The sequence below is a fragment of the Glutamicibacter sp. BW77 genome, from assembly GCF_002332285.1.
Classification (GTDB): Bacteria; Actinomycetota; Actinomycetes; order Actinomycetales; family Micrococcaceae; genus Glutamicibacter; species Glutamicibacter bergerei.
Genome location: NZ_NRGT01000062.1, coordinates 56452 through 114122, shown reverse-complemented (window position 1 = coordinate 114122; position 57671 = coordinate 56452). Strand labels below are relative to the sequence as shown.

General features: G+C 54.1%; 39 protein-coding genes and 3 pseudogenes (2 of these 42 only partly in view). 19 read left to right on the top strand and 23 right to left on the bottom strand.

The features are described from left to right. Positions 1–149: pseudogene (locus tag CIK74_RS10625) on the top strand (IS481 family transposase) (its annotated part extends 172 nt beyond the left edge of the window); the annotation flags it as partial. A 49-nt stretch (positions 150–198) separates the two neighbouring features. Here the strand turns inward: CIK74_RS10625 and CIK74_RS10620 are convergent. Beyond that, positions 199–1245 (bottom strand): annotated as a pseudogene (locus CIK74_RS10620) (IS110 family transposase). Positions 1246–1377: 132 nt separating this feature from the next. Between CIK74_RS10620 and CIK74_RS10615 the strand changes: the two are divergent. Beyond that, positions 1378–2733 carry an IS256 family transposase gene (locus CIK74_RS10615; protein ID WP_240520526.1) on the top strand — a complete coding sequence of 452 codons (1356 nt, stop codon included), beginning with the start codon at positions 1378–1380 and terminating at the stop codon, positions 2731–2733. A 145-nt stretch (positions 2734–2878) separates the two neighbouring features. Here the strand turns inward: CIK74_RS10615 and serA are convergent, their stop codons facing one another. Continuing rightward, entirely contained in the window at positions 2879–4474 is a 1596-nt protein-coding gene (serA, locus tag CIK74_RS10610) for a phosphoglycerate dehydrogenase (RefSeq protein WP_096256178.1), read from the bottom strand. A 415-nt stretch (positions 4475–4889) separates the two neighbouring features. Beyond that, the gene (locus tag CIK74_RS10605; protein ID WP_096256177.1) at positions 4890–6113 is read right to left on the bottom strand and encodes a phenylacetate--CoA ligase family protein; all 1224 of its coding nucleotides are present in this window, start codon (positions 6111–6113) and stop codon (positions 4890–4892) included. A gap of 509 nt (positions 6114–6622) precedes the next feature. Between CIK74_RS10605 and CIK74_RS10600 the strand changes: the two genes are divergently transcribed. Beyond that, positions 6623–9091, top strand: coding sequence for a right-handed parallel beta-helix repeat-containing protein (locus CIK74_RS10600; protein WP_096256176.1), 2469 nt, complete (start codon positions 6623–6625; stop codon positions 9089–9091). 30 nt (positions 9092–9121) lie between these two features. Beyond that, positions 9122–10273, top strand: a complete 1152-nt coding sequence (locus tag CIK74_RS10595) for a glycosyltransferase family 4 protein (protein ID WP_096256175.1) — start codon at positions 9122–9124, stop codon at positions 10271–10273. Here the strand turns inward: CIK74_RS10595 and CIK74_RS10590 are convergent. Further along, on the bottom strand, positions 10228–11466 hold the full coding sequence (locus CIK74_RS10590; protein ID WP_096256174.1) for a hypothetical protein: 1239 nt from the start codon (positions 11464–11466) through the stop codon (positions 10228–10230). The two genes, CIK74_RS10595 and CIK74_RS10590, sit on opposite strands and share 46 nt — an antisense overlap. Positions 11467–11515: 49 nt before the next feature. After that, on the bottom strand, positions 11516–12946 hold the full coding sequence (locus tag CIK74_RS10585; RefSeq protein ID WP_096256173.1) for a polysaccharide biosynthesis tyrosine autokinase: 1431 nt from the start codon (positions 12944–12946) through the stop codon (positions 11516–11518). Positions 12947–13073: 127 nt separating this feature from the next. Here CIK74_RS10585 and CIK74_RS10580 point away from each other — a divergent pair, with 127 nt between their 5' ends. Continuing rightward, complete coding sequence (locus CIK74_RS10580; RefSeq protein WP_096256172.1) at positions 13074–13646, top strand: hypothetical protein; 573 nt, start codon at positions 13074–13076, stop codon at positions 13644–13646. 1 nt (position 13647) lies between these two features. On the opposite strand, the gene CIK74_RS10575 is transcribed toward CIK74_RS10580, so the two are convergent. Continuing rightward, the gene (locus CIK74_RS10575) at positions 13648–14565 is read right to left on the bottom strand and encodes a glycosyltransferase family 2 protein (RefSeq protein WP_170947843.1); all 918 of its coding nucleotides are present in this window, start codon (positions 14563–14565) and stop codon (positions 13648–13650) included. A 70-nt stretch (positions 14566–14635) separates the two neighbouring features. On the opposite strand from CIK74_RS10575, the gene CIK74_RS10570 reads away from it, so the two are divergent. From CIK74_RS10570 to CIK74_RS10555, 4 genes are all read left to right on the top strand, one after another. After that, positions 14636–15655 carry a glycosyl transferase gene (locus tag CIK74_RS10570; protein WP_096256170.1) on the top strand — a complete coding sequence of 340 codons (1020 nt, stop codon included), beginning with the start codon at positions 14636–14638 and terminating at the stop codon, positions 15653–15655. After that, positions 15652–16665, top strand: a complete 1014-nt coding sequence (locus tag CIK74_RS10565) for a glycosyltransferase family 2 protein (protein WP_096256169.1) — start codon at positions 15652–15654, stop codon at positions 16663–16665. The genes CIK74_RS10570 and CIK74_RS10565 overlap by 4 nt, the downstream gene beginning before the upstream one ends. Positions 16666–16925: 260 nt before the next feature. Continuing rightward, positions 16926–17771, top strand: coding sequence for a glycosyltransferase (locus CIK74_RS10560; protein ID WP_170947842.1), 846 nt, complete (start codon positions 16926–16928; stop codon positions 17769–17771). A 3-nt stretch (positions 17772–17774) separates the two neighbouring features. After that, positions 17775–19097 carry an oligosaccharide flippase family protein gene (locus CIK74_RS10555; protein ID WP_096256167.1) on the top strand — a complete coding sequence of 441 codons (1323 nt, stop codon included), beginning with the start codon at positions 17775–17777 and terminating at the stop codon, positions 19095–19097. Between the two features lie 107 nt (positions 19098–19204). Here CIK74_RS10555 and CIK74_RS10550 read toward each other — a convergent pair whose 3' ends face one another. The 10 genes from CIK74_RS10550 to CIK74_RS19060 form a co-directional block, all read right to left on the bottom strand. After that, positions 19205–20263, bottom strand: coding sequence for an acyltransferase (locus CIK74_RS10550; RefSeq protein WP_096256166.1), 1059 nt, complete (start codon positions 20261–20263; stop codon positions 19205–19207). A gap of 25 nt (positions 20264–20288) precedes the next feature. Next, entirely contained in the window at positions 20289–26396 is a 6108-nt protein-coding gene (locus CIK74_RS10545) for a PKD domain-containing protein (RefSeq protein ID WP_096256165.1), read from the bottom strand. Between the two features lie 5 nt (positions 26397–26401). Beyond that, a complete protein-coding gene (locus CIK74_RS10540) occupies positions 26402–27139 on the bottom strand; it encodes a hypothetical protein (RefSeq protein WP_096256164.1) in 738 nt (245 codons plus the stop codon). 2 nt (positions 27140–27141) lie between these two features. After that, on the bottom strand, positions 27142–27981 hold the full coding sequence (locus tag CIK74_RS10535) for a CDP-alcohol phosphatidyltransferase family protein (protein WP_096256163.1): 840 nt from the start codon (positions 27979–27981) through the stop codon (positions 27142–27144). Between the two features lie 218 nt (positions 27982–28199). Next, positions 28200–29378, bottom strand: coding sequence for a DUF1972 domain-containing protein (locus CIK74_RS10530; RefSeq protein ID WP_096256162.1), 1179 nt, complete (start codon positions 29376–29378; stop codon positions 28200–28202). Between the two features lie 165 nt (positions 29379–29543). Next, entirely contained in the window at positions 29544–30029 is a 486-nt protein-coding gene (locus CIK74_RS10525) for an adenylyltransferase/cytidyltransferase family protein (protein WP_096256161.1), read from the bottom strand. Beyond that, positions 30030–31394: a sugar transferase gene (locus CIK74_RS10520; RefSeq protein ID WP_205738274.1), complete on the bottom strand. Its 1365-nt coding sequence runs from the start codon at positions 31392–31394 to the stop codon at positions 30030–30032. A gap of 320 nt (positions 31395–31714) precedes the next feature. Then, the gene (locus CIK74_RS10515; RefSeq protein ID WP_240520524.1) at positions 31715–33997 is read right to left on the bottom strand and encodes a helix-turn-helix transcriptional regulator; all 2283 of its coding nucleotides are present in this window, start codon (positions 33995–33997) and stop codon (positions 31715–31717) included. Beyond that, the gene (locus CIK74_RS10510) at positions 33994–36165 is read right to left on the bottom strand and encodes a helix-turn-helix transcriptional regulator (protein WP_096256159.1); all 2172 of its coding nucleotides are present in this window, start codon (positions 36163–36165) and stop codon (positions 33994–33996) included. The genes CIK74_RS10515 and CIK74_RS10510 overlap by 4 nt, the downstream gene beginning before the upstream one ends. 270 nt (positions 36166–36435) lie before the next feature. Beyond that, complete coding sequence (locus CIK74_RS19060; protein WP_240520523.1) at positions 36436–36828, bottom strand: sugar nucleotide-binding protein; 393 nt, start codon at positions 36826–36828, stop codon at positions 36436–36438. 28 nt (positions 36829–36856) lie between these two features. Between CIK74_RS19060 and CIK74_RS19055 the strand changes: the two are divergent. Both CIK74_RS19055 and CIK74_RS10495 read left to right on the top strand, forming a co-directional pair. Further along, a pseudogene (locus CIK74_RS19055) lies at positions 36857–37146 on the top strand (glucose-1-phosphate thymidylyltransferase); the annotation flags it as partial. Between the two features lie 189 nt (positions 37147–37335). Further along, positions 37336–37941: a hypothetical protein gene (locus CIK74_RS10495; protein WP_240520522.1), complete on the top strand. Its 606-nt coding sequence runs from the start codon at positions 37336–37338 to the stop codon at positions 37939–37941. A gap of 118 nt (positions 37942–38059) precedes the next feature. On the opposite strand, the gene ilvC is transcribed toward CIK74_RS10495, so the two are convergent. The 4 genes from ilvC to ilvD form a co-directional block, all read right to left on the bottom strand. Continuing rightward, positions 38060–39091, bottom strand: a complete 1032-nt coding sequence (gene ilvC, locus CIK74_RS10490) for a ketol-acid reductoisomerase (RefSeq protein ID WP_096256158.1) — start codon at positions 39089–39091, stop codon at positions 38060–38062. Positions 39092–39155: 64 nt separating this feature from the next. Continuing rightward, positions 39156–39674: an acetolactate synthase small subunit gene (gene ilvN / locus CIK74_RS10485; RefSeq protein ID WP_096256157.1), complete on the bottom strand. Its 519-nt coding sequence runs from the start codon at positions 39672–39674 to the stop codon at positions 39156–39158. Positions 39675–39677: 3 nt separating this feature from the next. Beyond that, entirely contained in the window at positions 39678–41561 is a 1884-nt protein-coding gene (locus CIK74_RS10480) for an acetolactate synthase large subunit (RefSeq protein WP_096256156.1), read from the bottom strand. Between the two features lie 286 nt (positions 41562–41847). Further along, positions 41848–43551, bottom strand: a complete 1704-nt coding sequence (ilvD, locus tag CIK74_RS10475) for a dihydroxy-acid dehydratase (RefSeq protein ID WP_096256155.1) — start codon at positions 43549–43551, stop codon at positions 41848–41850. Positions 43552–43668: 117 nt separating this feature from the next. Between ilvD and CIK74_RS10470 the strand changes: the two genes are divergently transcribed. Continuing rightward, the gene (locus tag CIK74_RS10470; protein WP_096256187.1) at positions 43669–44130 is read left to right on the top strand and encodes a hypothetical protein; all 462 of its coding nucleotides are present in this window, start codon (positions 43669–43671) and stop codon (positions 44128–44130) included. Positions 44131–44288: 158 nt separating this feature from the next. Here the strand turns inward: CIK74_RS10470 and CIK74_RS18780 are convergent, their stop codons facing one another. Then, on the bottom strand, positions 44289–44450 hold the full coding sequence (locus tag CIK74_RS18780) for a hypothetical protein (RefSeq protein ID WP_170947840.1): 162 nt from the start codon (positions 44448–44450) through the stop codon (positions 44289–44291). A gap of 136 nt (positions 44451–44586) precedes the next feature. On the opposite strand from CIK74_RS18780, the gene CIK74_RS10465 reads away from it, so the two are divergent. The 3 genes from CIK74_RS10465 to CIK74_RS10455 all read left to right on the top strand — a co-directional run bounded on the left by CIK74_RS10465 (position 44587) and on the right by CIK74_RS10455 (position 47595). Then, positions 44587–45597: a hypothetical protein gene (locus CIK74_RS10465; protein ID WP_096256154.1), complete on the top strand. Its 1011-nt coding sequence runs from the start codon at positions 44587–44589 to the stop codon at positions 45595–45597. Continuing rightward, positions 45581–47086, top strand: a complete 1506-nt coding sequence (locus CIK74_RS10460; RefSeq protein ID WP_096256153.1) for a bifunctional diguanylate cyclase/phosphodiesterase — start codon at positions 45581–45583, stop codon at positions 47084–47086. The genes CIK74_RS10465 and CIK74_RS10460 overlap by 17 nt, the downstream gene beginning before the upstream one ends. Positions 47087–47196: 110 nt before the next feature. After that, positions 47197–47595 (top strand): hypothetical protein, encoded by a 399-nt coding sequence (locus CIK74_RS10455; RefSeq protein ID WP_096256152.1) that lies wholly within the window; start codon positions 47197–47199, stop codon positions 47593–47595. 20 nt (positions 47596–47615) lie between these two features. On the opposite strand, the gene CIK74_RS10450 is transcribed toward CIK74_RS10455, so the two are convergent. Then, on the bottom strand, positions 47616–49220 hold the full coding sequence (locus tag CIK74_RS10450; protein WP_096256151.1) for a glycosyl hydrolase family 18: 1605 nt from the start codon (positions 49218–49220) through the stop codon (positions 47616–47618). A gap of 277 nt (positions 49221–49497) precedes the next feature. On the opposite strand from CIK74_RS10450, the gene CIK74_RS10445 reads away from it, so the two are divergent. Further along, the gene (locus CIK74_RS10445; RefSeq protein WP_096256150.1) at positions 49498–51807 is read left to right on the top strand and encodes a glycosyltransferase family 2 protein; all 2310 of its coding nucleotides are present in this window, start codon (positions 49498–49500) and stop codon (positions 51805–51807) included. Between the two features lie 5 nt (positions 51808–51812). Here CIK74_RS10445 and CIK74_RS10440 read toward each other — a convergent pair whose 3' ends face one another. Further along, complete coding sequence (locus tag CIK74_RS10440; protein WP_096256149.1) at positions 51813–53174, bottom strand: nucleotide sugar dehydrogenase; 1362 nt, start codon at positions 53172–53174, stop codon at positions 51813–51815. A gap of 838 nt (positions 53175–54012) precedes the next feature. On the opposite strand from CIK74_RS10440, the gene CIK74_RS10435 reads away from it, so the two are divergent. From CIK74_RS10435 to CIK74_RS10425, 3 genes are all read left to right on the top strand, one after another. Continuing rightward, positions 54013–56661, top strand: coding sequence for a LuxR family transcriptional regulator (locus CIK74_RS10435; protein WP_096256148.1), 2649 nt, complete (start codon positions 54013–54015; stop codon positions 56659–56661). A gap of 166 nt (positions 56662–56827) precedes the next feature. Further along, positions 56828–57064 (top strand): heavy-metal-associated domain-containing protein, encoded by a 237-nt coding sequence (locus CIK74_RS10430; protein ID WP_096256147.1) that lies wholly within the window; start codon positions 56828–56830, stop codon positions 57062–57064. A 35-nt stretch (positions 57065–57099) separates the two neighbouring features. Then, a protein-coding gene (locus CIK74_RS10425) for a cation-translocating P-type ATPase (RefSeq protein ID WP_096256146.1) crosses the window boundary here: on the top strand, positions 57100–57671 show its beginning. Its footprint extends 1432 nt past the window's final position; 572 of the gene's 2004 nt are visible here — the first part of the coding sequence; the start codon lies at positions 57100–57102; its stop codon lies beyond the right edge, outside the window.

The window sequence follows — 57671 nt, the reverse complement described above, 5'->3', positions numbered from 1 at the left end:
CGTTACCGGTCAGGCTGCATTCCAGTGCGCGTTTGGTGCCGTTGTGGCAGGTGTATGGAGCCCTGATCAGGGATCCCAAGCCGGACTGGACTCAGAAGCGGATCGAGTATGAGGACATCTACTATTCGTCTGAAGATGCCGTTTCCTAGCTAAGGAGATTCGTTGCGCACGGTGTCAGTGACCCTTCTATGACTACTGTCAAGCCATAAGAACCTCCAACTTCCGATAGATGCTGCGGGCGATATAGCGCTTGAGGATCCGTTTGATTTCTTACGGACTCAAGCCTTCAGCCGTACGTTTCTCAACATAGCGTTTCGTCGCGGCGTCATGCCCCATCCGCGTCCGCGCGACCACGTCCAACGCCTTGTTCAATTGCCGATCTCCATGACGGTTCAGGCGATGGCGTTCATGGTTTCCCGACGAAGCCTGCAACGGAGCAACACCAGCCAGAGCGGCAAACGCGGCTTCAGAATGAACACGCCCACGGTGAGAATAAGCCATGAGAATCCACGCTGTAGTCACAGGCCCTAAGCCGAAGTCCTGCTGCAGTCCCGGGGCGAGTTGCTCATCGAGCTCAGACATAGCTCGGCTGTTCTCCTTCAGCATCTGGTCAGCGGCCAGGACGCTTGCCGCCAGGAATTTCGCTTCATCCCGGGCGAACTTTTGCTCGATCGTGTCAGCTTCATGCTCTCTCCACCTGCTGATCTGCTTGATCTGGGCTGCGCTCAATGGCTTTCGCGCATCAATTCCCAGGTCGTAGGTACGCATGAGCGCTGAGAGCGAGTTACGGTTCACGGTTCGTTGGGCATCGATCCGTGCGCGGCTAGCCGAGAGGATGCTCAGGGCCGCTCTGGCACCTTCATCACGTGGTTGCAGCAGCTTGGTGATGTCTTTCGGTAGCAAACTCAGGGCTGCGTCGGTCGCGTCGATTTGGTCTGATTTCCCACGGTCGGCTTGGTCTTTTCTTCGTGGCGGTTTCGCCTCGACGACTGCTACCTGGTGCTCGGTCAGGGCGTGGGTGATCGTCGCTCCGTAGGATCGGGTGCCTTCGACTGCGGCGATGCAATGCACTTGGGTATTGCCCCGGATCCAGGCGATGGCCCTGTTCATCCCCGGGGCAGTGACGGGGAAGGTTTGGCAGGCTTTCCTGCTGCCGGTACGCGTGTTGATAATCGCGTAGGTGTGGGTTCGTGCGTGAGTATCGATTCCGATGACGTAATCGTATTTATCTGCAACGATGGTCATGTCAAGCCCCGGGTTTGGTAGAGGCTCCTTATCGAGCCTGTCAGATGGATTGTGTAAGACCCCTAGTCAATCGATAGAAAGAGACTAGGAAAACACAGCATGACCATCCAGAAAGACCAGGCAGAGCACCCCATGGAAAACGCATCCGATATCGCCGAGAAGTTCGCTGCCTTGGGGTCCATGGACGCCGTGAAGGAATCCGGGGCCTTTGACGAGCTCATGGGATTCATCGACCGCGGTGAAATCCAGCTCGACGGCAAAGATGGCTTCATCCAGCAGATCATCCGCGCCGGCCTGGAACGCGGGCTGAAATCCGAGCTGAGCAGCCACCTGGGCTACGACAAAGGCGACGGACACGCCCGGTTCGCCCCGAACTCCCGCAACGGCTCCTACCCGAAAACCGTATCCACGGTGGCCGGCGATATCGACCTGAAGATCCCGCGGGACCGGGCCGGAACGTTCGTCCCAACCCTGGTGCCCAAGGGCTCACGCCGCACCGGCGGCCTGGATGAAATGATCATTTCCCTCTACGCCGGCGGCATGACCGTCAGGGATATCGCCTACCACCTAGAAACCACCGTCGGCACCCAGCTGTCCCACGACACGATCTCCAAGATCACCGACGAAGTCCTCGACGAGGTCGCTGCTTGGCAGGAACGCCCGCTGGAAGAGTTCTACCCGATCCTCTACCTGGATGCGATTGTCATCAAGGTCCGCGACGGGCACCAGGTGCGGAACAAAGCCGCGCATATGGCCATCGGCGTCACCGTGGAAGGCATCAAGCACGTGCTGGGCCTGTGGGTCACCGAGAATGAAGGGGCGAAGTTCTGGGCGCAAGTCTGCGCGCAGCTGGCTAACCGGGGTGTGAAGGATGTCCTGATTGCCTGCTGTGACGGCCTGACCGGTTTCCCCGAAGCGATCGAAGCGACCTGGTCGCGGGCCACGGTGCAGACCTGTGTGGTGCACTTGATCCGGGCTGCGAACCGGTTCGTGTCCTATACCGATCGTCGTGCGGTCAGCGCCCAGTTGAAGAGCATTTACACGGCTCCGAGCATTGAATCCGCGTGCAAGGCGTTGGATGATTTCGAAGCGTCCCAGCTGGGCCAGAAATATCCGTCAGCGGTGGCGACATGGCGCAACGCGTGGGAGCGCTTCACCCCGTTCTTGGAGTTCCCTCCGGAGCTGCGCAAGGTCATTTACACGACCAATGCGATCGAATCAATGAACTACCAGTTGCGCAAGGTCACCAAGTCCCGGGGCCATTTCCCGTCGGACGTGGCCGCGGTGAAGATGCTCTGGTTGGCGATCTGCAATATCGAGGACAAGCGGGCCCGGGAGCGAGCCAAAGACGCGCAGAAGAAGGGGCGGACCCCGCGGGCCGGAGCCGGTTCACACCTGGTTGAAGGGGCCGGGACGAACGGCTGGAAGCAAGCGTTGCAGCAGTTGGCTATGGCTTACCCTGAACGTATTGAGCCGTATTTGAAGTAATTGTTACGAAGCCCTGAATAGCGGACGTGACTAGGGGCTTACACAAACTATCTGACAGGCTCTAATTTGGGACTTACGCCAACTTTAATCCACGAAAGTGCCCAGCATAGAATTATGCTGGGCACTTGTGAAGGAAGTTTATTAGCTATTCAGCCAAGTTAATCTCTCGTGCGACGCTAGCACCAATCGCAGCACCAACGACATCCAGAACGCCCTGTGGCAACGCCGAATCAATATTGATGACCGCCAAGGCTTCCGACTTCTTTTCATCACGCGAAACCTGCATGCCTGCAATATTGATGCCCTGCTCCCCGAGCACATTGCCCAGTGACCCGACAACGCCAGGACGGTCAGCGTAGCGAACAATGATCATGTGATCCGTGATGGGGATTTCGATCTCGTGGCCGTTGATGCCGACGAGCTTTTCGATCTGCTTTGGTCCGGTCAAGGTTCCGGCAACAGCAAGCTGGGTACCTTCGTTGGTGGCGCCCTTGATGGTTAGCTGGTTGCGGTACTCAGGCGAGTCTGCGGTGGTGACCAAACGGGTAGCCACACCACGTTGCTCGGCAAGCACCGGAGCGTTGACGTATGAGACCTGGTCCGAGACAACGTCCATGAAGACGCCCTTCAGGGCGGAGAGCTCAAGTGCCTTTACATCAAGGGATGCAATCTCGCCGGCAACAACTACGTCGATGCTGGTCAATGAGCCGGAAGTCAGTGCGTTGAAGATACGGCCGAGCTTCTCGATCAGCGGGATGCCTGGGCGGACGTTCTCGTCAATGACACCACCGGCAACGTTGACGGCGTCTGGCACTAGTTCGCCGGCCAGTGCGAGGCGGACCGACTTAGCGACAGATACGCCAGCCTTCTCCTGGGCCTCATCGGTGGACGCGCCTAGGTGCGGGGTGACGGTGACATTCTCGAATTCGAAGAATGGCAGGTCGGTGCTTGGCTCGGTCACGAAGACGTCAATGCCGGCACCGGCGATCTCTTCATTCTTCAATGCTTCATACAGCGCGTCCTGATCTACCAGGCCACCACGGGCCACATTGATTACGTAGGCGCTCTTCTTCATCTTGCCGAAGGCTTCCTTGCCCAGCATGCCCAGAGTCTCTGGAGTCTTTGGCATGTGGATGGTGACGAAGTCAGCCTGCGCCAGCAGTTCATCCAGGGTCACCAAGGTGACGCCCAGCTGGGAGGCACGAGCAGGGGTGACATATGGGTCATAGGCAATGACATCCATGCCGAAACCCTGCAGGCGCGCGGCAACCAAGGCACCGATACGGCCCAAGCCAATGATGCCGGCCTTCTTCTCAAACAGTTCAATACCGGTGAACGAGCTGCGCTTCCAAGCGCCGCTCTTCAGCGAAGCGTTGGCTGCCGGGATGCGGCGGGCCAGGGACACAATGTGGCCCACGGTCAGTTCCGCTGCCGAGATGATGTTTGAAGTTGGAGCGTTGACCACCATGACGCCGGCCTGAGTGGCTGACTTGATGTCAACGTTATCCAGGCCTACGCCGGCACGAGCGATCACCTTCAGGTTCTTCGCGGCGGCGATGGCCTCGGCATCAACCTGGGTGGCGGAGCGCACCAGAATGGCGTCTACGTCTGCGATTGCTTCGAGCAGCTGGGAGCGGTCCGCTCCGTCTGTCTGACGAATTTCAAAGTCGGGACCGAGCGCAGCCACAGTTGCTGGGGATAGTTGTTCGGCCAGAAGTACGATTGGCTTGTTGTCAGACACGGGTGTGGCACCTTTGCGATTTCATTGGGCTGATGCGGGCATCGCAAGTAGCTGTTCAGCGCTACTCACCATTCCAGAGTAGCGCTATGCATCCCCCGCTTCCCCCAGATTTTGCGCATGTTACGTAGAGAAAATCAGACTTTGTGAAAACTTTCACTTAGTCGTTAGGATAACAGGGAGCCTAAATTTCGAAGTTCAAACTACACAGTTGGACACTAACTTCTACCTGAGACAGACACTCTTGGACCCCAAAAGTGTTTCGTCAGTGAAAGCACGCAATTTCCACGCTGTTCAACTACCGTTGTGCCGAGAACGCGACACACAAGAAAGTTTAACGGGGCTGGCAGCTCGAATGGCAATTCAGAATCAAGCATTCCCACTCGCTGGAGCCAGGGGCCCCTCAACTTTAATTCAACTAAGCATCAGAGCTGATGTAGCTGATCTTGCCACCAACGTGAGCTATCGAATCCACTAGATCAACCTGGATGGGCACTTCATGTTTCAGCAAACCATCCAATTTATCCGAAATTGCCTGAACAACTCTTTGAGACTCGGCACCAGGACGAAGAACCAGCCGTACATCCACAGACTTATCGCTCTTTTGATGTATCTGAAATTGTCGGACCGATTCAATATGCTCCTCGCATAGTTGCGTGAGACCCTCAGCGGCAATAACCACCCCACTGGGTAGTTTCAAGTTGTCCGAGGTACGCCCCACGACTGACCGGATCCGAGGGAATGGTCTGCCACACCGACACGCTTCCTCTATAACGGAGCTCTGATCACCCAGCCGGTACCGGATTAAAGGGAAGACTCGATTGGTGAGGTCGCTGGCGATAGTCTGGCCAACGCTAGCAGGGCGGTCGTCATTGCCAACGATTTCGACCGTACGCAATGGCTCTAGGATATGGAGCCCATCCTGCTCTTGGCATTCACCCGCCATCCAGGGGATCTCTGCGCTTCGGTAGTGGTCATAGCATGGAGCTCCGAGCAGGCTAGAAATTTCCTCGCGCGTTCCCATATGCAGCGGTGCAGCTGTAGTAGCAATTGCCTGCGGCGCCGGTAGGTCGTAGCCCAGCTGTCCCAATCGCCTGGAAACTTCGAGCACTGCACCAACATAGCCGATCACGACAGAAGGTGGAGTTTTGAGCCACTGTTGAGCAAAGGCTTCAACAGATTCTTCAGTTAGCGAGTAGGCATCGATCTGGAAGCGCCGAGTCGGCCACCACAGTATTTCGCGTACCTTGGAAGTGGACACGCCTTTAACTTGACGACGTATCTCCGCAAAGTGACCGTGCTGCGGCACATCCCACCAGCTAAATAGCTGCCACTCCAGAGCGCGAGCAGGGAACCTAAGATCTCGAAGCAATTTAAGAGGTTCGCCCGTACTTCCACCTGTACGCGAAATTACGCTATTGCGCTCAGTGCGTTCAGTCGAAATAAACTTGTCAAAATTTTCCCGGACGTGCGTCTTTTCCAAAATAGGAAGTTCGGTAAATGCAGCAGGATCATCGAAGCTAGATATCTGGAACCCATGATCCCGATAAAACTCTTGATAAAAGGGAACATTCTGAATTGCAAATCTAGCTTGCTCCGAGCATCGCTTGGCAGTTTCAACGCTAAGTTCCCCTGCTGTCATTGCTTCAGCCCTACGAAGTTCGCTTTCCGTCTTTGTGCTCGCTCGAAATAGAGTGCTTCGCCGTATCTGGTGAATGGACGCGCTCAAGCTTTTATTGTTCAAAACACCCCCCCCCCCCCCCCAAAAAGATTATGTCCCCGATCACATTTTAGCTCGAATTGGGCAGTGGCGGAACATCTAAGGTCAGTTATTTTAGTACCTACTTATACTCCTACTCCCCGCGTAAATAGTACGCTATTGGGACATTTTGAAGTGAATTCCCTCACATAATTAGAGTTTTACACGCTTGGGCAGTTGCGCGGTAACTCCCATCGGAGCTTAGGCATCCCCGCTTCAACATGCATTTCGTTATTCAATCGTTATCATTTACGGTGCTTTTCCAGCTTTGCAGACATAGAACTTAATGGCTCCAGCGTTGCTACATTGGCCAGGTGGCTATTTGATATCCACTTGGCTAAATCATTATTTCGAATGCCACCACTCGCTTAGTCTTCCCCAAAGGAGAACCTTTGTCTTCGTCCGTCAATAAGATTCCTCGCTTCCGTAGCGTCCGTAGATACGGGACTTTGGCCCTCGCCGCCGCCGTGCTTAGCGCGGGCTTAACTGCCCTTGATGCACCGGCTACTACTGCGGCCCAGGCTACGGCTAACGACAGCTTCGCCCGCACAACTTCAAATGGCTGGGGTACCGCAACCTCCGGTGGACCCTACAGCACCTGGCATTCTTCAAATACCAAAATGTCTGTAAACAACGGCCAAGCAAGAATCACAGGACTTGTAGCAGGTGGTTCTTCAGTAGCCACACTAAAGTCAGTTACTTCAACTGACGTCGCTGCTCAGGGCGATATTACCTTTACCAAGCTCCCATCGTCCAAGACCACCGTCTACGCCGCATTAGAAGTACGACGGCAGTCAGATGACTCCAGCTACCGCGGCCGGATTATTGGCAAGACTGATTCAAACGCCACCCTGCAGCTCAGCCGCACCAATAAGGGCAAAGAAACCCATTTGGGATCGTTTACCTTGCCGTTCAAGGTCAAAACCGGCGAGCAGGTTCGCCTGGAACTCAAAGCCACCGGAACCACCCAGGTCGAGCTCTCAGCCCGTGCTTGGGTAGTCGGCCAGAAAACGCCGGCGTGGCAATTGAGCAAAACTGATAAATCTAGTGATCGGATAAAGGCCTCAGGCAACTTTGGCTTCTGGACATTTGCTTCGGGCAATAATCCCGGGGCAGTTGATCTGGCAGTGGATAACCTGAGCCTTGCACCAGCAGCAGCGTCCCAACCAGAAGTAACTGCGCCTGAAACAAGCAAGCCTGAACCGATTACTCCCCCAGTAATCAACAGCTCACGCGGGGCGGGAACCCTTGGCAGCGCGAACTACGCTGTTCCGTCAAATGCTATTTATGTTGCTAGTAATGTTTCGGGAACTCAGTCCGGAACCAAGGCGGCGCCTCTTGGGTCATTGCAGAAGGCAATTGACACCTCAAAAAACGGACAGACAATCGTTCTGCGTGGAGGAACCTATCACCAGTCCGCAACTGTTCCCTACGGCAAGGACAACCTGACTATCCAAAATTACCCGGGCGAAAAAGTCTGGTTGGATGGAACTAAAGCGGTAACCAACTGGAAAAAGTCAGGCTCTACTTGGGTCGCTTCGGGCTGGACTTCATCGTTTTCTAACAAGCTGCTCAACGTCGCGAATAACACTCGATTCGTAGATCCAAAGAACCCGTTGGCAGCGCATCCTGACATGCTCTTCGTGAATGGCAAACAACTCAAGCAGGTAGCAAATGCGGCATCAGTAGTTCCCGGTACCTTTGCCGTGAACTACGCAACCGATCAACTGATTCTCGGTGATGATCCAACCAACAAATCAGTCACTGCCAGTGCCCTAGGCCAAGCCATGAGCATCGTAGGGAAAAACGCCACCGTGCAGGGCTTCGGCATTCGAGGCTATGCCACCGCCTATGACAGCGAACGTGCTGCCCTGCAGATGCAAAATATTGGTGCAACGGTACGGAACATACAGATCATTGACAACGCGATGACTGGATTGGCCGTTCAAAACAATGACAGCACCATTGACAATGTCACTGCTACGGGCAATGGCATGTTGGGTATCTCCGTGAACTCTGCCTACAATTCCGCGGTAACCGATACCATAGCTTCGAACAATAACGTTGAAAAGTTCAAGCCTCAGCCCGTAGCCGGTGGTATCAAAGTCACCCGTTCGCGTGGCATGACCTTGGATAACCTCGAAATTAACCGCAACACCGGAATGGGCCTATGGCTGGACGAATCGGTATACGACTTCACCGTGACCAATGTTCAGGCCAACAACAACACCAGTGTCGGTATCGAAGCTGAACTGTCCAGTAAAGGCATCATCGCGAACAATGAGGCGTTGAACAACAAGACCGGCATTCTGCTCTTTGACACGGGTAACGTGAAGATCTACAACAATAATCTCGGCGGCAACTCATTGATGGGACTGCAGCTTTCGCAGGATGAACGTCGTCAGTCCAACAAGAGTTTTGCCGGTCAAGATCCACGTCGCCCAGTACCAGATTCGACCGTCCCTTGGCTGACACAGAATATCGAAGTTGCGAACAATATCTTCGACAAGTCCGGTTCGTTCCAGTTCTACACACTGGACAAGGCCACCGGAATTTCAGCGGACAAGATGAAAATCACCATTAAGGGCAACCTGTTCAGCGCCCGCCCGACTACTTCTACCGCAACTATGGTTGCTTGGGGTGGATCCGACAATAAGAAGCTATACCGCTATGAGTCCCCTTCAGCCTTGAGCAGCGCGAAGAACTCTACTTGGAAGAATCATCAGACTTCCACGGCTAAGTTGATTGGTTCTATGTCAGCAGATCGCACCCAAGCCAATTCAATGGCGACTCCGTTGCCAACGGACGTTGCCAAAGCTATTGGCTCCACTGCGGGTAAGAAGGTCGTAGGAAAGCACTAAGCTGGTCTCCCTTCATGTAATGATGGTGCAATGAGCACCGCACACAATTCTCGCACCATCTTGGTAGCCCACCCGAGCCCCGAACTATATGGGTCTGACCGTGTTCTCATCGAGAGCGTGGCCAGCCTTGTAGCTCGGGGCCATCGCGTTGTACTGGTATTGCCCAAGCAGGGGCCTTTGGTTGTGGCCGTTGAAGAGACCGGTGCGACTGTTGAGTTACTGGCTACCCCGGTCTTGCGCAAATCGCTCCTACGTCCAAAGGCCTTCTTAGGATTCGTGGGCGAGTCATTCCAGGCACTTATCTCTGGGTCAAAATTGGTCAGGAATTTGCGACCTTCGGCGGTGGTGGTAAACACCGCCACTATCCCGCTGTGGATCTTAATTTCACGGATGCACGGTATTCGTTCGCTTTTGCACATTCATGAATCAGAAAGAGATTCTCCTCGCCTACTACGAGTCGCTTTAGCGCTGCCTGCGGCATTGACTAACAAAGTGGTGCTCAACAGCCAGTACAGCACCGATTCTCTGCTGCAAGTAGCACCTTGGCTGAAGCGTAAGACCACCATCATCTACAACGGGGTACCAGGCCCGGAACTTGCTTCTGTTCCACGGCAGGATCTCTCAGATCCAGTAAACGTTCTATTTGTGGGGCGTCTGTCTGAACGTAAAGGCGCGCACACCGCCGTGGCAGCCATCAAGAAATTGCAGGAACAAGGTGTTAATGTTCGTCTGCAGTTTCTTGGTGCAGTTTTTGAAGGCTACGAATGGTTTGAAGAACAACTCCGTGTTCAAGTTCAAGCCCTCCCACATCCAGAGCATGTCACCTTCTTAGGTTTCCAGTCCTCAGTCTGGCCACATTATGAGAACTGCGACATTGCGTTAGTTCCATCCACCATTGACGAACCATTTGGAAATACCGCTGTAGAAGCTGTACTGGCAGAACGTCCAGTTGTGGTTTCACGCGTGGGCGGTCTGCCGGAGGCTGTGCACGGTTTGGACTGTGCAGTACTCGTTCAACCGGATAACCCTGGAGCCCTAGCTAAAGGAATCCAGCAGATCATCAATAATTGGCCACAGTTCAAAGAGGCAGCCGGAAAATCTCGTGAACTGGCAGTGGTACGGTACGACACCAAAACTTATGGGGCATCATTTGCCCACGAAGTTGAAGCAATCCTGCCCTGAACCTGGTTTTCTTGCTTCCGCAGATTGAATATAAGCCCCACGGCTAGTCCTAGCGTGGGCAAGGCAGAGTAGAAGGGGCTGAAGAGCAAATTCCAGAGTGTATAAATTGCAAGGAAAATTACCAGCGCGGTAGCAGTTCGTGACACCACGTTTTGCAGTATCCACAGCACACAAGCCATCCCAAGAAGGAATGCAAGGATCAGCCCAGCAAAGCCCAAGGTCACCCATAAGTCCGCAGCGAGGGAATGCAACTCGAACTGGTGGCCAAACATAAACCGTTCAACGTAGCCGTTATCTGGATTGTAACCAATACTCGCCATACCTTCTTTGGCCACCATGATATCTGATAGCTCCGGCACGACGCCCATACCGTATCCCATGGGACGATATGCGAATAACGAGAATGTCGCCATCATTTCCGGGCGACCGCCCAGAATCAGCGACCCCGACATCGCCAGTTGCATCTCAGAACGTTGTTGCGCAGCCTGACCTAATAAACCTTCAAGAGCCATGGAGGTGCCGATGTTGTAAATCGCTGTAATAACCAAGCTCAGCGTCACCGCGGAACGTAGCAGGGAATTTCGTAGGCTCTTGCCCTTCGGCAACAGTTGCCAAAGGGCAAGAACAATAACGACAAGCAAGGTCCCAAACATGGAACGTGAGTCAAAGAGCAACGCCATCAGTGCCATAGTTCCAAGCACGCCCAACTCGACAAACTGTCCCAGTTTGCCATACTTTGCGCGTATCCCCGCAGCTAAAGCCAGCGCTATGATTGTCAATGGTGTGGCAAGCGCAAACTTCCAAAAATTCTCCGCAGCCAATCCTTTGGTTGAAATGCTCGTGAGCATTCCCAAACCAAAGACTAACCCTAGAACCCAACTCGGAAAGATCCTGCGTGCCCAGAGCAACACCATGACGATCAGCAGGTAACCAATAAATAGAGCTATGGCACCAATCAGCGTTGCGCGTGAAACTACATGGTCAACCGTGGCATATGAGCCAAGCCATAACCCGTTGCAAAGACAAAGGATGCTAAGTACTACGAATCCCGTGCCGTACCGGTATCTGCGGAATTCCACAATCCATAGTGGTATCAGGACTAATGCGAAAAGGTATCCCGGAGTCGTATTGAAGTTCAGAATCTCCCGGTTGCCCAGCAAAAATACGCTGACCAGCATCAAGGCTCCGGTCATCTGACGTCCTGGATAGGAATCATCCCACCGTTTTTGCCGGAATAACGGACTATTGGTGAGCCGGTGACTGTTCATCTATTTCGAGGTTCTGTGAAGTATCGCGCGAGCGCTTTGTGAATCCAATTTTCGAGCTTTTGCGGTCCGGAATTCTTGCAGCATAGCTATACCGTTCGGCCTTGATGTTCACTTTGACCCCGTTTAGCACGATCCCGCACAGCGTTGCTTTGACACCTTCTAAGCTTTCCATTGCATTACGCAGGTGCTTGGCTTTAGTTTTCCCGGCACGGGCAACCAAAAGTGCGCTGGAGACATGTCGAACCAACGCCAGAGTGTCAGATACAGGTAATAAGGGTGCCGCATCGACGATTACATAGTCGAAACGCACGGAGCTTTCTTGGATGATATCGCCCATCGCGTTACTGCTAAGGAGCTCAGCCGGGTTCGGCGCCATACGCCCGGCTGGCAAAACGCTAATTGGACCCCACGAAACAATCGCTTCCGAAAGTTCCGCTTTTCCACTCAAGACAGTGGTTAAGCCATACTGCCCATCAATGCCGCAGACGGTTGCAACCGTTGGCCTACGTAAGTCAGCATCAATGACAAGAACCTTCTTACGATTTTCGGACAGTGCAATGGCCAGATTCATGGCCAGGCTGCTCTTGCCTTCAGCTGGAAGTGCCGAGGTAACTACAACTGAAGTCACCGGATTATCTGGACTGACGAATTGCAGGTTGGCCGCCAGCCGCCGATAAGATTCGGAAACTAAATCATGCGGTGTTCTGCGCATAGAGATTCCAGTACTGCGTGGGTCTCGTTTAGGTACGAGTCCCAGGATCGGCTTCTCACTCAAACGAGTCAGATCACGCTCGCTGCGTACCCTAGTATCAATAACAGAACGTAGCAGCGCGTACAGTACGCCAACGAACAGTCCGCCAGCCAGACCAGTCGCAGTAAGCAATTTAGTATTCGGTGCGCTCTGGAATTTTGGGATTACTGCAACCCCCACTGGTTTCATTTCAATCGCAGGCAGTCCTGAGGCTTGCTTCGGAGCTAGCGCTTTAGCCTGAACCGCAAGTTCTGCTGCCACCGCATTAGCAAGATCCGCAGCTTGCTTCGGACTTCCCGCTGAAGCACGAATATTGATGAGAACCGTGTTGAGTGGAGTGTTCACCGAAACGCGGTTACGCAAACTCGCAACCGAACCGGTCAAGTTCAATTCATCCATCACTGGTTCCAAAACCAACGGCATGGTAGCTAATTGAGCATAGGACTGCATCAGGTTCTGGGTAAAGTTGCTTCCCTGAACCAGTTCGCTAGTGCTTTCACCCGAGCTCGCAGAAACGAAAACACTAGAAGTCGCACTATAGGTTGGTGGTGTCATTTTCCCGACACCAAAACCGATTCCTCCCCCAAGGACCGCAACTATTACAATCAAAAGCCAGTGGCGTTTGAGCGCCATCAAATATTCTGGCAGTTCCATAACATCGTCCTCCCCCAGTTCAGATGTCTATAGCAGATGCTACCCTGATCTGTGAGCAGTGTGGGCTATTAAGCACAATCGAATTTCATTCGGCTCGTAACTTACCTATCCAGAAGGTGGAGAGTCAGTGACTCAAATCATAATTGTTTGCCATGCCAATGTCTGCCGTTCTCCATTAGCTGCTGCGATTCTGCGATCCGCATTCCCAATAGAAGGTGAAGTTCACGTTCTCAGCGCCGGCATTGAAGCTATCGAGGGCCAACAGATGTGCTCGCTAGCGAACAAACAGCTCGGTGAGCTCGGCTCGAACGATCACCGTTCCCTACTTTTAAAAGATCGCTTGATCCGCACGAGTGATCTGATCCTAACCATGGGTCCAGAACAAAGTGCGCTTTTGGCAGCACGCTGGCCACAATCCCGAGAGCGCATCTACAGCCTGGTGCAGGCCGCCACGTCCGCTCAAAGCGCGCGAGAGCAGGGCCAACTGACCTCAGACCAATGGGGAGAGCGGCTTCCCCAGGTGCTCCATTCATTCCGTGGGCTATCTTCAGTACCTGCACTAAGGGATCCACGCCGGTTCCGGACTTCGTTCTTAGAACCGGGGCGTATCCCAGATGGACACGGGCTCCCCCGCGTTGGTCACCAGCGTGTACTGCAGTACGTCGCTCAATACACAAGAATTCTTGCCAACGTTCGTTAGGCTAAAACTTTCGCATTCCTCGCGAATCTCGCCATCCATCTAGTAGTCCACGAGTCAGCGCTCTCCAGGGGGCCAAAGAATGCAAGAGCTGACGCCTACCGCCACGCATGATCACTTCCCAAGCAGCCGGAATTGATCGAAAGAACCAGCCTCGACGCTTGCTCGCTGACAGCCACTTGCGCGCAAACAACATTCTGTTGCGGATGTTGTAGTAGTAATACAACTCTGACTTTGCCCGTGTTGATTCAGCCTGTTGTGTACCACCTTCATCATGGATAACTCTGATATCCGAGGCAAAGTGAAGTTGCGCTCCGATCTGTTCTGCCCGAAACGAGAAATCCACGTCTTCCCAGTACAAGAAATAGTCATCGTCAAAACCACCGATGCGATCCCATAAATTTTGGCTAAATGCTAGGCAAGCGCCGGTGAACCATTGACGATATTCTCCCTCTGGTCTGCGCCGAGCTGAGCTTGCACCGAGGGTCTGTCCCGTTTCCATGTCTAGCAATGCGCCTGCAAAGAATACTTTGCCCGCCGTATCTTCAATGCGCGGACATACGAGCGTCATTCCTTCTGCCCGGACAAGGTCACACATGGACGACAAGGCTTTGGCTCCGATAATGGCATCCGGGTTAATCAACACGACTGTCTCTGGCATAAAGTTTTTGGCATGTTCAACTCCTAGATTCACACCCCCACCAAAGCCCAAGTTATTATCGCTTTCGACGAGTGTCCAATGCTGTTGACCGCACAGATTCCGGATATTTTGGCGTTCTGTAGCAGAACTAAAATTATCGACGACGACAATTTTCACTGTGCTGCTTTTCGTATCCAATCCGGAAAAATTACGTTCAATCAGGGAATGAGAACCGTAATTGACGATCACAATCACGCATTCAGCAGAAACAATTTCAGTCATGTTCGGTAGCCTAACGATATTTGCGCTATCGTAAAGTACATTACTAGTGATCGATTCTTTGGGGGGAATCATGATCGTATTGCAGGGCTTTCCGCCCAATCGTGCGACTACAAATCCGTATCTGATTATGCTGGCCGAAAGTCTGCGTGCTCTGCCGCAGGTTGAAGTGCTCAACTTTACGTGGAAAACAGCGTTTACTGGTAAATTCGATGTTTATCACACGCATTGGCCAGAAAACTTAGGTACCGGCAGCAACAAAATTAAATCAGTCGCACGTCAACTGTTAACTCTTGCCTTTCTGTTGCGCTTACGAATTACCAGAGTTCCAATTGTGCGCACCGTCCACAATCTTGAGCGTCCTACGGGGCTAAGCTGGACGCAAAGACGACTTCTAGATCTCATAGATGCGCAAACTTCGGTGCGAGTTCGTCTCAATGCCCATACGCCCATTCCGCCACATGCCGCGGTACAACTTATCCCCCACGGACACTACATTCAGTGGTTTAGCAAATATTCACTGCCCGAAACTATTCCAGGGCGCCTCGCTTTTGCTGGATTGGTCCGCCGCTATAAGGGCATTGAAACCTTGCTCTCGGCGTTTGTTGACTTAGCAGATAGTCAGTTGACTTTGAGCATTAGTGGACGTCCGACTTCGAGGGATCTTGAGGAAGAAATCCGCTATGCGGCCGGGCGCGATGCGCGAGTAAGGCTATTTTTAGAATTTCAATCCGAGGAAGACTTTGCGCGCAGGATCGCTGAATCAGAATTGGTGATTTTGCCTTATCATCTGATGCATAATTCTGGCGGAACGTTCGCAGCCTTATCACTGAACCGACCGGTACTTATTCCAGATAATCAAATCAATCGTGAGCTGTCTGAAGAAGTCGGTCTGGGATGGATCCATTTATTCCAAGGTGAGCTAACCGACACGCACATCAGCACCGCGTTATCAGCAATACGGAACAACCCACCAGCTTCACCGCCAGATCTCTCTGCTCGTTCGTGGGATGCCGCTGGAGAGCGCCATCAGACCGCCTATCTTCACGGCTTGGGAAACAAAAGCAAACGCGCGCGAAAGACTTCAGCATGACCGCCAACTCACCCTCGCACCGACAGCAAAATCCAATTCAGGTAACTATTGCAGTGCTCACATTTCACCGTCCGGAACAGCTTCGGCTAACCGTCAAAGCACTTTTGGCTCAGATCGATTCGGCACCGGACTACAACAGCCGGCGTTTCCAAACCACCATTCAGGTAGTTGATAACGCAGCAAAAGCCGAGGCTGAAGATATCGTGCTCCTAGATGAAAGCCGGGTTTCGTATCATCATGAGCCTCTTCCAGGCATCTCCGCAGCGCGTAACAGGGCTATCGAAGAAGCCGGGCAAGCTCGCATACTCATTTTTGTGGATGATGACATCATACCTGAGCCACAGTGGCTGGAGCTTCTACTAGCTCTGTGGGAGCGAAGCGGTTGTGAGGCAGCACTTGGGCATGTGATTTCCGTGCTGCCAGATGATGTAGACCAATGGATTATCGCCGGCGGTTTCTTCAACCGACCAGAGCGCCCCACCGGCACAATCATTCCTGCAGCAGCAAGCAATAATCTATTACTAGACATGGAATTTGTCCGTCTTCATCGGCTACGTTTCAGTCAATCACTGGGTCAGATTGGCGGCGAAGATTCTCTCTTCACCAAGCAGCTAGTCCAAAAGGGTGGGATCATTCGCTGGTGCAATGAATCCAAATCTATGGATCCAGTGCCGGCTGATAGAGCAACTCGTCAGTGGGTCAGGCTTCGTCAGGTACGCGTTGGGAATTCTGAAGCCCTGGTGGCTTTGATGCTTTCAACATCGCCAGGAACAATTCTGACTCGAACAAAGTATCTCTTCGGTGGAATCGCCCGAATTGGTGTCGGCGCACTTGGCGCAATTAGAGGTCGGCTGAGTCGAAATATCACCAGAGAAGCCTCCAGCGCGAAGCTCTTGTACCGCGGATTAGGCCACACGGTAGGATCCTTTGGTTACGCCTACCACGAGTACGCTCGCGACCAAAAAGCCATTCGCAAGGTGTCTTTGTCTCCACGAGACGAGGTCGCGTAATGGTATGGCAGGAATTGCGGTTGGCCACTGAGGCGATTAATCACTGCAACGGTCGCGTCAAAATTTATCAGACACTGCGAACTGCCCACTTGGAGCGGGCCGAACACTTCGCGCCAGCCGTCTATCTTTATCAGCAGCACCGCTACGATTTCGATCCAAGACTGTCAGCACAATTACCTGTGTTCCGCTTCAATCCCTGGCTAACAGCGTTGTTATTGTTTCGTTCTAAGGTGTCGGTTCTCGAAGTTAATGAGCCTTTAATGCGCGAAGGTCTGTTCGGTAGTCTTTTGGCAGTTTCGGCTTCAACATGGCGCAAGAGTTCCCAAGTACAAGTAGTGAGCTACGCGCTGGAGAACTTAGATCCATTTACTCGGCCCGCTCCACGCATACGTTCTAAGCTCCGTGCCCGTTTGGACTTCTCGTTGGCTAAACGTCTGTCGCGTTCGTTGGACAGGTTGTGCTTTGGTACTAGTGGTTCCAAAAAGCTTTATCACGAGCTAATGCCATTCGCAGTTACTACCCAGCAGACCCTCATCGAGGCGTTGCCAGCTTCCTGCGTATGCCCAACGGAACCCGTAAATGGAGAACCAAGAATAATTTTCATTGGGGATTTCAGCGTGCGTAAGGGCGTCGATGCCATTTTGAATGCCTGGCCACTAGTGGCCGCACAAATTCCCGATGCCAAGCTAACCATTATTGGTAAGGGCACCTTGGCTCCAGAAGTACGCGAACTTGCGGAAAAGGATCCTCGGGTATCCGTCTTCTACGATCCTCCAAGGCGGACCATACACCAGCAACTTCGCCGGGCACATGCACTGGTACTTCCTTCGCGCCGTACCCCTCGGTGGCGTGAACAAGTTGGACTTCCAATCGTGGAGGGTTTGGCCCACGGCTGCCGAATAATTTCCAGCGACGAAACGGGGCTTGCTCCATGGCTGAAATGCCATGACCATTTGGTGGTACCCCATGAAAGCATCGATACGGAGCTACCCACGGCATTGATTATTGCGCTCCGGGAAGCACAAAGCTGGACACCGGCAACCATCGACCTACCGTCAATCGATGGACGCCTAGCGGCCGATATCTGGATGCATCAAGGGGCCTGACACATGTGGCGAATTATGGGCAATACTGCTCTAGCCAAGCTTCTCGTGATGGGCTTGGGCGGGCTTCTTGCCGTCATCACCGGTCGGATTATCATCCAAAACTTCGGCGTCGATGCATACGCCCAGTACGGATTGTTGGCTACGCTACCGGCTCTCTTACCATTTGCTGATTTAGGCGTCGGCGCCGTAGTCATTAACGCCATCTCGGCTTCAAAGGATCCGCGCAAGGATGATAACGTGACCGCTTCGGTGGTCTCGGCACTCCGTATCCTCTGTGTATCTGGCGCTTTGATCGCGGCACTAGGTGTCCTGCTGTTGCTTACCGGCGGTTGGAAGCTGCTTCTGGGTGGGGCGGTATTGGGTTGGCAAGGAGAACTCGCAGCGACCTTGTGTGCCGTGATCTTTGGCCTTTCTTTGCCTCTGAGTATTGGACAGCGATTGCTCATTGGCCTTAAGCGAACCACTAGCCAAACGATGAGCCAGGCAGTTGTTGCACCATTCATGCTTGGTGCAATTGCCCTCTGCGTCTTGTTAGCTCTGCCTGCAGCCCCGTATCTGGCCTTCTTTTCCTACCTGGCCATGGTTTTGGTTTCGGTGATTTGTTTGTTCATGGTCTCCGGTAGTACCGGTGGGATGATTTGGGAGTACTTCCGGCGTGTTCCACGCTTGCGCAAGTACCCCAGCATTCCAACGATGGGGCTCGCATGGCCGATGCTTTTGCAAATGATCGCGTTACCCGTAGCCATGCAAACGGACAGAATCTTGCTAAGCCACTTGCGTGGTCCACAAGACGTGGCACAGTACAATCTTGCGGCCCAGCTTTTTGGCATGGCTATTCAGGTTATCAATGCAGGCGGAATGGTTCTCTGGCCGCATTTCTCCAAAGCGCGCGCAGACGGAGAAATTCGCTCACCGTTTAAGATTACGGGACTGTTTTTCGCGTTTGGATTGATCATCTCAGCGGCGTTAGCTGTAATCGCGCCGTGGCTCGCTCACTTCATGTCTGATGGAAAGATACAACTAACCAGCGGATTATTGTTGGCCTTCGTCTTGTTCACGACGTTTCAGGCAACCAAATACCCGGTAGGCATGTACATGACCGATTTTGAGGGACTGCGTTTTCAAGTGCTCCCGATTTTCTGCATGGTTCCCCTCAATCTAGGTCTTTCCATATATCTAATTGGGTTCTACGGACCTACCGGTACAGTCCTTGGATCCTGTATTTCAGTGCTATTGTGCCAGATTGTGCCCAATATGTTCTACGTCCGCAAGGATCTGCAACGTCGTCGTTCTAAAGTTCATTCAGAAAGCACAATGTCCGATTAGCCCGCATAGGATCCTCGCCACACGCTGGTCTTTAGCAATGTTCTAGTTTTGCTTGTGGTCGGACCTCCCGCTTGTGACCGCTCAGGGGGCATCGATGCCTAGATCAATTACGCGCGGTGATTCTTAGTACCGGGTCGAAACGGAGCTTCGAAAAGGAAGTTGAGTCCACACTTCGTAAATACCGTGAAGAGAAGCAGGCTCGCTGCTACCACCGCAGTGGTCAGACTAACAGGGAAGAGTACGTTCCACGCCGTACTGCCTGTGCTGCTCAGATAAGCATCAGTCCACAGAGTTTCAGAGGCCCAAAGCCATAGGTACAGCATCGGGGCATGCAAAACGTATATTGGCAGAGTTCTACGGCCCAAGGCGCTCAGCGGTTTGCTGATAGCTCGGGAGCGACAGATAAAAATGACAACCCATAGGCCTAATGCTGCACTGGCGACCTTGAAGACTAGCCGCAAACTCACTGCAAGGATTTCCCACGGCACTCGACCCGCCGTATACAGGGCACAAACGGCGGTGACGCACAGTAGCACCGGATGCCACCAACGCACCCATGAAGCAGCGCTAAATAAGAGGCGTGAACCGTAGACTCCGAGGACAAAGAACATCATATTCTCTGGGATCTTGGTCCAAAGCCCATCCAACGGCGAGACAACAACGGCTATTGACCCCAGGACAGATACAGGCAAAACTACCGCAACTGGCACAGTACGTAGCAAGCCTAACACCACGGTGTAAACGACCAATGCAAAAATATACCAAAGTGTGGTGTCCGGAATAAACAACTGACGAACAAGTTGACCGACGCTATGAAAAGCGTGCGGAACCTGGATTTGAATCACGATGAAGATCAGAAAATATACCAACAGCCACAGCGCATAAAAATAATAGTTGGTCGCTATCGAATACCGTAACTTCGGGTCTCCTGATCCATTCCTTATTTTTTTCGAGACCAGCATGCCTGATAACAGCAAGAGCAACGGAATTCTGATACTACCGAGAATCTCACCTTGGCGCTCCCAGAGCTTCTGGATTGGGTTTGAATGCTGGCCGGCACCTGGTAGATACACCCAAATAACCACGTGAAAAAGTACAATGGCCAGCACTGAAAGCCCGCGGGCCGCATCAATCCAACCGATGCGGTCCGCTGGCTTCGTGCTCATTTAGCCTCCCGGCTGTGGTGATTTGTCATTGCTGTTGGTGCACGTTCAGGCTGTGGTACTGGATCCCCATCGGACCATTACCCATCGAACCCGACATGTAATTAGAGACCCCAACCCCACCAGGAACCTGCATCCCAGCGAAACTATCAGTCGCCGTTACCTGCCACCCCGAAGGCTCAGCACTACCTTCCTTCCAAGCCTTAGCAGCCAACACCGTCGGGGCAGTCCCCGAAACATCCAACTTCAAATTCAGGACATCCCCCGGAACAAAACCAATTGAACCCAAAGTCACCACCGCAAGAGTCGTCTCCGAACCCTGCACCCGCTGAAGGAACAACTGCATCCCACCACTGAGCGACTTATAATACTTCAACTGGTAATCACCAACTGAACCAACCGAACGGCCAATCACGGTACCAAACATACCGCCAGCGTCCTGAGGCCGATCAATCGAAATCTGAACCTTCGTCGTACTCTGCGTACTAGCCACAGAATTCAAATCCGCACGCACCGTACGCCCAGCAGGAACACTGAACTTACCAACCCCGTCACTAACCGAAGTACGCGAAGACGAATACGAATTCATGCTCCAAGCACCACCAACATCAGCAGTACCCCAACCAGAACCAACAGACCGCTCAAACTCATCAACAGCCAATACTCCACCAGCGCCAGGCTCCTGAACCGCTACCTGTCGAGTAACAACCGAAGTCGCCCCAGCGTCATCAGTCACCGTCAACGAAATCGTATAAGTCCCCGACTGCGCATACGAGTGACTCACTGAAACACCCTCAGCCACCGCAGAACCATCACCAAAGTCCCACGCATAAGACTGAATAGTCCCATCCGGATCACTCGAACCAGACCCATCAACCGAAACCGACAACCCATCAGCCTCAACCTCAAATACAGCCACCGGTTCGGCGTTCTGTGGCGCGGTTTCAACATCTATGACCTGACTGATCACCGCGGTGGCACCCAGGTTATCGGTGACGGTTAGGGTCACGGTGTAGCTGCCGGCCTGTGCATATTCATGCTCAGCGGTTGCTCCAGCACTAGTTACCAGCTCGCTTTGGTCTCCAAAGTCCCAGGAGTAATTCGCGATCGTGCCATCAGAGTCAGTTGATCCGCTAGCGTCAACGCTCAGCGTAAGCCCCTGAGCTTCGCCATTGAATTGTGCAGCTGGCGGCTGGTTGACAGCATCCGTTTGTACGGTGATCGTGGCCACGGCTTGTCCGGTCGCGTCCTGATCATCGGTGACTACAAGGGTGACTGTATAGTCCCCCGGCTCCGCATATTCATGGGTGATCGCCGGGTTCTGGGTACTGGCATGTGAAGTACCGTCTCCAAAGTCCCATTCATAGCTGACAATGTTTCCATCAGTATCGGTGGAGGCAGAAGCATCAAACTCGATCTGCTGCCCCGTACCTGTGCTGGTGAATTGCGCGACCGGCGCTTGGTTTGGCGCGGTTTCCTGTACGGTTACGGCAACCGACATTTCACCGATCCCACCAGCGTCATCCGTTACCGTGAGCTTGACCGTGTAGGTTCCAGCCTCAGCGTACGTGTGCTCAGCCGTTGGGTTATTGCCACTTACTGGGGCACTTCCATCTCCGAAGGTCCAGCTGTAGTCAACAACCTGTCCATCGGTGTCAGTTGATGCAGAAGCATCAACTTCAATCTTGAGTTCGTCAGCTTCGAAGCTAAATGCCGCTTCGGGTGCCACGTTCTCAGGAATATGAATGACGTTGACTGTCGTCGTTGCTTCGCTAGTGTGTCCGGCAGGATCAGTCACCGTCAACTTGATGGTGTACTCACCGGCGAGCGCATACACGTGGCTTGCAGAACTCTCGCTGCCTTCCACAGTTTCGCTACCGTCACCGAAGTCCCAGCTATAGGTCAGCGATCCATCTTCTGGGTCAGCTGATTGTGATGCATCAACCTCAACTTTCAAGTCATTGGTCGCCGCGGTGAAGCTTGCAACCGGTGGCTGATTTCCGTTGACTTCCAGTTCTTGCGTGGTGGTTGCGCTGGCGCCGAGATTATCTATCACGGTCAGGCTAACAGTGTAGTTTCCTGCCTGCGCGTACTCATGCGTGGCTATGGCCTCGGTACCCGTAACTGCTGGGGTGCCGTCGCCAAAGTCCCACTGGTAACTTTCGATTGTGCCATCGGTATCTTGCGAAGGTGAGGCATCGAATTGCACATTAAGGAATTCAACTGCTGCGGTGAATGCTGCCGTTGGTGCCTCATTTGGTGGCAGCTCCTGAACAGTAATTTCAGAAGTACTCAGCGCACTGTCCCCATCATCATCACCGATGGTGAGAGTCACCTCGTAGGTTCCTGCTTCGGCGTACTCATGCGTTGACGTTGCCTGGGTGCCTTCCACTACTTGACTGCCATCGCCAAAGTCCCAGCGGTAACTAACAATGTCACCATCTGGATCATTCGATCCACTGGCGTCAACCTGCAGCGCTAGTCCATGAGCGTTGGTGGTGAAGCTTGCCCGCGGTGGCTGATTAGCCACCACGGTCAGTTCTTCTTGATGTTCTGAAACAGCCCCATCATTGTCGGTAACGCTCAGGGTGACCGTATAGGTACCGGATGCAGCATATTGGTGAGCTGCACTTGTTTCGGTACCTTCAACTGGTGTGCTCCCATCCCCAAAGTTCCAAGCGTAGGACAGGATGTCCCCGTCAGGATCTTGGGAATCACTACCGTCAAATTCGAGATTAAGGTGATCAGCGATGTAGCCGAAGCCGGCGGTAGGTAACTGGTTTGCTACTACCTGCACTTCTTTAGACATCACGGATTTGGCTCCCCGGTCATCGGTGATGCTCAGGGTTACGGTGTAGCTTCCGGATTCCGCGTAAATATGCGAAGCCGTAGGCTCGGTACCGTTCACAGGGGTATTGCCATCACCAAAGTCCCAGTTGTAGGCGGAAATGGTTCCGTCCGCATCACTGGAGGCGCTGGCATCAACGTTCACCTCCAGCTTGGCAACGCTGGATTCGAAGTCAGCCACCGGCAACTGGTTAGGGGTTTTACCCGATCCCAGGGTGTAGTGTGCCTGCACCGTTTGAGCCGAGAGCGCTGTGGAATAGACCGCAGCTTCATCGATCTCCCCGGTGAATGAGCCCCCGTTATCCCAGACCGAGTCGGTGCCTACCCGCCAATGGCCTTCATAGGATGAGGCTGTCGACTTGTCGTTGGAGGCAACGAGTACACCATCTAGGTAAAGGCTCATGCCCTCACCGGATTGGGTGGCAACCATATGGTGCCATTGCCCGTCGTTGTAGCTTCCAGGACTGGTGAGTTTCACCTGTTCGTTGTCCCATACGCCGAAGCTCACCTTGCCATCTGCTTGCAGGTATGCATGCCGGTCATAGGTGCTGGAGGTACCCTCAGCAGCTGAGCCGAAGCCAATCAGGCGTCCGCCTTCACTGCTGTTGTTCTTGAACCAGACTTCGCTGGAGTAGGTTGCTGGTGCCGGTGCCTTGGCCGTAGCCGTAATATACCCGCTATTTCCGAGCTGAATTGCTGGATCGCTGAGTCCTACTAGTGCGCCGTTAGCACCGCGGTTAAATTCGCCACGGTAGATACCGTCGTTCCAGTTACCGGTACGGTCAATTGCGGTTGCCCCCGTAGTTTCGTTCATCCGCCAGAAGACTTCGGCTGCATCCTCGTAGACGCGCTTGCCATAGGCATCGGCTGGGATGCTGAAGCCAGCTGGTGGGTAACCGGCGATACGGTAGTGTGCCTGTACCTGTTGGGCACTGAGCACGTTCTCGTAGATCGCTACTTCATCGATGCTTCCGCTGAGGTAGCTGCTAGATGGTGAGGCCGGCCAGCCGCTGGTGTTGTCTCCACCGACTCGCCAGTATCCGGTAAAGGATTCACCGGTGGTGGTGTCGGTTCGCTCTGCTTGGAGCTGACCATCTACGTACAGTTTCATTCCGTCAGTGCCCATGCTGGCCACCACGTGATGCCACTGATCATCGTTGTAAGAACCGGTGGTATTGACGGTCCGGGCTTCACCCGGGTACGCACCGAAGTAGATCTGTCCATTATTGGCCATGTAAATATGGCGGTCATAGGACGAGGAGTTTCCAGTGTTGGAGCGACCGAACCCTACAATCTTGCCGCCACGGTTAGTACCCGTTTTGATCCAGACTTCCGCGGTGAAGGTATTTGGTGCAGGAATTGCAGTGGTGGAACTACCGTAGCCGGAGGTTCCACCATTGAATCCGGTGGCCGTATCGACATCACCAGTGATTGCTCCGGCAATTCCATTGCTGGTTCCGGTGGCTAGCTGCAGGTCGTCAGCTCCGGCCCAGTTGGGCACGGTCCGGCCACTGGTTTGGCCCATACGCCAATAGTTGCTGGCTCCATCGCCCCAGACGCCAAGTGCATAGTCACTCACTGAACCTTCAGAAGACACGGTGATACTGACCGATTCGGAGCGAGCGATGTTGCCCATTCCATCTTTGACGAACACTCGGTAGTTGTGCGAGCTTCCCGGTTCAAGCCCAACATCCAGATAAGACAGTGAGCCGAGCTTCCAGAATCTAGAGGCATGGGTCACTGAGTAGACCGGTGTTGTCAGGTTGCCGTCGCGGTAAACCTCATAGGTGAGGTTCTCATTGTCCATGTCCCAGGTGACCGGCCAGGAAACACGTACGGCTCCTGACGCAATAGAATCCAGGGTTGGATTTAGCGCACTGCCCTGCAGGGCCGGGCCGCGCTTATTCGGTGCTTTATCCTTGACGGCAAAGCGAACCAAGCCTTGTTGCGCACTTCCGTTGACTCGGGGGAATTCTCCACCCATGACCACATATTCATCATTGCCGGTGACCGCCCACGGGGCCTGTGATTGACCGGTAAAAGTGCCTACATCGAACTTTGGATGCCACGCCAGCATTGACGGGTGAGGATTACCAGCGAAGTTGAAGTACCCGTGTGGGTCACGAGTAATAGTGCCCGTAGGATCTAGACCAAATGCTAGAGCGTGGTTAAAGGTCCACGGATTGGTCTGCGGGAAGCCGTCGATGTTGCCACAATAGTGCGCATGGCTTGCGGTATAGACCGCTTCAGCCCCGGCATAAACGCCGTAGGTATCACCATGGCAGTCTTCAATCCACTTAGTTTCTCCGGTGTCCCAATTGGTGGCGAAGGTTCCTTCAAAGTTTCCGTCCGCGCCGCCAAAGTGATAGCCAACGCCGTAAAACACATCATCGCGGGAGTCGAAGTGCAACATCGATGCACGGGTACCGGCGTTACGGATCAGCGCGTTCGTGGCAAATGGGAGTAGCTCTCCGACACCATCCGCGCTCAACAGTGCCATACCCCAGCCGGGGTTAGTTGAACCGTTAACAGCTTTGAAGTTACCGCCAACAACGATCTTGCTTCCGTCGTCCTTGATTTCCATGGCGAGCACATCACCACCATCGGTGAGTACAGGATTCCACGGCAGGATGCTTGCGTTTGAAGCGGTCACCGCGGCCAGCTTGGTACGTGAGACCGAGCCAACGTTGTTAAACCAACCGCCCATGTAGACACGATCCGTAGTCGCCGCCAGAGCATAGACCCGCGAACCAACTTTCGGATCCCATGAAGGTATCAATGCACCGGTTGTTGGATTCAGAGCTGCGACGAAGCGCTGGTTCTGGCCGTTGACAGTGGTAAACGCGCCGCCAACGTAGACCCGGGAACCGTCTGGTGAAATAGCGATGGCTTTAGCCTGGCCGTTCAGGTTCGCGTTGAACTGTTGTTTCAGTTCACCGGTCTGTAGGTCAAAAGCCAAAATATTATTGCGGGTCACTGTCTGGGTTCCCGGTGCGGCCCCTGCCGGGCGAGCGGTGGTGAAATTACCCACTGCATAGACCGTATTACCGTAGATAGCTTGTTGCCAAACCACGCCGTCAATCTGAACGGTAGGCAAAGCGTCAGCGCTAACCGTCGGTGGGCTTTGCGGGGCTGTTGGATCTAGCGGGTTTGTATCTGCGGCTGCCGGTACTATGCCGGCGAGCCCGAAGGTCAAGACAATGGCCAGGCTAGAAATTATCGCCAGCACGGAGCGTGAGATGCTCCGAGAACGCCTCTGCGTGGTGGCGCCGAAAGTTGTTTTCATCATTAGTTCTATTCGCTCGCGGCCGTTGGCCGAATTCCATCAAACACTGCTACTGGTTCCGTGGCCTGGTAATTCACCGTGACTCGGATGGACTCCCCAACACCATCGGGGACAACAACTACATACGAGGCAGTAGCCTCATCGCCGGGATTAATTGAAATCGGGAAATTAGCGTCTTCTGCACTTATCAGTGGTGTTCCGGGCAGAAGATCTTCACCAAAAAACACGTCAGCTATCACATCGCGAGAAATGATTACTTTATCTGTATGATTCGTAATCTTCACTGGTACTTTCACGGCGGGACCGCTAATTTCTCCCGGGAGTTTAGCCTTTGCTTTAACAGCCTGAACTTCCCCGATTTCGATACGGACGTCATGGGCGACTGTCACCGACACGTCCATTTCTTTCGGTTCCAATGACTCTTGTGGCTTAGAAGCTAGTAACTGTTCAGCTTCTAGATCCGGTTCTGAGTCACGTGGTGCTTCTGAAACTCCGTAGGAATTCTCGACACCTTTTGATTCACGAACTAGACGAGCTTCTTCAGATATCTCGTCGTCAGCGCGATTGTCAGTTGGCGCTGCACTTGCAACCGGCTCAACCTTTGGATCCGCGCTGCTGGCCGAACGCCCCTGCATATAAGCAATGAGAGCCCACGAAAGTAGACCCAAAACCAGGACTACGACAACAGCCGTAAACATCTTGCGCGAATCTCTTGCCCCAGATTCTTTTTCAGGTAATTGATTCATGATCAGGCGTCCTTCTGCGCGAAAACCAAGGTGCGAATGTCCGAGTACCACTTGCGCATCGCTAGCAATAAGAAGCCAGCGGCGCCAACTGTGATAAGCCCGTAGACGCTGATGAAGATTTGTGGCCAACCCCAAAGGACGAAGACCCAACACATCACGCCGTAGTCCATCGGAAGTACGAGCAAACCGCGCAAGAGGCTGCCGCTAGTTCCGGTGTCTTTGGAAACTCCCTGACCGCCGAGTCGCAGGCGGAACTGCTCGGTCAAGATCATTAGGAAGAAGGTCGAGCCACCGATCACACAGGCAGCTAACGGGACGATCAGTAGCCATTGAGGTTCAATTCCATGGCGCCATAGACCTATGGCAACAGACAGCGGGAGAGCGATGGTTTTGATCGCGTCAACGCAGTGATCCAACCATTCGCCGGCCAACGAACCAGATCCTTGAAGTCTGGCGACCTGGCCGTCGGAAGAGTCCAAAGCGTAGCCAACTGCAAGAAGGACAGCTACGACTAAGCCCACCGCAACGCTCATCGGTGCCAGCGCGATAAGCGCTACCCCACTGAAAGTAAAAATAGCGCTGACGGCAGTGACCTGGTTCGGGCTTATTCCGAGTGGAACTGCGCATGCTGCAAAGAATCTTCCGATACGCCTATTAACGTAGCGCGAATAGGCAGGTGCGCTTTTCGACGCACCTTTTTGCGCGCGAGAAAGTTCCTGCCAGCATTCTGAGACTTGCCCTAGGTAGCCTAGCTTTGGACGGGAACCACTTGTGGCCCGTCCAGTTTGTGTATTTTGAAATCTGATTCCAGGTACAGATTCACCGCGTTCGACATTCCCCATAAGTGTCGTCCACTCCCCCATTATGATGTTGTATTCGCCTTTCGGTTCCCCTCCCGAAGCGGCACTAACAGATTGCCGTGGCGAATGCTTTTACTCTAATTGCTTTCCCAGCCAAGAGCACGAGTATTCTCCCAGCAAGATTACTTGAACTACTCATACCGACCACGTAATTCCCGTCGGAATCACCTAGGTAGGTACGTGTAAATGAGTTTTTTGTTCTACGGCTCTTGTGGTGTTTTGCCGTTAGCTCGCAGCGGCAGTTTGCTATTTTGCTTCCCCGATGAGATTTCACGGGGATTTGCGCGTTGGGCAAGCAGGTCTTGGCAAAGCTGTTCATAGCCATCCGTAACGATTTCCCAGTCATATCGCTCGGCCTCGGTAATCGTCGCAGCTTCAAGCTCCAAGACCATCCCGGGATCAGCTTCTAGAGCTTGGAACAGCTCGGAAGCTTTTGCTGCATCTGCAAAGTAGTGGCCGGCTCGTCCTGCTACTTCGCGGTTAAACGAGACATCAAATCCGGCCACTGGTGCCCCGGCACCCAAGGCACGGAGCAACGAAGGATTGGTACCGCCAACGGAATGACCATGCCAGTAAACATAGCAGTTGGCATAAAGTTGGTTGAGCAAATCCTGATCCCAGATACCGCCCAAGAAACGTACGGACGGATCAGCAAGTTGTTTCAATTCAGCGGTGTAGGTATCGGCATATGGGCTGGAGCCTACAACGATCAATGGCATTTTGCTACCCGAACGGCGATGGCCTTCTACGATGAGGTGAACATGGTTCTCTGGCTCAAAACGTGCCACTACCAAGTGATACTGACCAGGTACGAGGTCAAGTTCCTTCAATAGCTCGCTACCTGCATCCCGGCAATTAGGTGCGCCGTAGGTAATCAGGTATGAATCCTTGGCGAACTTAGACTGGTAATAATCAGCGATCCCTTGAGCATCGGAAATCAGTGCATGAGACCAACGAACTGCTAAACGTTCACAGGTTAGATAGTAACGTTTGCCAATTGGCCCCCATTTTGCCCGCTTCCATTCCAGCCCGTCGACGTGGGTTGCCGCTGGAATCCTTGCGGCACGTAAGATCGGCAGCCACACGGCATTGGCCGCGTTAAAAACCAAAGCAACATCGGTTCGGTGCGTAACTAGATGCACAGCTGACAGCCCTGAGTGGCTCAATGTTTCTAAGGACTTTGTCTTGACGGCCGGCAAATGGACCAGTTGCATGCCAAGGTGGTTACTCTTTCGCTCTACCTTGGCGCCGGTGTCTCGGCAGTAGACGACCACCTCGTGGCCTCGTTCAACAAGTCGTGCTCCGACTTCTTCAATTGCGGTCTCAAATCCGCCGTATGTTGCCGGAACCCCTCGGGTTCCCATCATGGCGATACGCATCAGTAACTCCCCCAGCTAATGTCACGTGATATTGTTCTTTCCCCAGACGTATCTTCCCGGTGACGGGGCCGGCGGTGTCTGGGGACTGCATACTCCGACACGGTGTAGCATCACCGCCGGCCCCTTCTGGCTGACCCCGTACGCCGTACGGAGCCAAATCTTTTACTATATTTTTTGAGCTCCAACCGCCTCGGTCGTTTCGCCCAAGGCTTTGAGTGCCTGACGAAGAATTGTTGACGAGGTATGGATGGTGTACGGGAAGTAGTGAACTTGCACGCCTACTTTGGCGAACTGTTCCTCTAGCGCGTGCCCCTTAGGTGTACCCTTCCAGTCATCACCCTTGAAAAATACGTTGTACTGTAGCTGCTCCCAGGTCTCCAAACGGTCTTCCGTTATTTCAAGAACTGCATGATCGACAGGAACCAAATTTCTGACGATTTCAAGCCGTTCGTTTTCAGGAATAGCAGGCCGTCTGCCCTTACGTTGTTCAAGTAAGTCATCGCCCACAACCCCAACAATCAGCTCATTACATTGTGATTTGGCTTGTTTGATCAGGTTGAGATGGCCAATGTGGAACAGATCAAAGGCGCCCACTGCATAACCAATACGTCGAGTTGGTTCATTTTGCGAGTGGTTGCTATGGGTTTCCATCTAGTAAGCGCCCTTTCCGTTGAGCATGACTTTGAGAGTGCGCCACATAATCATGAAGTCACCCAAGATTGACCAGTTCTCCACGTAGTAGAGATCTAGGCGAACGGCTTCCTCCTCGGGCAGATCGGACCGTCCGCTAACCTGCCACAATCCAGTTAGACCTGGCTTGATGTAAAGCCGGCGTTCGGTGTGTCCCGTGTAGGCAGCGACTTCATCAGGAAGAGGCGGACGAGGTCCGACCAGTGACATGTCACCTCGTAAAACGTTATAGAATTGCGGTAGTTCATCAAGAGAGTGTTTACGCATCCACTCGCCGACTTTCGTCACCCGCGGATCGTGCTTCATTTTGAACAAGACCCCGTTGCCTTCGTTATCCGCACGCAGATCGTCTTTTAGCTCTTCTGCATTTGCCACCATGGAACGGAATTTGAGCATCTTGAAGTGTGATCCCCGAAGGCCAACACGTTCTTGATTGAAGAACACTGCGCCAGCCGAGTCCCGCTTGACTAGCACAGACAGAAGCAAAAGAATCGGTGTCAACAAGAATAATGCGAAGAGCGAACCTATAATATCCATTGTTCGCTTGAGCACGAATGTTGTTCCGGTAAAGCTAGGCAAGTCGACATGCATCATGGGCAGTCCGTCGACAGGGCGGACACGAATACGAGGTCCTGCAACATTTGTCAGGGACGACACCAAAATGATTTGGGTTTCGGTCGATTCCAAGTTCCAACTCAGCTCACGAACTGAATTGCTTCCGCCACCAAGAGGTCCAGCTACGATCACTGCATCTGCACCGGTTTCGGTAACCAGCCCGACGGTAAATTCGATGCCGTGCACCTGCGGCATCCCATAGTGGTCGTTTTCGATCACTTGACGGTCGGTGTTTGAAGCGGAATCGATGATGGTTCCAACGACGTTATAGGTAGTTACTGCGCTTCTTTGAAGCTGTGCGCGGGCATATGCAACGTCCACTGCGCTACCAACGACCACGACATTTGAGAGATGGTATCCGCTACGTGCTTTGCCGTTTAGCCATCGACGAAGGATCCAACGTTCACCCAAGAGTCCTATGGTTCCAATGGGTACCGCAACGAGAAGAACTGTCCTTAGCTCGTTGATCTCCAGCACCACTGCAACAACCGCAATAATCCCCATCGAGAGCCAGCCTGCATTCACGACACGCTTGTACTCAGTAATTCCCGCCCCTATTTGGTCAATCGATCGAGTACGTAAAACGGTGAGGACCGCTAGCCAAAGGGCGGCAACCCCAATTTGAGTCACGACCAAACCTGTCCCGGCATGAATGAATGCAAATGCTGTAATCGTGCTAATCACTACCGCGGTATCAAAGGCGACGAGCATTAAGACAAATCTCCGACGCCAAACCTTTGCCGGACTATTTAATGGGATGCTCCGTGACTCTGATACTGCACTCGCCATAGTTTTCCCCAGCAACCATGAGCTTTCTAGCTGCGCCATTAACTCCCCCAAGCTACGCGTCGTTATCTCAACAAATCCCAATTTGTTGAGCAAATCTCATGCCTTTGCTCCCCAAGAACAAAAAACACGTAATACTGGGCTACTCTATTCGCTGATTCAGCCCAACGCATGGGTGTGAACTACCCGTTTTATTACAGGCGTCCGCGTAAAGCTACTTACGTGGCTACGCAGTTGCCGTGGCACTAGAGAATAATCTTGCCGAGTTCCTCGCGAGTGGTAATTCCCAATTTTCGGAAAGCTCGATACATGTGTCCTTCCACGGTCCGTGTGGAAAGGTAAAGACGCTCTGCAATCTCACGGTTGCTTTGACCTTCTTTTGCGCAAGAAATGACCTCTGTCTCTCTGTCGGTGAGGGTTTCATCCGTGGAACCATACCGCATGGCTGTTTTTAATGCTGCAGATTCCAAGTCTTGATGCATTTGCGCGGTTATATCATTGAGTCGACGCGATATTCCTGGATCACTGTCTTTATGTAGGATTTTCTGAGCACGATTCGCCAGCAAATAAGCATGTAGTCTGCTGTCCTTTATAAAGAACTGCTCGGCTTCTGCAGTCAGCTCTCCGAGAGACGACGTATTGCTCCTCAGGTTTTCCCTACTTGTAGTCATAGAGCTGTTATGCCGCAAGGGAAGACCGTTGACCCTATTGAGGCTATTCTCATCGGAAATCCATACAAGAAGACGAACGGTATCCAGAGAAATTATGTTTTCAGGAAGCTGGCTCTCACGCAACATGGTTCCAATTTCTGGGACTGAAGATTCGGCACCCACTAATGAATAGTTCGCTTCAATCATGGAGATGACTGATACCCAGAGTAGGATGAGAATAGGATCCGCACCGACCAGCACCTGCTGAATAGCCGCAAACCAGGACCTGTCCACATCAGCGGCTGCTTCTTGCCTTACAGTTGACAACGACAAGCACAGCTCTGCGCTTAGTTCAATAAGGGCCATGCGGTCATTTAGCGAAAATTCTGCTTGTGCTTCTTCCGCCAGCGCACTCGCTTGTCGGAAATCACCACTATAGTTCTTAACTAAGGCGCCGCATAACGCAAAAAGTCCACTATTTGTTTCAAACCAGGTATCCGGTGCGGCGTTCGCAAAAATATCCATTGCTTGTAGCGCTTGTCCCGGACCTTCTTGATACAAGGTAATCAGCACATCAACAATCAGCCTAGAAGAACGCGGATACCACCGACCAGAGAATTGCTGGTCCAGCTCCCGCAATTTAGCTGTTGCTACCTGGCAATCGTTTATATTGCCTTGCGCGAGAGATGCGCTTTGCATGGACAGCGCTTGGGCTATCGCTTCGAAGGATTTTTCGCTGCTGAATTTTGTTTGATTTTCAGACTCACAGCACTCCGAATTTACCGGCAAACAGATTTCTTGTGCTGCTCGCCTAAGCAGATCGCCGCTGGCACCTCCCAGCGATTGCCAAGGTATTCTTTCAGTAGAATCCGGGAATCCTCCACTTAAAATCCTTTCGCTGACCTGAATGTCATCTTCGACCTGCACGGGTTCGAATTCCTGTTCAGCAACACTTTGTAGCCTTCGAGACGACCCTATATACATGGCTAAAGCAGCGCTTCGCGCAGAAATTCGGCCTTCTGAAAAATTTAGGAATCCACCAGTAATCATCTGTGCAATACCTTGCGGAACTAGAACCTTGGCATCCTCAACAGTCATTTTTCGATTATTAGCTAAATATCTGTGTAGCTCCACAAGTTGCGGGTCTAGTCGCGATATTAAGTCTTCCAATCTGGCCCTGTAAGTATGGACGTTAGCCAATGGGTTAACAATCGGCGCCCATAAACCCCGCGGAGGGGGTGTCTGGGTTGCGTCGATCTGATCCAGAAAAGCATCTACGATCTCTGGAATCCCCCCGGTTATTCGAAATGCAGCGCGCAGGAAACCAGTGGTGATCGGTCTGCCAAGCTTCTCGTCCAAAATCAACCGTAGTTGTTGCAAATCATAAGGTTCGATCATGAGCAGTGCTGTTGGTGTGGCCGACAGAAGAATTTCATTCAACCCACTGGCCGGATTCAAATCAGCAGAAACAACTACAAGCCTGATCTTGCCCGATTGCGAAAGCATTTTGAGCACGTACGCACTCGTCATGTCCAAATAATGCCCGTCCTCCACCACAATGAGTTCTGTTTTTCCGTCGGAGATTAGGTGGTTCGCGACATCCCTCATCGCCTTAATTACTGGGATGTCTTCAGTAGCTGGCGTGCTCAGGAACGGGGCAAGTATCGACAAGCGCACTGCCTGTTGAGCCGCAGAACACACCAGGCGTACTGGTTGGTTATAATCAGATCCCGACAAAACAAGACTGAGAGTATTGCTTTTCGCCATGCCAGGCGCGCCAAGTATGAGCACATCCCGACTGGTCTCTTCCTGAACTATCACCTTAAGCTGTCGATACCACGTGTTCTTTTGAGCTGTTATCAATCTCGGTTTGTTCACGCTGAGTCACCCATTTCCGCACGGCGACTGTTTTTGATCAAAGCACGTAAAGCCTTTCGGTTAGTCACCGAAACCTTTCCATATATTTGGTAGAGATGCCCTTCAACAGTCCGTGTCGAGATCCCGTAATTACTCGCGATAAAAACGTTGCTTCGTCCTAGCTCGACCTCGCCTGCTATTTGACGTTCACGCTGAGTAAGGTTTTCACTTCCTTGGAAGTACGGAGTCGAGCCCTTTGGCGATTCCGAGACAGCATGCAGGGCAACGACTACCCCGTCACTTTCGAGCGCTTGCAGTGAAGTTTCAATTTGTGCTGTGAACCCGGCCATGTTCAGCCACACAGAATAGTCCGCAAATAACTGCGCTATTCGACGCGCCGATATCTCAAGGGATTCTTCTAAACCGCTACGGGGCACAATTTTGTCTCCCGTTGAACCTGTCACAAGATTCGTATGAGGAGTCTTGAGCGAGGTTTCTGACGCGTTGTTCGCACGTGACTGTAAGAGTAATTTCGTGAATTCTGCTAGGAGTTTATTTTCTTGGAAACGTGCAATGCGTTGGACAGACAGTAATCGATATTCGACCCGTGCATCACTACTGATCATGTACGCCACTAATTTACAGGTGGTGCCAAATAACCCATCTTGCTCTGTATCTTTCCCGCAATCATCTGAAATACGCAGTGGTTCGCCGCACACTGCTCGATACAGTGACAGGATTGCACTTTGATACGGTCCAGAATTTAACGCACAGGACTGCTCATAGAGTCCCTCTAATTCTGCAATAGCTTCATGAACCCTGCCCTTGAGCATTTCGTTCAAGAAGTTAGCCAGTTTCACCAATACTGCCGACTTCACACATGAAATACCAGTGTCCTCAGCGTAAGATAATACATCCTCGAGTTTACTGAGTTCTCCCCTGATCAGGAGATTCTCAATAATAGCTTCCATTGTTCGGTGTGCGTACGGCGGGGAGAACTGCTCACGCGCCAGCAATTCCAAGGCAGTATTTATGGCTTTATCTATCTGAGCCTCTTCCTCCTTCAGCGTCGGATCAAGTTCAAGAAAAGCTTCAGTTCCAGCGTGGATTCTCCCAAGATCCGCAACATCTAGTACAGCGTTTTCAGACAGCCAGCTCCACGACGCGCCTATACCCAAAACGTCTTCCATCACGACCCCCTGCTCTGGAAGCAAGCAAGACCGGAGGAGTGCCAGACGTGCATGAGCAGTTTGCGGCTGCTCGTAATCGAGGTTTAGGTATCCGATGGCACCGAAAGTGTTTTTCAACCCCACAGGAAACTCGCTGATGTCCATGATCGAGTTGTCAAGTATCTGTACCCAGAATGATTCTTGATCTTTTTGGGGAATCATCCCGCCGAGTGTTGTACCTAGTAGTCTCAGCTCGGTCAGCGGCTCTAAGGGTATGTCAGTCACGACAAGAGTGTGATCCCTGATCTTGAGAGAACCACAGCTCAACGCACTGCGCAAGATTTCTGCGAACCAGCCGACGTTTCCTAGGCTCAAACGCCACAAATAGTCAATTGCCAATGGTGATGGTACGCACCCGTATTTAGCCTGGGTAAACCGTGAGAGTTGTTGTCGCGAAGCTGGTTGTTGTTCCAAAAATGAAACTGCTCCCGAACGGCACAATACTCGAAGTTCCGGAGGAATAGCCACTAGTGTTTCTGTGGCTATAACTAAGCTCGCAGCGCCACACGATACCAAATGGGCCACTACTTGTAGGCTGCCCTGATCAATCAACACAGGTTGTTCGAGTACAAACAGAGTTTGTTGTTCAGCTAGCCGGCGTTTAAAATACCTAACCAGTTGACCAACTTCGACATCAACAGATTCATCGGCGGGCTCAAGCAAAGCCAAGAGCGCACCGAAGGGAACATTCTGGCCAAATTCAGTGCCCACCATGCGCACTATTTGTAAGCTGCCGGCCATCGCATCCACAAGCAATTCGACGGATTCGCGGTGCCCGCTGCCGAATGCGCCCAAAACCAAACATCCATTGGAGTCGGTACAAAGTATCCGTTCCGCCACTTTACGAGCAAGACTAACTACTGGCTCTACGAATCCGGCTGCTTCACCCAAAATCGTAATTTGCTCACACACAATAATGCACGCATCGCGACGCTCATCATTCGTATAGTTGTATCCCATCGACTCCCCCAAGCCGTACAAATTCTATTCCGATAATACTTGAAAATGGTTTCCCCAAACCCTTTTCAAGCTCCAAGATCAATCTTCTCAATTCTAGCCGAAACAGGTACTACAATCTTCGTTACGAAGTTTGTGCCTTTCCGGAAGTCAAACCACTTCAGTTATTTCTGAGCAACGTAAGATACTTCTTGCCTAATTATTCTGCGAGTCGTACAAGCTGGTTTTGAGGAACAAACCCGTAGAAATCAGTTTGTTCGTATTCAAAACACTTCACCAGGGACGAAGTGCCAAGGCTTCCCATGATTTTGCGAAATCTTTAGTATTTGTGAATACTACACTTTTAGAATCTTCATCGCTCAGTTCAAACACCCGTAGCGCAATCTGGAACCAGCTCAAAGGGACTCCAGATGTTTGGAAACTATCGGTTCTTGCAGGAGCTCGCGTTCCCAACAGATGAAGAATCGCTTCGGCTAGATCATCCGCAAAGGAAAGCTGGCCAATCTGATCGTCAACGGCAGTTAGATCCACCCGATTTTGTGCGAGATTCTTCATTGTCGTGACAAAGTTTGCACCACAGCCTACAACCAAACTGCTTCGAATTAAAGATAAGTTAGGAGCGGCTAGTGCACGAAGCTCACCTGCAGCTTTCGACGGCCCATACACGCCTATAGGACTAACGGGCCCATGCTCTATCAACCAGTTCGACCTGGACGAAGGAAAGCTCAACGTCAACGTTCTGGCTCGCGGTACCGCGTGGCTGGACACCGGAACCTTCGAATCATTGAACGACGCCTCAAACTTTGTGCGCACCATCGAGGCCCGCCAAGGGCTAAGATCTGTGTTCCAGAGGAAGTCGCGTGGCGCCAGGGATTTATCGACAATGAACAGCTGCGCCAGCGGGCATTGACGCTCGCCAAGAGCGGTTACGGTGATTACCTCAACGGACTGCTTGACTTCAGCTTCGCCGATCCATACCACTAAGCTCTCGCCTTGCTTCTCAAATGATTCCCTTCCCCTTGCGGGAAGGGAATCATTTTGCGTTTTCCTCAAAAGTCACGATTAAACGACATCTTTATACGAGTCTTGTACTTTCTGGCAGATTCTCATATTAGAATCAGATTTCGGGGCCACGGAGCCCCGTACTCGCACCGAAATTTCATTGGGGAAAAATTGAATAAACTCGCTCAACGCGCCCTTGCTATCATCGCAACCGGCGCACTCGCCTTTTCAGGTGTCACCGCGGCTACTGCTAGTTCGCAGCCGTCTGCTGTTCAGACCATTAGTGTCGCCGCCGCCAAGAAAACCCCGGCCGTCTCCATCAAGAAGATCGGGACTAAAACGGTCAAGGGTTCAGCGAAGGCAACCATCAAGCCCAGCTATTCCAAGGCAAAAAACGTCAAGATCAAGTCCGCGCTCTTGAGCGTGACCAAGGGCAAGAAGTCCGTGGCCAAGAACAAGAAGTCGGTCAAGCTTGCAGCCGGTACGTACAAGGTCACCACCTCGGTTAGATACCAGCTCAAGGGCAAGACCTCGACTGTTAAGAAGACCCAGACCCTGCTGGTCAAGAAGGCTTCGACCAAGAAGTCAGTGGAGATGAACGGCAAGGTCAAGAATTGTCCCGCTGGCTACCCGGTGAAAGGAAACCGTACCGGCAGCAATAGTGAGTGGAAGTACCACGTGAAGGGCCAGCGCTTCTACAACATCACCAAGCCCGAAGAGTGCTTCAAGACCGCTGCCGATGCTCGCAAGGCCGGCTACCGCGCGTCAAAGATCTAACACTTCTCGTCAAGCCAGTATCACTCGGTGCATGACATAAAAACGAACTCGGCTGCTTCCCCTAAAGGAAGCAGCCGAGTTCATTTTATTTGCTGGTGATTACGGGTGTAACCGTAGCTTAGCGAGCTACAGAACCATCCACGTAGTCATCCGACGAGGAATCCGAGATCCAGGAGAACAACGAGCGCAGTTCGCGGCCGGTGGTCTCGATTGGGTGCTCTTCACCCTTCTTGCGCAGTGCCTTGAACTCTGGAGCTCCGGCCTTCTGGTCTTCCATGAAGCGGGTAGCAAAAGCACCAGACTGGATATCAGCCAGTACAGCCTTCATGTTTTCCTTCACCTCTGGGGTGATCACGCGTGGGCCGGAGACGTAGTCGCCGTACTCAGCGGTGTCGGAGATGGACCAGCGCTGCTTGGCGATGCCACCTTCCCACATCAGGTCAACAATCAGCTTCAGCTCGTGGAGAACCTCGAAGTAAGCGATTTCTGGCTTGTAGCCAGCTTCGGTCAGAACTTCGAAGCCGTACTGTACGAGCTGCGAGGTACCGCCGCAGAGAACTGCCTGCTCACCGAACAGGTCGGTTTCGGTCTCTTCGGTGAAGGTGGTCTCGATGACGCCGGCGCGGGTGCCACCGATGCCAGCTGCGTAGGACAGTGCCAGTTCCTTGGCGCCACCGGTGAAGTTCTGCTCCACGGCGATCAGGTCAGGAATACCACGGCCGGCTTCGAATTCGCGGCGCACGGTGTGACCCGGAGCCTTCGGAGCAACCAGTGCCACGTCAACGTTTGCTGGTGGCTTGATGAAGCCGAAGCGGATGTTGAAGCCGTGGCCGAAGAACAGGGCGTTGCCCTCTTCGAGGTGCTCGGAGATCGACTCGGCGTAAACCTGAGCCTGGACCTGGTCCGGGGTCAGGATCATGATGACGTCTGCCCACTTGGCGGCTTCTGCCACGGTGGCGACCTTCAGGCCTTCGGCTTCTGCCTTGGCGCGGGACTTCGAGCCCTCGGCCAGGCCAACGATGACCTCTACGCCGGAGTCGCGCAGGCTCAGTGCGTGTGCGTGACCCTGGGAGCCATAGCCAATGACTGCGACTTTCTTGCCCTGGATGATTGAAAGATCCGCGTCGTCTTCGTAGTACATATCAGCCACTGTGATTTCTCCTTAGGTTTTCTTCGACAAAGAAGTTTGTTATTAAAAGTGTATTTGGTGGTGCTTAGGCGGAAAGGGTTTTCAGTGCCCTGTCGCTCATCGATTTGGATCCGCGTCCCACGGCCAAGGTACCGGCCTGGACAATCTCGCGGATGCCAAATGGTTCAAGGACCGCCAGCAGTGCATCGATCTTCCCGGCATTGCCGGTAGCCTCGATGACCAGGGAATCCTGGGCCACGTCGATCACCGAGGCGCGGAAGAGCTCAGCGGCCTGGGTCACCTGCAGGCGCGTTGCCGCGTCTGCGCGGACCTTAACCATGATGTGATCGCGCTGCACCGAGGTTTCCGGTAGCAGCTCCACGATCTTGATGACGTTGATCAGCTTGTTCAGCTGCTTGGTGACCTGCTCCAGGGAGTCGCCTTCGGCGTCAACCACCACGGTCATGCGGCTGATTCCCTCAATTTCGGTGGGACCCACCGCAAGTGAATGGATATTGAATGCGCGGCGGGCGAAGAGGCTGGCTACTCGGGTGAGTACGCCGGGAACGTCTTCGACAAGTACCGACAGCGTATGCTTTGCCATGTTCTAGTCCTCCTCTTCCCAGACTGGGGTCATGCCCTTAGCAATCTGAATCTGATCATTGCTCACTCCGGACGGGACCATTGGCCACACCATGGAATCAGCGGAGACCACAAAGTCAATCACTACCGGACGATCATTGATTTCCAAGGCTTTTTGGATGGTTGCGTCGATGTCCTCGTCGCGTTCACACCTTAAGCCCACACAACCGTAGGCATCTGCCAGCTTTACGAAGTCCGGGACTCGTGCGGTTCCGTGACCGGTGTTCAAATCGGTGTTGGAGTAGCGCGAGTTGTAGAACAGCGTCTGCCACTGGCGGACCATGCCCAGCGAGGAGTTGTTGATGATGGCGACCTTGATGGGGATCTGATTGATTACGCAGGTAGCCAGCTCCTGGTTGGTCATCTGGAAGCAGCCGTCTCCGTCAATCGCCCACACCACACGGTCTGGTTGAGCCACCTTGGCGCCCATTGCTGCGGGTACCGAGTAGCCCATGGTGCCAAGGCCTGCGGAGTTCAGCCATGAGCGCGGACGCTCATATTTCACGAACTGCGCCGCCCACATTTGGTGCTGGCCCACGCCGGCCACGTAGACCGCCTCGGGGCCGGTGAGTGCGCCGATCCGTTCAATCACGTTCTGTGGAGCCGAAAGCCCATCATGGGTTTCGGTGTAGCCAATCGGGTAGGTTTCACGCAGGCGGTTGAGCAATGCCCACCAGCCGGTGAGATCCTGTGGCTCATCGGTTTCAAAACGCGTAGTGCAGGCTTCTTGCAGCTGCGGAATAATTTCATCCAGCGAGCCAACAATTGGCACATCCGCGGTGCGGTTCTTTGAAATTTCCGCCGGGTCGATATCGGCGTGAATCACCTTCGCGTTAGGAGCGAAGGATGGGAGCACCCCGGTGACGCGGTCATCAAAACGTGCGCCCAGAGTAATCAGCAGGTCTGATTGCTGCAAGGCGGTCACCGCGGACACCGCGCCGTGCATGCCAGGCATACCGACGTGCTGTTCGTGGCTGTCCGGGAACGCGCCGCGTGCGGTCAGGGTAGTGACCACCGGGGCGTTGATGAACTCGGCAAAAGCCTTCAGCTCCTCATGCGCGTTGGCCTTGATCACGCCACCACCCACGTAGAGTACCGGACGGTTTGCGCTGGCGATCAGCTTGGCGGCTTCGCGCAGCTGCTTGTTATGCCCCTTGGTCACCACGCGGTAACCAGGGATGTCCACCTTTGGCGGCCAGGAGAACGTCATGTCCCCCTGCTGGGCATCCTTGGTGATATCTACCAGCACCGGACCGGGACGTCCGGTCTGTGCGAGGTAGAAGGCACTTGCCATAACTCGTGGAATTTCTTCCGGATTTGTCACCAGAAAAGCGTGCTTGGTAATTGGCATCGTGATGCCAACAATGTCCGCTTCTTGGAACGCGTCCGAGCCAATAAATGCGCTGTGTACCTGGCCGGTAATTGCCACCATGGGAACCGAGTCCATGTTGGCATCTGCTAGCGCGGTGACGAGGTTGGTTGCACCTGGACCGGAGGTGGCGATACAAACGCCCACTTCACCGGAAACCATGGCGTAACCCTGTGCGGCGTGGCCTGCACCCTGTTCATGGCGAACCAAAATGTGATTAATTTTGGTCGAATCCATTAGTGGATCATAGGTGGGAAGGATGGCCCCACCTGGTAATCCGAAGACGTCCTTGACGCCTAGTTCTTCCAACGAGCGGACGATGGCTTGTGACCCCGTCATCTTTGTGGGAGCGACGATATTATTCGGACCCTGTACCGGGTTCGAAGCTTCCACGACGGAAGAGACAGCGGTGGCGGCATCCTTTGATCGATTGATTGACTTCGCAACCGAGGCCGGATTGGCTGGTGTTGAATTGCTCATCGGGACCCTTTCCTTTTCTATCTCTTCGTTAGCGCATAAAAAACGCCCCGCGGCCGTCACTGTTGACGAAAGGGGGCTGGCGCGTTACCGACGTTCTGTCCTAGTGGACAACGTTTCAGGCTTCGCGCCTGATAACTAGTAGAACCTCGACGGTTGTTTGCATATCTCTAGTTTTCTCCACCCGGAGGGAAAGAGCAACTGGAGACCCCTATCATCTCATTATATGAGATGAATGTCCATTGGTTGGACGCGTTGGCGTCCAACCAATGACTTTTACAAGTTCTGCTTAGCCACAGTAGGCGCCGGTTGACGCCGAGTTGACTAGTTTGACGTACTTGCCGAGCACGCCGGTGGAAAATTTTGCCGGTAGTGGTTCCCAGCCGACCTTGCGAGCTTCCAGCTCGGCAGGATCAACCAGCAGGTCAAAGCTGCGCGCGTCAATATCCACGCGGATCTTATCCCCGTCCTTGACGAAGGCGATTGGCCCGCCGTCAACGGCTTCCGGAGCGACGTGTCCAATGCACAAACCGGTGGTTCCTCCGGAGAAGCGCCCATCGGTCAGCAGCAGTACATCCTTGCCTAGTCCCGCGCCCTTGATGGCACCGGTAATGGCAAGCATTTCGCGCATCCCCGGACCACCCTTAGGCCCTTCGTAGCGGATGACCACTACGTCCCCTGCGTGAATTTCGCCAGCATCCAATGCCGCCAGTGCACCCTGCTCGCGTTCAAACACGCGGGCGGTACCCTCAAAAACGTCAGCATCAAAGCCTGCGGACTTCACCACAGCACCTTCCGGCGCCAGCGAACCATGCAGCACCGTCACGCCGCCGGTCTTGTGGATCGGATTGTCCACCGCGCGAAGGATCTTGCCGTCTGGATCTGGTGGAGCAATATGCGCCAAGTTTTCTGCCATCGTCTTACCGGTGACGGTCATGCAGTCCCCGTGCAGCAGTCCAGCATCCAGCAGCGCTTTCATAACCACCGGCACACCACCGATACGGTCCAAGTCATTCATCACGTAGCGGCCAAATGGCTTCAGGTCCGCTAGGTGCGGAACCTTGTCACCAATGCGGTTGAAGTCTGACAGGCTCAGTTCAACCTCGGCTTCGCGGGCAATGGCCAGCAGATGGAGCACCGCATTGGTGGAACCACCAAAGGCCATCATGACGGCAATGGCGTTTTCAAAGGCTTTTTTAGTCATGATGTCGCGGGCACGGATGCCCTTGCGCAGCATTTCAACCACGGCCTCGCCGGACTTGTGCGCGAACATGTCGCGGCGGCGGTCCGGGGATGGCGGGGCAGCCGAGCCGGGCAGGGACATGCCCAGTGCCTCGCCAATGGATGCCATGGTGTTGGCTGTGTACATGCCGCCGCAGGCGCCTTCGCCCGGGCAGATGGCACGTTCAATACGGCCCAAGTCTTCTTCGCTCATCTTGCCTGCGGCGCAAGCACCCACGGCTTCGAAGGCGTCAATCAGGGTGACATCTTTTTCGGTGCCATCTTCGAGCTTGACCCAGCCAGGCATGATGGAACCGGCGTAAAGGAATACCGAGGAAAGATTGAGCCGGGCCGCGGCCATCAGCATGCCCGGCAGCGACTTGTCACAGCCGGCTAGCAATACCGAACCGTCGAGGCGCTCGGCCATCATGACGGTTTCTACCGAGTCGGCAATGACTTCGCGGGAAACCAGCGAAAAGTGCATTCCCTCGTGGCCCATGGAAATGCCATCGGAGACCGAGATAGTGCCGAATTGCATGGGGAACCCTCCCCCGGCGTGAACACCTTCTTTGGCGCCTTGCGCCAAGCGGTTCAGCGAAAGGTTACAAGGAGTAATTTCATTCCACGAACTGGCAATGCCGATTTGCGGTTTAGCGAAGTCATCGTCTCCCATGCCGACCGCACGCAACATGCCGCGTGCTGGGGCAGCGTGGATACCATCGGTGACCACACGTGAACGTGGTTTGATATCTGGGGCTGTATCCTGGCTCATATTTGAGATTCTAGTAGTCAATATGACCAATTGGACAACCCATGACGCGACAATGACATATTTCGCTATGCGAGGAGACTGGTCAATTTGTCCATCAAAGTCGGTAGAGTGGAAGATATGGACCCACGCCCAGACGAAAATCCTACCGACCACGTCAAGCGCCTCCTCCATGAGGCCTTTGACTCACAGATCCCAAACTTCGCCAGCTATAACCTGGTGGCAGGTACCGGCATCGCCGGCTCGGGAGGCTTGAAGGTCATTGGATATCGACGTCAGCCAGCGGAATTGGTCCTCGCTCCGATTACTTCCAGCGACCTCTCTGCTTCGGAAGCGGCTATCACGATTAACAACACCAACGTCGTTCAGTTGGCGTTGCTCAATGATGGTGGCTATGAGGTGGCGACTTCTACCGGTCGCGTCTTCCGTTTTGCTATCCCCGATACCCCAAGCATTGACGTGCATGTTGATGATGCGGTCAGCGTTGGCGCGGTCATCGATCAAGAAATTGATGCGCGGGATTTCGCTGATTTTATGGATCACTTCATGAATACCATCGAGGGCACCGAAAGCTTCGTTTAAATAGTTCCTTCGCCGCGCTGAGTGGCTGGCGAACGGCAAAACAAAAATCACCGGAGGCATTCCCGCGCTGTGCGCGAATTTCTCCGGTGATTTCAGCTTGCTTTACTGCCGTCTCTTCTCAAAGACACAGCGAACTCAGCAGTGCTGCATTTCCCGGCTTAGTAAGGCCAAAGTCCGCCAGCTGGGTTAGTGACCTGAGCCTTATATGGCCATAGGCCTCCGGCATCGGTGTCGGAGGCCTGCGAGGTATTGGCGGCGACGCCAATTACCAATGCCAGCGCCGCTGCGCACAAAACTGCAATTTTCTTGATCTTCTTCATTGAGGGTGCGATCCTTCGCTTTTGAAAAGCGGCTGCTAGCCACGGCACGCTGCGAAAATTGCTGTGCGCCGCAGACCATCTTAGTGTTTCCAGTCACTGGCAACAAGTGCTCCGCCAATAATGCGATACTGATTCCGTGGATCAAATACTCCCAGCAGCCTCGGTGCAGATGTCGGTTTCCCGACTCCTGCAGAAGGTGCACGCAGAAGACTATGAAGCGGTGCTCAAACTCGGCAAGCAGCTGCTCACGCAGCTCTCCCCGACGGTCGACCCGGGGACCGCCTGGCTGGTCCAAGAAGCACTCTGCTCGGCAGCGCATGAAGCTGATGACTATGAATTCATGGATGCCCTCGCCACAGAATTAACCCACACCGCGAACCTGCTCCAGCGCGCGGATCTGCACGTTGAAGCACTATGCAAGTCCTCCACCGCGAAGCGTTGCCTCGGGCAGACGCAAGCCGCACTTGAAATGGCAAGCAAGGCTCGCAAGCAAAGCACAAACTTTCCGGCAGAATCACCATTGCGGGTACAGGTTTACCAAGTGCTCATTGCCGCTCTGGTGGAAAGTGGGGACTTCGGGCAGGCGTGGCAGCTGCACGGCCAGCTCGATGAATGTCTGCACCTGGTTATCGATTCCCACGAGCAGGGTAAAGCCTATTGGACCCTTGGCAACTTGGCATTCATGGTCAACCAACCGCAACTTGGACTGCATTATCATGATCGCGCCGCGACATTGCTCAGCCCCGCGAAAGACATGTTGCTTTGGGCACGGTTCAACCGCGCCTCCACCGAGATGCGCTTGCAAGCGGGTATCGCCGATTCGGCGACGCACGACTGCCTGCAGCGCGCCGAAACGGCATTTGAGCTGATTGAGGCCGGAGATCTGGACCGGATGGGATTACGTATGACCCAGTCCCGGCTTGCGGCCTTGGATGGGGATTCAGAGCGGGCCACGGTGTTGCTTGAGGATTTTACCGCGCACTATTCCGGATCCGGCGAGCATCTGGTACCGCTGTACCAGTGGTGGGCTGACCTTGCTGCGTCCACCGGCCGCCAGTCGGTAGCGAGGGACAAGCAGCAATACGTCGCTCAATGGACGCACCAGCAAACCCCAACCCAAGGTGGTGCCCGTGACGGAGAATACTGACCCGCGGATTCAGCAGATCGTCGATGCGATAGTGAGCATCTCTGCCGGGGACTTCTCAGTGTCGCTCTCCCCCAGTGTGCTGCGCGACGATGTGGATGCGATCATTGTCGGCATCAGAGCCATGGCAGCCCGCCTCGGAGACACCTACGAGGCCTTAGAGCACCGCGTAGATCAGCGCACCGCAATGCTTGAACGCGCCAGTTCAAGCCTGGAAGTACTGGCTTACACCGATACCCTCACCGGACTGGCAAATCGAGCGGCGATCCTGCGCGAGCTGCGCGCCCATCACGAATCCCTGCAGCGCGGTGAGCCTGCTGCTGTCCTCTTCCTGCTGGATCTGGATTTCTTCAAGCATATTAACGACACCCATGGGCACAATGCCGGAGACACAGTGCTCAAGGAAGTAGCACGGCGGCTGGAAGCGCATACGCGCCCCGGCGACCTCGCGGCCCGTCTGGGAGGCGACGAGTTCGCAATTCTTGCGCACGTGGATATCGTGTCCGCTAAATCACTGGGCCAGCGCATCCTCGAAGTCCTGCAGGAGCCCATAGACCTGGACTCATCGGTGATCACTCCCGGTGGGAGCATTGGTTTCTGCGCCAGCAATCCTGGGCAGAGCGAAGACCAATGGGTTGAGCAGGCGGATACCGCCATGTACGTCGCCAAGCGCAACTCCAGCCAGGACAAGGTTCAGCAATTCGAGCAGTATATGCTCTACGAACGCCGTCAGAAGGCAAAACTCAGCTCAGAGCTGCGCGACGCACTGGATTGCAGGGACATCTTCCCGGTCTATCAGCCCATCATCTGCGCCAGCACCGGTGCGCACGTGGCTGTGGAGGCACTGGCGCGCTGGGCGCATCCCGAGCTGGGGGTGCTGTCACCGTTGGAATTCCTGCCGCTGGCGGCGGCGGCAGGCATCTCAAACAAAGTTACCGCACGAATACTCTCCGGGGCATTGGCAGATTTGGCCGCTTGGCACGCAGCGGGCAAGGTGACACGCGATTTCCGTGTCCAAGTGAATGTGACTCCGGCAGAACTCTGTGATCTCGCCTTCCCCGACCTGATCAAGGGCCTGCTGCGCAGCTATGAAGTTCCCGCTGACTGTTTGGTTATCGAGGTTACCGAGGAACGCTACATCTCAGATGGCAAGCTGGAGCTATATACCCTCATGGCACTGAAGCAGATGGGAGTCAGGGTGTATATCGACGATTTCGGAGCCGGATACTCGTCCTTTGGCTATCTCAGCAAACTGCCGGTTGCCGGGGTGAAAATCGATCGATCGCTGAATACCGAGGTGGAAACCAGCGCGCGGCAGCGCGCTATTTTGCGCTCGATTTTCGATCTGGCCGCGGCATGCGAGCTTGACTGCACGGTGGAGGGCGTGGAAACCGCGCAGCAGGCGCATGCGCTTATCGCCTTGGGAGCCACGCATTTCCAAGGCTATTTTTATGGTAAACCAGGCGCCTACGAGCCGATGGGACTCGGGTAAAATCTTGGTAATCTTTCGGATAGACTAAGCAGGAGAATTATTAGTGACCCGCATCTCATCGTTGGCATAGACCACGTAGAGCAGCGGGCTGGGATCACACTTGGGGACAGATGATCACTCAACCACTCGAAGCGCATCCGGGCCAAAGCGCAGTACCACTATGGACAGCGAGCTATCTCGGCGACCGTATACGCGAAATCGCTTTCGCGCCGGGAACAACTCTTGATCTGGAACTCTTCGAGGAGATCGCCAGTTTTCTGCTGGCCGAGAACCAGGTTGGTGGCATCCGTGCGGTAGTCCACGTGAGCGGGTTGGTCGATGTGTGCCCCGGCGTAGCCACTCGGGTCAGCGCTGCGCGCACTTCCACCCGACTGGCTTTACTGGGCCAGAGCCGTGTGGACCGAGTACTGGCAGGGTTCATGATGGCGGATCTGACCAATGCCGGCTTGGCGGCGTATGTCACCGACATGGATGAAGCCCTCGCGTACCTGGCGGACCCAGAAAACTAGGCGCAGCGGCAAAGCCGGTGCTAGTTCTCCGCAGCCGGAGACGTAGCACTGGCTTTGCTTGGTGCAGAAGGTGTTTTGGCAGGTTTCTTATCAATGAGCTTTCGCACCGTCGCGTTGTCCAGGACCATCCATGCCGAATCGGTGGATCCTTGCAGGGCTGCTTCCGGTGACTGCGCCGTATTCCACCATTTGGCCTGAACCACGCGGCCTTCGAAAAGCACCCGGTCATCCTTGGTGTAGACCTTCTCCGGGGACCAGCTCGGGTACAGGCCTGCCGGAGCTTCGAGCACCGCGGCAGGCTTGTCTCCCGGCAGCACCGGGCCCACCAGACTCCACGGTTGGGGCTGGTCTTTTCCTGCGGGGGCATCTGGCGCCGAATTCTGGTTCCACCATTTGGCTTCGTAAACATTCTTGCGCCAGACGGTCCGGTCGCCCTTGACATAGGCGAACTGGGCATTCCAGATCGGATAAGGGCTGGCGTCCGGATCATCTGCAATTGCCGTCTCCACGGGCGCTTTCTCTCCAGATGACTTCAGGGAAGGTGCGACCGCCGGCGTTTGCTGCCCCAGGCCGGCTGACAAGATCGACGCGAACTGCCCGGTATCCTGTGCTACGCCACTGCAGTTATTGGAGACTCTGTTCAGATCCGGATAGGTCTCCCCGCAGCCGGCATCGCGGTTAGCAGACCAGAAGGAGACCCGGCCTACGCCCTGCGCCAGCGCGAAGCGGTTCAACTCCACGGCATCTTCCAGGCTGAACACCTCACCAAGCAGGTCATTCTGGCCGATCATCGGTGTCACCCCGATTTTGCGCCACAGCGACCGTTCGCCCAGCTTCTGCCCCTTGGCCTGATACAACTCGTCAAGTTGCTGATGTGCAGTTTGTGCGGCTTGAATTGACGCCGTTGCCATCGACTGGCCGCTTTCCCGGGTCTGCCCGAAGTTCATCGTCATCAAGTTGACCCCGTCGATCCGCACCCCGGCATCCAGCATGCGCTGCACCTCGGCCACTCCTTCCGGGGCGAGTCCGAAGGTTGCCGCCGGCAGCGTCAGCCAGAGCTGGAAATCTGTGTCTTGTTGGAGCTGCAGCACAGCCTCGACCCGGCGTTGGCCGGCCTCAGCGTCACTCAGGTCATCGCCTTCAATGTCCAGATCCAACGTGGTGGATTGGTAGCGATCCAGCACTGCGCGGTAGGCGGCAGCTGTAGCCGCCGGATCTTTGCATGCGGTGGCGAGCTCATCATTGAGCAGTCCCCCGGTCGATACGACGATCTGGCCACCGGCGGCATTAACCCGCGCGGCACGGCGATCCAGGTCAAAGACTTCAGCGGCCTCGTCCATTGAGTAGTAACCGCCCCATGAGGGGGCACAGTCATCCTCTGGATCTGCGACCACGAAACCGAGAACCACCCGCTGCTCCGGAGCCGCGGATGCACCGATGTCATAAAAAGGCGTGGAGGTGGCATCCACATAGGCACCGAACCACTGGTCGGCATCCGCCGCGGCGGCGCTGTCGTTGGCGCGATGCCAGTAGGCCAGTCCGCCGGCAACCAACGCAGCGATGACCGCCGCCACTATGAGCACCCGAACTGGCGACAGGCGTCGACCTTGAAACTGTAAAGCCATGTGGTCCCCTTAGGAGGAGCAAAGAAGAAAATCGCTGACTAGCCGGACGCAGGCGGGCATCTGCAGGCAACGCCTGAACCCCGCCTCAGCATGATTCGAGGGCGTCAGTTCGCACCCGCCGGTTTATCGTATCCCCATGCGTTAGAATTGTGCCAATTACGCAGCGCCTGCGTGCCTGAGGTAGCCCCGCCAGCTGGGTGACGATTTTTGAGCTGGCATTATCTGACTCACGAGCTACGTGCTCAGTATCGATTCATCATCTCGCGAAGGAACCCGCATGAGCTCTGTCAAAAATGATGCCCAGCAGGCTGCCGCAGGCAGACGTCGGCAGTGGGGTTCGGAAAAACGCTCCGACCCTTTGCCGATAGTCCATCCAGCCCCCTCGCGCCGCAAACTGGCCTGGGGCCGCGTGGCCATTGTGACGACTATCGCCGCGTGGTTCTCCTACGTGGTCAGCACCATCCTGCGGGAGTTGGCAAATAATCCAGGCGTGGGGTTCCGATTCCAATTCGAAGCTGTCCTCTACCTGTTGGTGGTCACGCTGCTGACCTTCTCGGCATTGATGTACCTCACCGCGCGGCAGGGCGCGCTGAACCGGTTCGCTGCCCACCGGCGTGTGCCGCGCGGGGAACTGGACCGGCATTTCCGCGACCACCGCGAAAGCATTACCGTATTGGTGCCCAGCTATGCTGAAGAACCTGCCGTGGTGCGGGGCACCCTGTGGTCTGCTGCGCTTCAGGAATTTCCGGCGATTCGTGTGGTCCTGCTGATCGATGACGACCCATTTCCTCGCGATGAGACGGTTGCACAAAAACTGGAGCTTACCCGCGAGCTGACCGGGGAGATTCAGCGTGCGTTGCAGGAGCCGTTGGCACGCACTCAATCGGCGCTGGATTCCTTCCGTCAGGCGGACCATAGCGAGTCTCACCGCCTGCTGGAAGAATTGATTTCCAGCTACCGCTGGTGCGCTCAGTGGCTGGAAGCCATGGCTGAAGCTGAAACTGTCAGCGACCATGTCGAGGAGTTCTTCGTCGATTCGGTGCTCATGGGGCTCTCCCGCGAGCTGCGGTTGACCCTGCTGGCACTGGAGGCAGCTCACGCCCAGGATTCCGTGCCGGACACTTCCCGGATGGAGGAACTGCACCTGCGGCTGGTGCGCATCTTCAACGCGCAACTGGTGAACTTCGAGCGCAAGCGTTACGCGAGTCTCTCCCAGGAAGCCAATAAGGCGATGAATCTCAATTCCTATATTTCTCTGATGGGCAAGCAATGGCTTCCCGAGCAGCGCGGCGACGCTCTGATCTTGCGTGAATATGCCCCACAGGGCCAGCACACCAACGTTGAGGGCCTGATCAGCATCCCGGACAGCACCTACTTACTGACGCTGGATGCTGACTCAATCCTGCTGCGCGATTACTGCCTGCGCTTGGTGTACTTCCTTGAATCGGAGGAGAACTCGCGCGTTGCAGTGACTCAGACACCCTATTCTTCCTTCCGAGGTGCCCCGACCCGCATTGAGCGGATCGCAGGTGCAACGACCGACATCCAGCACATCCTGCATCAGGGCAAGACCCTCTACAACGCCACGTTCTGGGTCGGTGCGAATGCGGTGATCCGCAAGGAGGCACTGCAGGATATCGCCCAGGTGAACACCGTGGGCGGCTATGAGATCCATACGTATATTCAGGACCGCACGGTGATTGAGGATACTGAATCAAGCATTGATCTGGGTGCCCATGGATGGGCTCTGAGCAACTACCCCGAGCGGCTGAGTTACAGCGCTACCCCGCCTGATTTCGGCTCGCTAGTGGTGCAGCGCCGACGGTGGGCCAACGGCGGGTTGCTGATCATGCCCAAACTCTGGAGGCAGGCGCGCGAGCGGCGGCTGCAGCGCAATCCCCTGCGATTACGCGAGATCTTGCTCCGGGTCAACTACATGTCTTCCATTGCCTGGGCCAGCGTTGGGCTGATCTTCCTCCTGGCCTACCCATACGACAGCCGTCTGCTCAGTCCATTGATATTCGCTGCGGCCGTTCCCTACTTCCTCTGCATGGGCAGCGATCTTCGTGATTCCGGGCACCGCTTCAGCGATATCTTCCGCATCTACGGCTTTAATCTTGTGCTGCTACCGGTGAATATGGCTGGGGTGCTTAAATCCGTTCAGCAGGCTTTCACCGGAGAGAAGATTCCCTTCGCCAGAACTCCCAAGGTGCGCGACCGCACGGCCGCGCCAGCATTACACGTCGCGGTTCCTTACATAATCGTGCTCTTCTCACTGTTCACGCTATACCGCGATGTGCTCAGTGAGAACTGGGGCAACGCAGTCTTTGCCGCGTTGAACGCCGTCTTGGCGGCCTACGCCATCAGGGCTTATATCGGCTTCAAGAATTCATTGTCCGATATGACGCTCGGACTGGTGTCCTGGCTGTTCGTGAGCCCTAAGAAAAGTCCTCCGGTGGCCGCGGCTTACCCCCCAGCTACTCCGGAAACTACGGATTGGGAAACAATTTTGTACCAAGGCGACCGCAGACTAAACCGCGACCTGCGCGGGAAAAACGACCGACGCCGACGGATCAATCTGCGCTGAGATGCTTAGAGCGGCACCCGGTTCAGGATTCCAGTGGCCCGATAGGTCCCATCAATTACCGTATCCGTCATGCTGATCCATGACAGGTCCACATGGCTGTGCGCAGTGTTTAGGAAGATGAGATCCGCGCCGAAGTCGTGCGGGTTCGGGTATCCCGAAACGTGGGTATCCCCAAGAGTTATTGGACCGGCAAAGTGGTGATCATGGAATCCCACGTGCGCACCAGCCTCAAGCAGCAACGACATGATTTCAAGACCCGGAGAGTTAGACAGGTCTGCCGTGTCCGGGTAGTTGGACAAACCAATGATCAGCACCTTGGAATCGGAGAGCTCTTTTCCCAAATCCACGAGCACTCGCACGCAACGTTCCACCACCGCGGCAGGGCGGTGTTTATTGGACTTCACGGCCGCCTCAAGTACCGGAAGCTGTAAACCATGAGCTTGTGATTGGTTGAGTATATGATGAGGGCCAATGGTTAGCTCGTAACCACCGGCACCCGAACCAGCGGTGAATCCCGCAACAGCATCTAGATTTAGATTGACTGACTCCAGAACCTCCTCGAATGGAACATCGAGTTCCGTACAAGCTTGCGCGAATTCGCTGGTCAACGCGGTCTTTACCGTGTGAAAAGCGGCTTCGAAGAGTTTCGTCATCTCCGCGGCTTCCAAGCCATAAGTACGCTGGAACTTGAATACTCCGTGTCCGAAAAACTCCACTGCCGCTTCTCGGCAGGAAGTGGTGTATCCACCGACTAGTCGTGGGACATGAATATTTTTCTGCTGGGAGATAGAGACGTTAGCCGGTTCCGGGCTGAATGCCACATGGATATCAATGCCTGGCACTAAGGTTCGATTCCGGAGTGGTTCCACAATCAATTCGCGAGTAGCACCTGCGTAAGTTGTCGTGGTCTGCACAATGAGCTGACCTGGTGACACTGCGTTCACCACGAGGCCGCAGGCATCACGCAGAGGCGAATAATCTGGGACGTTGGCTTCAGATACCGGTGTGGGTACGCAGATGATCAGCACTGCAGCTTTAGCAAGTTCTTCCGGATCGGCAGTCAGCGTCAGCAGCTGCGCGCCCATTGCGTGGGCGATCCTCTTGTTTTCGAGCAACGATAAACTCATAGATCCACTGGAAACCTCAGCGAGTCGGGACTCAGAGGCATCAAAACCAAGCACCCGCTCTTTGGAGATGCACTGATTGTGAAGCGTCCGCACTCCGACGGGCCCCAACCCGATCACTGCGATGTCGTATTCAAATTTGTTGTCAATACGCGGATTCTCGCCTACAAATTCTTGCGGCGAGTCTCCGGTATCAACAACCTCCGACAGACCGAGTTTGCCTCGAATATTAAGTACGGTCATCACGCTTCCCCCAAGAAGTCTCCAATATACCGTTCAGAATACTACGGTGCTCCCACTTTCCTTCGAACAGGCGCAGGGCCAGCGCAACGTTTCCTCTGTACTCCCCCAAAAGTGCACAGTGAGTTGACACCTGCCCAGCAAACTGTCGGTCCGTCCTGAAACAAGCTTGAACTGGTGCATGTCAAGTTGGCTAGTGCATCCGACGGGGAATATAGAAAACCCCATAGCGATGAAAGGAACGTGGGGTTAACCCCACGTTAAACGCATACTTCAAAGATGACGCTTCAACTACTATCTTGCGTACATGCGCCGTTTAGTGATGACCGCTCCGCGGTCAATTCTGGAACGTATCCAGGCTGTGTGCTGGTCTTCCCCAGTCGAACTCGATGTGCAAACACCGTATGGCATGGAAAACAAACCTTGCCACGGTCAAGTCATGTTTTCTTACTTTGAGCTTTTCTGTGCCGAGCTCCAGGAAATAATGTCAGTGCTTAGACCCCAACTGCAGTGCGCTCGAAACCAAGCCTTCAGTGCCCACTGGACGTAAGAATGTATGCCAAGTTTATTTTTGTTGAGAATACATCCAAGACGTGAAAACACATCCGTAAATAGTTTCTGAAACACGACGTGATACTTTTCACCTATTTCCGATGTCAACGTATTGTTGGATTAGTCGGCCATAAGTATGATCGACGAGGTTTCGCTGAGGAGCGTTAACTGCACTCGCAAAGGTTCGTCAGTTCTGGGCCTGATTTACGTACCTTGGGGGTACTCGACTTGTTGATTTTAAATCCGCATTCTGCCACCGGGCGATATCAGTTCTGGCCGGGTCACCCCTATGCGTAACAGGCAAGTGCTTCTAGAAAAGCTAGGAAAATTCACGAAAGGGCACCGTGACAGAGTTGCCATCGTGTCTGGCGGATCCGGCTTGGGAAAATCCTGGGTACTCGAGCAGATTGGTCAGCGGCTCGATGGGCAACCCCACCGGCTTATCCGTTCTAACAAACATGATTCGGCTTGGCCGCTATCAGGGTTATTCTCTTTTATTTCGGCTATTCCGCTGAAGCTTTCACCAGAGATCTCCGGACTCGTCCCTGATTCCACGGATGCTGAGGTGGACCGTTATCGAATCGCCATAGCCCTGCTTCAAGAACTCACCGAGAAAATTGAACCAGACACGGTATTCCTCATTGACGATTTGGATTTCATGGATCCCGACAGCCAAAGGATCTTAGGATTCCTTGCAAGCCGGCTTCAAGGCAACCGGGTCAGTTTCATCGCAACCACTAATTCGGCCACAGTACCTGAGCCATTCGACGTCTTCCAACGCTTTCCGCTGGAAATGATGGATTCACTGACCCTGAAACAAATCGCCATAGACGAAAGTGTCTTTGAGCTGCAGGAGTCCGTCGCCGAAATTCTCGTTTGCTTTGCTCGAGGAAACCCAGGGACTCTGCTCGAGCACCTGAGTTCCTTGTCGGAGGCACAAAAGTCGAATCAGGAACCGTTGACGCTTCCGTACCATGCACGGATAGAGTCCTCTTCCACACTGCGCGCTCTGGAAGCGCGCTTTACCGCAACGCAGATTACGGCGTTGAAATACATCGCGATTGGCCCGGTGCTGCCATTCGCCGTGGCCATAAAAATTCCTGATGTCACGGAGCATGACGTCAGCGAACTGGTCAACGCCGGTGTCGTGAGATTCAGCCAAGAATTACTCAACCTTCCCAATGCCCTCATGCGCAGCCATTTGTTTTGGGGTCTCGGCTCTATGCAACGCCGCCAGATGCATCTGCTCATTGCCGAAGCCGCAAACTCCATAGAACTCAAGCTATTTCATCAAAGCCGGGCTGACGATTCGCAGATACCCTCACACCAGCTAATCCGAGGTGCCGTCCGCCTAGTTGACGACGGCTTAATCCATGCAGCCATTGAAGTCGTTGAATGGGCCCTAACCCGCCTTGATAGTGAGCATCCAGCTCCCGAAGTCCTTCAATTCATTCAACAACTGGGACGAAGTGGACACTTAGGTATTGCCTGGCGCTATATTAAATATCTTGATGGCTTCAGTCTGGCCCCTGAGCAAAAACTCATGTTGCTGAACCATGAGGTAGAACTACGCGTTATAGAAGGCTCAATCATCCCCACTGCCAGTATCCATAGTGCGGTGGAAGAGCACCACGTCAATAACCTCGCGCTCAGCGCAAACCTCATGAGCATGAGCGCCCTTGCCCTGTGCCTCGATGGAAAGCTTGGCGAAGCACACACAGATTTGCAGCGTGCCCGGGAACTATTTTCTGCAGCTGAATCTGCGCCTAGTCCACGTTTCCGACACGCGCAAGTACTCCATGATTCGTATACCGGACATCAGGCGTCGGTGATGTCCAGCTATCAGTCGGTGATCCAGCGAAAAGCAGCAGACGTTAATGGCATTACATTCCTGACTGTCGCCTCGGCCCTCTCGACGCTCGGCTACCACGAACAGGCGCGCACCGCACTTTTGCCGGTGCTGAACGGGACCAGTACCGAGATCGTCTACCAATCCCTAGGGCTGCTCTACGAAGCCCAATTTGCTATCACTGCCCATGATGTACCGCGGGCATTACGCGCGGTAGAACGCTGGAACGCCTCACCTAGCGTGGACTTGATGCGTCCGCTGCCAAGCATCGTCAACGCGTGGTATTGGATCATGAAAGCCCGTCCCGATCAGGCTGGTCCCATCCTGGATGCCTTGCGGCCATTTGTTATAGGTCAGCTGCCCTCAATCTACTCCACACTCGTCACCGAGCTTCAAGGACTCCAAGCGCTGATGAGCGCCAGGTTTGATGAAGCAATCACCTACTTCCAGCAGGCGCAACTGGCATATGGCGAGATTGTCAGTATCCATTACGTGGAAACCTGTGTGAATCTCATCGAGGCCTTTTCCTGCGCACATCATGACCAGGAAGCGGCCAACGAATTCAGGGCGACGCAATCGTTGATGGCCAGAATTTCGGGCAGGCATGCAAAGATGCTGATACTTCGCGCTCAAGCAATCGCATTGCCCGGGGATATTTCTCTTGCTCGTTTCCAAGCTCTCCTTGATACGTGGCAACCTGCCGATGGCCAACTCGAGCTCGCAAGAATCCACCACTGCTTCGGTACCCGGTTGGGAACTGCTGGCCGGCAAGAACAGAGCATCGAGCAGCTTGTCATTGCGCGCACCATCTACCGGAATATTGGGGCCTTAGGTTGGGCGCAACGCGTCGATTCCCAGCTTTCACACGTCACCGAGAGCACCTCGGAGGACACGAATTTCAAAATGCTCTCCGCCGACGAGGCTCAGGTGGTCGCCATGGTTCGAAAAGGCATGACTAACAAGGATATCGCCGAAGAATTGTTCATTACGGTCAGTGCCGTGGAGGCTCGGCTGACGCGGCTATTCCGCAAAACCGGTACGAGTAATCGGCAACAGCTTTCGGCGCATTTCACTGCACGCTCGAACTAACGCACAAGCTCATTGGCAGTTGGCGCTTTGCCTGCAAGAACTTCCGCGAATCAGGCACTTGATCCACGTCAAGGACAATATTTCAGCACATAGATACGCTCGGGAGCAATGGTTGGAATCCCCTCCAACTATTGCTCCTTCTCTTTTTTGAGCGAAAGGTTCCACCATGTCCAACACGACTGCAAGCACCCACACCCTGCTCCGTGCCGAAGGTTTCTCCTGCCCCTCATGCGTATCCAAAATCGAGAAACAGGTTGGCCGACTAGAAGGCGTTGAAAAAGTTCAGGGGCACTTCGCCTCGGGCCGCGTTGAGGTAGACCACGACCCAGCCCAAACCTCCGTTGAGCAACTCATTGCCGCTGTGGACAAGGCCGGATATAAGTCCGCGGTCTCGGCCTTCTAATCTCCTGTCGATAATTCAGAAAGGTCGGCGTGCTCGTGAAAGCGCTTGGCAAATTCAGGTACGGAAACTGGTTTATTCCTGTGGTTTCCGGTCTGCTAATTCTTCTCTCCTTCGGTGTTCAGTACCTGTTTGCCGGGCAGTGGAACGCCACGCTGACGCCTCGCTGGTGGTTTGCAGCCACCGAACACTCCCACGAGACGGGCCATGTATTTACCCTGTCCAACGCGTTGATGCTTGCTGGTGGAATCGTGGCCGGCTACAAAATTAGCGTGAACGCGGTACGGGCCCTGCAGGTGAAGTTCATCAGTATTGATCTGTTGGTCTCTATCGCTGCCCTCGGCGCGGTGCTGATTGGGAACTTCTGGGAATCGGCAGCGGTGACCTTCCTTTTCTCCGTAGGCCACGCGTTGGAAGCAGGAACCATGAATAAAACCCGCGCTGCTCTCGCCGAGCTGGTCGCGGTAGTTCCTGATCAAGCCGTCGTCCTGCGCAATGGTGAACAGGTTCAGGTACCTGCCACCGAGGTGAAGATGGGCGAGACCGTACTAGTCAAAAACGGTGCCAAGATCCCCGTGGATGGGCTGGTCATCAGCGGCACCGGGGCGAT

Excerpts from the sequence above, each read along its gene's own strand:
- CIK74_RS10445 (WP_096256150.1), top strand. The coding sequence starts at position 49,498 with ATGAGCTCTGTCAAAAATGATGCCCAGCAGGCTGCCGCAGGCAGACGT.
- CIK74_RS10590 (WP_096256174.1), bottom strand. The coding sequence starts at position 11,466 with ATGACCGGAGCCTTGATGCTGGTCAGCGTATTTTTGCTGGGCAACCGG.
- CIK74_RS10510 (WP_096256159.1), bottom strand. The coding sequence starts at position 36,165 with ATGGGATACAACTATACGAATGATGAGCGTCGCGATGCGTGCATTATT.
- CIK74_RS10585 (WP_096256173.1), bottom strand. The coding sequence starts at position 12,946 with ATGGAACTGCCAGAATATTTGATGGCGCTCAAACGCCACTGGCTTTTG.
- CIK74_RS10570 (WP_096256170.1), top strand. The coding sequence starts at position 14,636 with ATGATCGTATTGCAGGGCTTTCCGCCCAATCGTGCGACTACAAATCCG.
- CIK74_RS10555 (WP_096256167.1), top strand. The coding sequence starts at position 17,775 with ATGTGGCGAATTATGGGCAATACTGCTCTAGCCAAGCTTCTCGTGATG.
- CIK74_RS10470 (WP_096256187.1), top strand. The coding sequence starts at position 43,669 with ATGGACCCACGCCCAGACGAAAATCCTACCGACCACGTCAAGCGCCTC.
- CIK74_RS18780 (WP_170947840.1), bottom strand. The coding sequence starts at position 44,450 with ATGAAGAAGATCAAGAAAATTGCAGTTTTGTGCGCAGCGGCGCTGGCA.
- CIK74_RS10540 (WP_096256164.1), bottom strand. The coding sequence starts at position 27,139 with ATGAATCAATTACCTGAAAAAGAATCTGGGGCAAGAGATTCGCGCAAG.
- CIK74_RS10615 (WP_240520526.1), top strand. The coding sequence starts at position 1,378 with ATGGAAAACGCATCCGATATCGCCGAGAAGTTCGCTGCCTTGGGGTCC.
- CIK74_RS10440 (WP_096256149.1), bottom strand. The coding sequence starts at position 53,174 with ATGACCGTACTTAATATTCGAGGCAAACTCGGTCTGTCGGAGGTTGTT.
- ilvN (WP_096256157.1), bottom strand. The coding sequence starts at position 39,674 with ATGGCAAAGCATACGCTGTCGGTACTTGTCGAAGACGTTCCCGGCGTA.
- CIK74_RS10480 (WP_096256156.1), bottom strand. The coding sequence starts at position 41,561 with ATGAGCAATTCAACACCAGCCAATCCGGCCTCGGTTGCGAAGTCAATC.
- CIK74_RS10435 (WP_096256148.1), top strand. The coding sequence starts at position 54,013 with ATGCGTAACAGGCAAGTGCTTCTAGAAAAGCTAGGAAAATTCACGAAA.
- ilvD (WP_096256155.1), bottom strand. The coding sequence starts at position 43,551 with ATGAGCCAGGATACAGCCCCAGATATCAAACCACGTTCACGTGTGGTC.
- CIK74_RS10550 (WP_096256166.1), bottom strand. The coding sequence starts at position 20,263 with ATGAGCACGAAGCCAGCGGACCGCATCGGTTGGATTGATGCGGCCCGC.
- CIK74_RS10520 (WP_205738274.1), bottom strand. The coding sequence starts at position 31,394 with ATGCTCGTCGCCTTTGATACCGCGGTAGTGATTAGCACGATTACAGCA.
- CIK74_RS10455 (WP_096256152.1), top strand. The coding sequence starts at position 47,197 with ATGATCACTCAACCACTCGAAGCGCATCCGGGCCAAAGCGCAGTACCA.
- CIK74_RS10605 (WP_096256177.1), bottom strand. The coding sequence starts at position 6,113 with ATGACAGCAGGGGAACTTAGCGTTGAAACTGCCAAGCGATGCTCGGAG.
- CIK74_RS10545 (WP_096256165.1), bottom strand. The coding sequence starts at position 26,396 with ATGATGAAAACAACTTTCGGCGCCACCACGCAGAGGCGTTCTCGGAGC.
- CIK74_RS10525 (WP_096256161.1), bottom strand. The coding sequence starts at position 30,029 with ATGGAAACCCATAGCAACCACTCGCAAAATGAACCAACTCGACGTATT.
- CIK74_RS10450 (WP_096256151.1), bottom strand. The coding sequence starts at position 49,220 with ATGGCTTTACAGTTTCAAGGTCGACGCCTGTCGCCAGTTCGGGTGCTC.
- CIK74_RS10560 (WP_170947842.1), top strand. The coding sequence starts at position 16,926 with ATGCGCGAAGGTCTGTTCGGTAGTCTTTTGGCAGTTTCGGCTTCAACA.
- CIK74_RS10575 (WP_170947843.1), bottom strand. The coding sequence starts at position 14,565 with ATGACTGAAATTGTTTCTGCTGAATGCGTGATTGTGATCGTCAATTAC.
- CIK74_RS10595 (WP_096256175.1), top strand. The coding sequence starts at position 9,122 with ATGAGCACCGCACACAATTCTCGCACCATCTTGGTAGCCCACCCGAGC.
- CIK74_RS10530 (WP_096256162.1), bottom strand. The coding sequence starts at position 29,378 with ATGCGTATCGCCATGATGGGAACCCGAGGGGTTCCGGCAACATACGGC.
- CIK74_RS10565 (WP_096256169.1), top strand. The coding sequence starts at position 15,652 with ATGACCGCCAACTCACCCTCGCACCGACAGCAAAATCCAATTCAGGTA.
- CIK74_RS10430 (WP_096256147.1), top strand. The coding sequence starts at position 56,828 with ATGTCCAACACGACTGCAAGCACCCACACCCTGCTCCGTGCCGAAGGT.
- CIK74_RS10535 (WP_096256163.1), bottom strand. The coding sequence starts at position 27,981 with ATGGGGAATGTCGAACGCGGTGAATCTGTACCTGGAATCAGATTTCAA.